The organism is Acinetobacter sp. yr461, from assembly GCF_900110445.1.
GTDB lineage: Bacteria > Pseudomonadota > Gammaproteobacteria > Pseudomonadales > Moraxellaceae > Acinetobacter > Acinetobacter calcoaceticus.
This window is the reverse complement of record NZ_FODU01000018.1, coordinates 1-55823: the sequence shown is the minus strand read 5'-3', so window position 1 is coordinate 55823 and position 55823 is coordinate 1. Positions and strand designations below refer to the sequence as shown.

Annotated in this window: 44 protein-coding genes and 1 tRNA gene; 19 read left to right on the top strand and 26 right to left on the bottom strand. The window is 40.6% G+C overall.

The annotated features are described in order from the left end of the window. Positions 1 to 17: 17 nt before the first annotated feature. The 5 genes from BMW38_RS17110 to BMW38_RS17090 all read left to right on the top strand — a co-directional run bounded on the left by BMW38_RS17110 (position 18) and on the right by BMW38_RS17090 (position 5467). Positions 18 to 94: transfer RNA gene (locus tag BMW38_RS17110), tRNA-Met, on the top strand. Between the two features lie 215 nt (positions 95 to 309). Continuing rightward, positions 310 to 834, top strand: coding sequence for a ribosome maturation factor RimP (rimP, locus tag BMW38_RS17105; RefSeq protein ID WP_092710299.1), 525 nt, complete (start codon positions 310 to 312; stop codon positions 832 to 834). Between the two features lie 37 nt (positions 835 to 871). Further along, a complete protein-coding gene (gene nusA, locus BMW38_RS17100; protein WP_003654584.1) occupies positions 872 to 2356 on the top strand; it encodes a transcription termination factor NusA in 1485 nt (494 codons plus the stop codon). Positions 2357 to 2366: 10 nt separating this feature from the next. After that, complete coding sequence (gene infB, locus BMW38_RS17095) at positions 2367 to 5066, top strand: translation initiation factor IF-2 (RefSeq protein ID WP_092710293.1); 2700 nt, start codon at positions 2367 to 2369, stop codon at positions 5064 to 5066. After that, positions 5066 to 5467 (top strand): ribosome-binding factor A, encoded by a 402-nt coding sequence (locus BMW38_RS17090; protein WP_003654587.1) that lies wholly within the window; start codon positions 5066 to 5068, stop codon positions 5465 to 5467. Before infB ends, BMW38_RS17090 begins: the two co-directional genes overlap by 1 nt. 60 nt (positions 5468 to 5527) lie before the next feature. On the opposite strand, the gene BMW38_RS17085 is transcribed toward BMW38_RS17090, so the two are convergent. The 9 genes from BMW38_RS17085 to hisIE form a co-directional block, all read right to left on the bottom strand. After that, the gene (locus BMW38_RS17085; RefSeq protein WP_005037179.1) at positions 5528 to 5932 is read right to left on the bottom strand and encodes a Na+/H+ antiporter subunit G; all 405 of its coding nucleotides are present in this window, start codon (positions 5930 to 5932) and stop codon (positions 5528 to 5530) included. A gap of 12 nt (positions 5933 to 5944) precedes the next feature. Further along, the gene (locus tag BMW38_RS17080) at positions 5945 to 6220 is read right to left on the bottom strand and encodes a monovalent cation/H+ antiporter subunit F (protein ID WP_005037177.1); all 276 of its coding nucleotides are present in this window, start codon (positions 6218 to 6220) and stop codon (positions 5945 to 5947) included. Further along, the gene (locus BMW38_RS17075) at positions 6217 to 6744 is read right to left on the bottom strand and encodes a Na+/H+ antiporter subunit E (RefSeq protein WP_092710288.1); all 528 of its coding nucleotides are present in this window, start codon (positions 6742 to 6744) and stop codon (positions 6217 to 6219) included. Before BMW38_RS17075 ends, BMW38_RS17080 begins: the two co-directional genes overlap by 4 nt. Positions 6745 to 6746: 2 nt before the next feature. Beyond that, the gene (locus tag BMW38_RS17070; protein ID WP_092710283.1) at positions 6747 to 8558 is read right to left on the bottom strand and encodes a monovalent cation/H+ antiporter subunit D; all 1812 of its coding nucleotides are present in this window, start codon (positions 8556 to 8558) and stop codon (positions 6747 to 6749) included. After that, a complete protein-coding gene (locus tag BMW38_RS17065; protein ID WP_005037171.1) occupies positions 8558 to 8926 on the bottom strand; it encodes a Na+/H+ antiporter subunit C in 369 nt (122 codons plus the stop codon). Before BMW38_RS17065 ends, BMW38_RS17070 begins: the two co-directional genes overlap by 1 nt. After that, the gene (locus tag BMW38_RS17060; protein ID WP_092710279.1) at positions 8923 to 11772 is read right to left on the bottom strand and encodes a monovalent cation/H+ antiporter subunit A; all 2850 of its coding nucleotides are present in this window, start codon (positions 11770 to 11772) and stop codon (positions 8923 to 8925) included. The genes BMW38_RS17065 and BMW38_RS17060 overlap by 4 nt, the downstream gene beginning before the upstream one ends. A 313-nt stretch (positions 11773 to 12085) precedes the next feature. Then, positions 12086 to 13477, bottom strand: coding sequence for an AAA family ATPase (locus BMW38_RS17055; protein ID WP_092710273.1), 1392 nt, complete (start codon positions 13475 to 13477; stop codon positions 12086 to 12088). Between the two features lie 23 nt (positions 13478 to 13500). After that, on the bottom strand, positions 13501 to 15003 hold the full coding sequence (locus BMW38_RS17050) for a UvrD-helicase domain-containing protein (RefSeq protein WP_092710270.1): 1503 nt from the start codon (positions 15001 to 15003) through the stop codon (positions 13501 to 13503). A 9-nt stretch (positions 15004 to 15012) separates the two neighbouring features. Next, a complete protein-coding gene (gene hisIE, locus BMW38_RS17045) occupies positions 15013 to 15780 on the bottom strand; it encodes a bifunctional phosphoribosyl-AMP cyclohydrolase/phosphoribosyl-ATP diphosphatase HisIE (protein ID WP_080026211.1) in 768 nt (255 codons plus the stop codon). 234 nt (positions 15781 to 16014) lie between these two features. Between hisIE and BMW38_RS17040 the strand changes: the two genes are divergently transcribed. Beyond that, complete coding sequence (locus tag BMW38_RS17040) at positions 16015 to 16281, top strand: hypothetical protein (protein WP_092710268.1); 267 nt, start codon at positions 16015 to 16017, stop codon at positions 16279 to 16281. A gap of 1 nt (position 16282) precedes the next feature. Here the strand turns inward: BMW38_RS17040 and BMW38_RS17035 are convergent, their stop codons facing one another. The 6 genes from BMW38_RS17035 to BMW38_RS17010 all read right to left on the bottom strand — a co-directional run bounded on the left by BMW38_RS17035 (position 16283) and on the right by BMW38_RS17010 (position 22249). Then, on the bottom strand, positions 16283 to 16669 hold the full coding sequence (locus tag BMW38_RS17035; protein WP_092710265.1) for a VOC family protein: 387 nt from the start codon (positions 16667 to 16669) through the stop codon (positions 16283 to 16285). Positions 16670 to 16695: 26 nt separating this feature from the next. Continuing rightward, entirely contained in the window at positions 16696 to 18009 is a 1314-nt protein-coding gene (locus BMW38_RS17030; RefSeq protein WP_092710264.1) for an FAD-dependent oxidoreductase, read from the bottom strand. A gap of 125 nt (positions 18010 to 18134) precedes the next feature. Beyond that, positions 18135 to 19754: an ABC1 kinase family protein gene (locus BMW38_RS17025; RefSeq protein ID WP_092710261.1), complete on the bottom strand. Its 1620-nt coding sequence runs from the start codon at positions 19752 to 19754 to the stop codon at positions 18135 to 18137. Positions 19755 to 19766: 12 nt separating this feature from the next. Continuing rightward, the gene (locus BMW38_RS17020; RefSeq protein ID WP_139193549.1) at positions 19767 to 20435 is read right to left on the bottom strand and encodes a ubiquinone biosynthesis accessory factor UbiJ; all 669 of its coding nucleotides are present in this window, start codon (positions 20433 to 20435) and stop codon (positions 19767 to 19769) included. A gap of 11 nt (positions 20436 to 20446) precedes the next feature. Continuing rightward, positions 20447 to 21394, bottom strand: coding sequence for a bifunctional demethylmenaquinone methyltransferase/2-methoxy-6-polyprenyl-1,4-benzoquinol methylase UbiE (ubiE, locus tag BMW38_RS17015; protein WP_004640878.1), 948 nt, complete (start codon positions 21392 to 21394; stop codon positions 20447 to 20449). A 147-nt stretch (positions 21395 to 21541) separates the two neighbouring features. After that, positions 21542 to 22249 (bottom strand): FFLEELY motif protein, encoded by a 708-nt coding sequence (locus BMW38_RS17010; RefSeq protein ID WP_092710259.1) that lies wholly within the window; start codon positions 22247 to 22249, stop codon positions 21542 to 21544. Positions 22250 to 22458: 209 nt separating this feature from the next. Here BMW38_RS17010 and BMW38_RS17005 point away from each other — a divergent pair, with 209 nt between their 5' ends. Beyond that, positions 22459 to 23877 carry a polyphosphate:AMP phosphotransferase gene (locus BMW38_RS17005; RefSeq protein ID WP_092710256.1) on the top strand — a complete coding sequence of 473 codons (1419 nt, stop codon included), beginning with the start codon at positions 22459 to 22461 and terminating at the stop codon, positions 23875 to 23877. A 22-nt stretch (positions 23878 to 23899) separates the two neighbouring features. Here the strand turns inward: BMW38_RS17005 and BMW38_RS17000 are convergent, their stop codons facing one another. Then, a complete protein-coding gene (locus tag BMW38_RS17000) occupies positions 23900 to 24406 on the bottom strand; it encodes a hypothetical protein (RefSeq protein ID WP_005045071.1) in 507 nt (168 codons plus the stop codon). Between the two features lie 169 nt (positions 24407 to 24575). Here BMW38_RS17000 and BMW38_RS16995 point away from each other — a divergent pair, with 169 nt between their 5' ends. The 3 genes from BMW38_RS16995 (at position 24576) to recD (ending at position 33773) form a co-directional block, all read left to right on the top strand. Next, positions 24576 to 28211, top strand: coding sequence for an exodeoxyribonuclease V subunit gamma (locus BMW38_RS16995; protein ID WP_092710253.1), 3636 nt, complete (start codon positions 24576 to 24578; stop codon positions 28209 to 28211). Positions 28212 to 28214: 3 nt separating this feature from the next. After that, the gene (locus tag BMW38_RS16990; protein ID WP_213031192.1) at positions 28215 to 31913 is read left to right on the top strand and encodes a UvrD-helicase domain-containing protein; all 3699 of its coding nucleotides are present in this window, start codon (positions 28215 to 28217) and stop codon (positions 31911 to 31913) included. A 108-nt stretch (positions 31914 to 32021) separates the two neighbouring features. Next, positions 32022 to 33773 carry an exodeoxyribonuclease V subunit alpha gene (gene recD, locus BMW38_RS16985; RefSeq protein WP_092710251.1) on the top strand — a complete coding sequence of 584 codons (1752 nt, stop codon included), beginning with the start codon at positions 32022 to 32024 and terminating at the stop codon, positions 33771 to 33773. A 693-nt stretch (positions 33774 to 34466) separates the two neighbouring features. Here the strand turns inward: recD and BMW38_RS16980 are convergent. Then, on the bottom strand, positions 34467 to 35765 hold the full coding sequence (locus tag BMW38_RS16980; protein ID WP_092710248.1) for a serine hydrolase domain-containing protein: 1299 nt from the start codon (positions 35763 to 35765) through the stop codon (positions 34467 to 34469). Positions 35766 to 35976: 211 nt separating this feature from the next. On the opposite strand from BMW38_RS16980, the gene rpsO reads away from it, so the two are divergent. From rpsO to BMW38_RS16965, 3 genes are all read left to right on the top strand, one after another. Then, entirely contained in the window at positions 35977 to 36246 is a 270-nt protein-coding gene (gene rpsO / locus BMW38_RS16975) for a 30S ribosomal protein S15 (protein ID WP_002114951.1), read from the top strand. A 265-nt stretch (positions 36247 to 36511) separates the two neighbouring features. After that, positions 36512 to 38599, top strand: a complete 2088-nt coding sequence (gene pnp / locus BMW38_RS16970) for a polyribonucleotide nucleotidyltransferase (RefSeq protein ID WP_170834090.1) — start codon at positions 36512 to 36514, stop codon at positions 38597 to 38599. 85 nt (positions 38600 to 38684) lie between these two features. Then, complete coding sequence (locus tag BMW38_RS16965) at positions 38685 to 39896, top strand: magnesium transporter CorA family protein (RefSeq protein ID WP_092710243.1); 1212 nt, start codon at positions 38685 to 38687, stop codon at positions 39894 to 39896. 215 nt (positions 39897 to 40111) lie between these two features. Here the strand turns inward: BMW38_RS16965 and BMW38_RS16960 are convergent, their stop codons facing one another. The 6 genes from BMW38_RS16960 to BMW38_RS16935 all read right to left on the bottom strand — a co-directional run bounded on the left by BMW38_RS16960 (position 40112) and on the right by BMW38_RS16935 (position 47496). Continuing rightward, entirely contained in the window at positions 40112 to 40441 is a 330-nt protein-coding gene (locus tag BMW38_RS16960) for a chaperone modulator CbpM (RefSeq protein WP_004640898.1), read from the bottom strand. 11 nt (positions 40442 to 40452) lie between these two features. Next, positions 40453 to 41409, bottom strand: coding sequence for a DnaJ C-terminal domain-containing protein (locus BMW38_RS16955; protein WP_092710240.1), 957 nt, complete (start codon positions 41407 to 41409; stop codon positions 40453 to 40455). Positions 41410 to 41555: 146 nt separating this feature from the next. Beyond that, positions 41556 to 42167: a LysE family translocator gene (locus BMW38_RS16950; RefSeq protein WP_045436893.1), complete on the bottom strand. Its 612-nt coding sequence runs from the start codon at positions 42165 to 42167 to the stop codon at positions 41556 to 41558. Between the two features lie 137 nt (positions 42168 to 42304). Next, entirely contained in the window at positions 42305 to 43180 is an 876-nt protein-coding gene (locus tag BMW38_RS16945; protein ID WP_003654635.1) for an Hsp33 family molecular chaperone HslO, read from the bottom strand. 166 nt (positions 43181 to 43346) lie between these two features. Beyond that, positions 43347 to 45191 carry a monovalent cation:proton antiporter-2 (CPA2) family protein gene (locus tag BMW38_RS16940; RefSeq protein WP_092710238.1) on the bottom strand — a complete coding sequence of 615 codons (1845 nt, stop codon included), beginning with the start codon at positions 45189 to 45191 and terminating at the stop codon, positions 43347 to 43349. A 76-nt stretch (positions 45192 to 45267) separates the two neighbouring features. Further along, on the bottom strand, positions 45268 to 47496 hold the full coding sequence (locus BMW38_RS16935) for a primosomal protein N' (protein ID WP_092710236.1): 2229 nt from the start codon (positions 47494 to 47496) through the stop codon (positions 45268 to 45270). 148 nt (positions 47497 to 47644) lie between these two features. On the opposite strand from BMW38_RS16935, the gene gspF reads away from it, so the two are divergent. From gspF to BMW38_RS16915, 4 genes are all read left to right on the top strand, one after another. Further along, entirely contained in the window at positions 47645 to 48850 is a 1206-nt protein-coding gene (gene gspF, locus BMW38_RS16930) for a type II secretion system inner membrane protein GspF (RefSeq protein WP_092710233.1), read from the top strand. A 23-nt stretch (positions 48851 to 48873) separates the two neighbouring features. Continuing rightward, entirely contained in the window at positions 48874 to 49470 is a 597-nt protein-coding gene (gene gspG, locus BMW38_RS16925) for a type II secretion system major pseudopilin GspG (protein WP_170834089.1), read from the top strand. A gap of 268 nt (positions 49471 to 49738) precedes the next feature. Further along, positions 49739 to 50083, top strand: coding sequence for a hypothetical protein (locus tag BMW38_RS16920; RefSeq protein WP_092710229.1), 345 nt, complete (start codon positions 49739 to 49741; stop codon positions 50081 to 50083). A 144-nt stretch (positions 50084 to 50227) separates the two neighbouring features. Continuing rightward, on the top strand, positions 50228 to 50566 hold the full coding sequence (locus BMW38_RS16915; protein ID WP_092710228.1) for a tRNA-binding protein: 339 nt from the start codon (positions 50228 to 50230) through the stop codon (positions 50564 to 50566). A gap of 1 nt (position 50567) precedes the next feature. On the opposite strand, the gene lnt is transcribed toward BMW38_RS16915, so the two are convergent. Next, positions 50568 to 52127, bottom strand: coding sequence for an apolipoprotein N-acyltransferase (gene lnt, locus BMW38_RS16910; RefSeq protein WP_092710225.1), 1560 nt, complete (start codon positions 52125 to 52127; stop codon positions 50568 to 50570). Beyond that, positions 52124 to 52963 carry an HlyC/CorC family transporter gene (locus BMW38_RS16905; RefSeq protein ID WP_004794939.1) on the bottom strand — a complete coding sequence of 280 codons (840 nt, stop codon included), beginning with the start codon at positions 52961 to 52963 and terminating at the stop codon, positions 52124 to 52126. Before BMW38_RS16905 ends, lnt begins: the two co-directional genes overlap by 4 nt. 185 nt (positions 52964 to 53148) lie before the next feature. Between BMW38_RS16905 and tusA the strand changes: the two genes are divergently transcribed. Together tusA and BMW38_RS19505 are read left to right on the top strand one after the other, a co-directional pair. Continuing rightward, positions 53149 to 53406 (top strand): sulfurtransferase TusA, encoded by a 258-nt coding sequence (gene tusA, locus BMW38_RS16900; RefSeq protein WP_005037115.1) that lies wholly within the window; start codon positions 53149 to 53151, stop codon positions 53404 to 53406. A 132-nt stretch (positions 53407 to 53538) separates the two neighbouring features. Continuing rightward, entirely contained in the window at positions 53539 to 53919 is a 381-nt protein-coding gene (locus tag BMW38_RS19505) for a hypothetical protein (RefSeq protein ID WP_213031191.1), read from the top strand. A gap of 215 nt (positions 53920 to 54134) precedes the next feature. Here the strand turns inward: BMW38_RS19505 and BMW38_RS16890 are convergent. Then, on the bottom strand, positions 54135 to 55823 hold a 1689-nt coding region (locus BMW38_RS16890; RefSeq protein WP_092710223.1), incomplete at its 5' end, for an electron transfer flavoprotein-ubiquinone oxidoreductase.

Sequence of the window (55823 nt, the reverse complement as noted above, 5' to 3'; positions counted from 1 at the left end):
TAATTTTTGCACGTTGTTGCGGGATGGAGCAGTCTGGTAGCTCGTCGGGCTCATAACCCGAAGGTCGTTGGTTCAAATCCAGCTCCCGCTACCAAGTTTCTTAAAAGAGGCTCACAAACAAGTGGGCCTTTTTGCACAGTGGACTATTGTTTTCTGTGCAAGACAGGGGCGATTAACGCCCTTTTTTATTGGTTATCGTATCGCTATCGTGTAGTTTCGACATCAATTGGTCAAATAGTCATGCTTCACTATAGTAGGTCTGTGTCGGTTAAAACAACCGATTGAATCGCACGAGAATGACGAGAGTAAATGAAATTATCAAATAAATCCCAAGCATTGCATGACTTAATTGTTCCTGCAGTACAAGCATGTGGTGTCGACCTTTGGGGAATCGAATTTCTCCCACAAGGCAAACGTTCATTATTGCGTATTTATATCGACAAAGCGGTAAGTGAAGATGCTGAGCCTGTACTTGATGAAGATGGCGAAGTAGAACAAGGCCGTGGTATTGGTGTACAAGATTGTGTGCGTGTAACACAACAAGTCGGCGCAATGCTGGATGTTCATGATCCAATTTCAGGTGAGTATTCATTAGAAGTTTCTTCCCCGGGCTGGGATCGTCCATTTTTTCAACTAGAACAGTTACAAGGCTACATTGGACAACAAATTGCTTTGCGTTTGATTGCAGCAGTAGAAAACCGTCGTAAATTTCAAGCAAAACTTATCTCAGTAGACCTTGAAAATGAAGAAATTCAGGTTGAAGTTGATGGGCAGCACGTGCTTGAGATCGACAGCAACAATATCGATAAAGCAAACTTGATCTATCAAGATTAAATTTATTTAAATTTTATAAGAAATCGGTAGGTGACTTATGGGCCGCGAAATTCTTACCGTTGTTGAAACGGTTAGTAATGAAAAAGGTGTTAGTCGTGAAGCGATCTTCGAGGCTTTAGAACAAGCTCTAGTTGCCGCAACGAAGAAAAGATTTTACGAAGGTACGCATGCTGAAGAAGCTCAGCTTCGTGTAGAAATTGATCGTAAAACTGGTGATTACAGTACGTTCCGTCAATGGACTGTTGTGGCAGATGAAGATCATGAAATGCCAGCTTGCCAAGATGCGATTTCTGACCTTGACCCATCTAAATGGTCAATTGGTGATGTACGTGAACTCGAAGTAGAATCTATTGAGTTTGGTCGTATCGCTGCACAAATTGCAAAACAAGTTATTGTACAAAAAATTCGTGAAGCTGAACGTGCTTTAGTTGCTGATGCATACGAGTCTAAAGTTGGTGAGTTGATTTACGGTGAAGTGAAAAAACAAACCAAAGATGGCTTTATTATCGATTTAGGCGACAACGCAGAAGCTTATCTTGCGCGCGAAGAAATGATTCCTAAAGAAATTCTTCGCCCAAAACAACGTATGAACGCTATTTTATACAATGTGAACCGTGAAGGTCGTGGCGCTCAGTTGTTGTTATCACGCGCTAAGCCTGAAATGTTAATTGCTTTAATGAAAAAAGAAATTCCTGAGATTTCTGAAGAAATTATTGAAATTAAAGCAGCGGCACGTCAACCAGGCGTTCGTGCTAAAATTGCAGTGAAAACAAATGACCATCGTATTGACCCTGTCGGTGCATGTATTGGTATGCGTGGTACGCGTATTCAAGCAGTACAACAAGAGTTAAACGGTGAACGTATTGATGTAGTGGTCTGGTCTGATGATCCAGCTCAGTACATTGCAAGTGCATTAGAACCAGCTGATGTTTCAGGCATCGTGCTTGATGAAGATGCAAGAAGTGCCGATATTATTTTTGCAACCAGCGATCAATTGGCTCGTGCGATTGGCTCACAAGGCCAGAACGTTCGCTTAGCTTCTGATTTAACTGGCTACAAACTCGACATGATGCTTGAAGAAGAGTATCGTGCTCGTCAGCAAAATGAAGCTCAGCAATATCTTGACATGTTTGTATCACGTCTCGATATTGAAGAAGATTTAGCAATGGCATTGGTGGAAATGGGCTTTACCTCTTTAGAAGAGATTGCTTATGTTCCAGCTGAAACTTTTGACGAAATTGAGCTTGATGCTGAATTGGTTGAGTTATTGCAAAGTCGTGCAAAAGAAGCAGCACTTACTGATGCTTTGAAACAGCAAGAAAATATTCAAGAACCGAGCGCAGACCTTCTAACTATGGAAGGCATGACTTCTGAGATCGCTTACTCGCTTGCCGCGCGCGGTATTATTACTGTCGACGATTTGGCAGATCAGGCTACTGATGATATCTCTGATATTGAAGGTCTTGATCATGAAAAAGCAGGTCAATTGATCATGAAAGCTCGCGAATCATGGTTTAACTAGGAGATGAAATATGACGGACAAGTCGATTAAAGAGTTAGCTCTCAGTGTAGAACGTCCTGTTGAGAAGCTCCTAGAACAGGCTCGTGAAGCAGGTTTGCCTCAACGTACAGCAGACGATATTATTACCACTGAACAACAGGATACTTTAGTCAATCATTTGAAAAAAGTGCATGGTCAGGAAAGTGGTAACACAGGAAAAATTGCGTTGAAACGTAAAACAACCAGTACCGCTAAAGTTGCAAGTACTTCAGGTAAAGCAAAAACAATTAACGTAGAAGTACGTAAAAAACAGGTTTTTGCTAAACCAAACCCTGAACAAATTGCAGCTGAAGCTAAAGCACGTGCAGAAGCTGAAGCTAAAACACGTGTAGAACAGCAAACGCGTGACACTGCACAGCAAAACGCGCGTCTTCAAACAGAGCAAAAAGCAAAAGCAACTTTAGATGCTATGCGTGTTGCTCATCAACAAGATAACGCTGCACAGACAGCTCCTAAAGCTGCTGTAGTCGTGAAAAGACGTGGTGGTGGTACAGTAAAACCTGCACCAAAACCAGCAGAAACATTAGAGCAAAAGAAAGCGCGTGAAGCACAAACAGCTCAGTTAAAAGCGACTGAAGAAGCTGCGCGTCGTAAAGCGGCTGAAGAAGCTCAGCAACGTACACTTGAACAAATGCGCAAAATGGCGTCTAAGTATTCAAATGACGAAGCTACTACGACAATTCGTGTGATTGATGATTCTCCACTTGCTTCAGGTCTGGTTGGCCAAGCTTATGAAGATTCATTTAAGCAAGAAGACCGTGAAATTAAACGCGGTGGCGCAACCACTAACCCTCGTGCGGGTAAAAAAGGTGGTCGTCGTGGTCAAGAAGAGCAAAGCTTTGTTAACCATAACAAACGTGGTTTAAAATCAAGTCAGGCAAATAAGCATGGATTTGAAAAGCCAGTTAAAAAGCAAGTTTATGATGTAGAAATCGGTTCAAGCATTGTTGTTGCCGATCTTGCTCAAAAAATGGCGATTAAAGTACGTGAAGTTATCAAATCACTTATGAAAATGGGTGAGTTGGTTAATCAAGAACAAGCTATTGATCAAGATATAGCAGCACTTGTTGTTGAAGAAATGGGCCATAACCCTGTTTTAGTTTCTGATACACAAGCGGAAGATAACTTGCTTGAAGCGGCTGAAGAAGCACGTGGTGAGCAAACAACTCGTCCGCCAGTTGTTACCATTATGGGTCACGTTGACCATGGTAAAACATCATTGCTTGACCGTATCCGTCGTTCGAAAGTGGCGGCAGGCGAAGCAGGTGGTATTACCCAGCATATTGGTGCATATCACGTTGAAACAGACAAAGGAATCATTACATTCCTTGATACACCAGGACATGCTGCGTTTACTTCAATGCGTGCACGTGGTGCTAAAGCAACGGATATCGTTGTATTGGTTGTTGCAGCAGATGACGGTGTAATGCCACAAACTGCAGAAGCAATTGACCATGCGCGTGCAGCAGGTACTCCAATTATTGTTGCAATCAACAAAATGGATAAAGAATCTGCTGATGTAGACCGTGTGTTAAATGAATTAACAACGAAACAAATCGTTCCAGAAGAATGGGGTGGTGATGTTCCGATTGCTAAGGTTTCTGCACACAGTGGACAAGGTATTGATGAACTCCTTGATTTAATTCTTATTCAGTCAGAATTGATGGAATTAAAAGCATCTGCTGAAGGTGCTGCGCAAGGTGTTGTTATTGAAGCGCGTGTTGATAAAGGCCGTGGTGCAGTAACTTCTATTCTTGTTCAAAACGGTACATTAAACATTGGTGACCTTGTTCTTGCAGGTTCATCATATGGTCGTGTCCGTGCAATGTCTGATGAAAATGGTAAGCCTATTAAATCAGCAGGACCATCTATTCCAGTAGAAATTCTGGGTCTTCCAGATGCTCCAATGGCAGGTGATGAAGTTCTTGTCGTAAATGACGAGAAGAAAGCACGTGAAGTTGCTGATGCTCGTGCTGATCGTGAACGTCAAAAACGTATTGATCGTCAAAGCGCAATGCGTCTTGAAAATATCATGTCGTCAATGGGCAAAAAAGATGTTCCTACAGTGAACGTTGTTTTAAGAACTGACGTACGTGGTACTTTAGAAGCATTGAATGCAGCTTTACATGAATTATCTACTGATGAAGTAAAAGTTCGTGTAATTAGTTCGGGTGTTGGTGCGATTACTGAGTCTGATGTGATTCTTGCTGAATCTTCAGAAGCTGTATTGTTGGGCTTTAACGTTCGTGCCGATACGACTGCTCGTCAGAGAAGTGACCAAGACGGTATCGATATTCGTTACTACAGCATCATCTATGAATTGATTGATGATGTGAAAGATGCCATGAGTGGTAAACTTGCTCCTGAACATCGTGAAACTATCTTGGGTGTTGCTGAAGTACGTGAAGTATTCCACTCAAGTAAGTTTGGTGCAGCAGCAGGCTGTATGGTACTTGAAGGTGTATTGCATCGTAATAAGCCGATTCGCGTATTACGTGATGACGTGGTTGTGTTCCAAGGTGAGCTTGAATCTCTTCGTCGCTATAAAGAAGTGGTTGAAGAAGTTCGTGCCGGTATGGAATGTGGTCTTGCGGTGAAAGGTTATAAAGACATCAAAGTGAAAGATAAGATCGAAGTCTATGATGTTCAATTGATTAAACGGAGTCTTTAATGGCGGGTAGCCAACGCTTAAAGCGCATGGCGGATTCAGTGCAACGTGAGTTGTCTGAGCTGATCCGTCAGGAGCTTAAAGATCCTCGCTTAGGTGGTCTAGTGACCATCTCTGCGGTGAAAGTCAGTGCAGACATGGGTTATGCTGAAGTTTATGTCACTGTAATGGGACGTGAGCTTGGTGATGAGCAAAGTGAAGCAGCAAATAAAGAAACTTTAGACGTATTAAATAAAGCTTCTGGTTTCTTGCGTCATGAATTGAGCCGTCGTATCAAGACACGTATTACGCCAAGATTGCGTTTCCATTATGACAAGACTAATGCGTATGGTAACTATATGTTTGGTCTGATCGAGAAAGCGGTAAATGATTTACCGAAACGCGAGTCAGATGACGAACAGTAATATAAATTAAAAATAAAAAAGCCACCTTTGGGTGGCTTTTTTATTGGTTGGTTTTTTCGCCTATTCTTTAGGAGGGTCCATAGGAGGTTTATTTTGCGAGAAACGCTGTCCAATTTTATAACGATCCCAAGGCAAAGGGCGTTCAATTGCTTCAGGAACTTCTCCACTAAGCGAGCGCAAACGTAAATGTAGCGCAGCTTGAGCAATTAAATTTGCTGAAACCGGTGCGGTAATAAAAGCTAAAAGTGTGATCAGTAGCTCGGCAAAACCAAAGCGACCTTGAAAAGCAAAAAAGATCATGGAAGCAATCAAGAAGCTGCCTAATCCTAACGTACTTGATTTTGTGGGTGCATGTAAGCGCATGAATAAGTCAGGTAAGCGGACCATACCAATTGAGCCGACTAACATAAAGAAAGCGCCAAAAACCAGAAAGACCGAAACAATAATTTCCATTACAAACTGCATTTTGATCTCTCCTTAATCGACAACATGACCGGTTGTGAAGTAACGAGCTAAAGCTGCTGTAGACACAAAGCCTAGCATAGCAACCAGTAGCGCTCCTTCAAATAAAGAGGTGGTCATCCAGTAAATGCCTAGCACAACAATGAGGCAAGTTGCATTTAAGAAAAGAGTATCGAGTGCTAAAAGTCGATCTACAATTGATGGACCGATAACCATTCGGAAAAGACAAAGTAGCATAGAGATTGTAATGGCAATTAAGCTAATACCTAGAGCATAGGGTAGGATTGTCATACACTTGCCTCCGTTTCGCTTTTTACATCAAAAATTTCCATAAGTGGAATTTCATAGCGTTGTTTGATGTCTTGAATGTCAGATTCGGTATCATCAGTGCTCAAGGCGTGAACCAAAATATCTCCACGTTCCTGATCAATACCCGCAGAGACAGTGCCTGGTGTCGTCGTAATGATCATTGCCAGTAATGTATTGACCTGCTCATGTTCCGTTTCTAGTGGTACACGATACCATTTAGGATGTAAATTTTTGGTAGGTCCTAAAACGAGCTTTGCTACTCGAAAGTTAGAAATCACAATATCCCAAAGAACTACAAAGCATAATTTAACAGCAGGTTTCCAGTGAATATGCGGTGTGCGAGTAATGAACGGTTTGACTAAACGAGGAATGATCAAGCCTAAAAGCATAGCCGTCAAAAGATCACTGGCATCAAGACTATGTGACAGCATCAGCCAAAATAAAATGATAAGAACGGAAACAAATGGATGTGGAAACCAGCGTTCAAGCAAATGAGATAACTGCATTGTTATGGCTCCATAGGTTTCAATTGACTTTCATCAACAATGGTAGGCGTTTGTAATTTGTCCTGTTGCTGAATTTGTCGATGTTTATATTCTGAAATATGCTCACCATTGAAGGTATCTTTCGTAATAATATCAGGAATGAGGTAAGCATTATGATCTTCAACTTCACCACCATATTTAGTTTCTGGTAGGTAAGCGGGATCAAATGGCTGCACGCTGATAAATTCACCATTTTGATCTACTTTAAGAATCGTGCGTTGGTAAAGCGCATGGTCTTGGATCTGCTGGGCAGTACTTAATGTGTAATGCTGAATAGGTGCAGCAAATACGACATAAGCCATTAAGCCTGCAAGTAACACATAGATGACTTTATCATTACGTGGTGGTGCTCGTTCTGGTAAGGCTTGATAAAGAATATAAGCGGGATGGATTGGATCTTGTTCAGGAGGTGTTGCTCGCCAGAACAAGATAAAACCAACACGTGTGAGAGCAATAATACTTAATAGGCTTACAACAAGCACAACACCAATAATCCAGCCTTGGTAGCTGGTTTCAACTGTCGCTTGCAAAATAAATACTTTTCCAAGGAAACCACTAAAAGGTGGTAAACCCGCGAGCATCATGGCAATCAAGAAATAAGTCAGCATAGCCGCTTTTTCTTGTTTGATTCTTGGGGCAACTTTTAAATGATCTTTAAAATCTCCACGTTGTGAGGTTATCCATCCACAAAATAGATAAAAAGCTGCTCCAATCAGTGTACTGTGCACTAAGTAATATAATGCGCCAGACCATGCTTGTGTATTCGACATGGCAATTGCCGTGAGCAAGGTGCCAATTGAAGAAAGCACCATAAACCCGACAAAGCGACGTAATCGATCTGCTCCAATTGCTCCAATCACACCATAGAGTGATGTAATTAAACCAATAGGAAGTAACCAGCTTTTTAAGATTTCTTGGCTAAGCGCATCGTCAAATACAGTTCCATTCACACGCAAAATCGAATATATACCGACCTTGGTCATAATGGTGAAAATTGCAGCTACAGGCGTACTTGCAATAGCATAAGTTTTTGGTAGCCAAAAACCTACAGGAAGCATGGCTGCTTTAATGCCAAACACTACAAATAAAAGTAAGGCACCTGCTACGGCTAATTTATGTTGATCTGCTTCGAGTGTGGGGATAAGACGTGAAACATCCACCATGTTGAGGCTACCCACACTACCATAAATCATACCAAGGCCAATTAAGAATAGGGCAGAGGCTAATAGATTGATAATGACGTAGTGAACACCCAGCTGAAAGCGTGGCTTGCCTTGTCCATGTAAAAGCAGAACATACGAAGCCATCAACAAAATTTCAAAAAAGACGAAAAGGTTAAATAAATCGCCTGTTAAAAATGCTCCGCAGATACCCATTAACAAGAAATGAACCATGGCATGAAAATAGCGACCACGGGTATCCCAATTGTCGCTTGCATACCATAAAACCGGTACTGCTAATGCATAGGTCAGTACCAGCATAAAAGCAGAAAGACGATCTAATACGAGTACAATGCCAAACGGTGCTGACCATTCACTCAGTTGGTAAATGGTAATCTGGCCAGTGCTGGCAAAGCTCAGATAAACAATTGCGGTAATTAAGCCAGCAATGGCTGAAACAAGACTAATGCCACGACGCCATGGCTGTCGCCAATCATTGTTTAAAGCACCAGCTCCCGGGTTGCCGAGCAGTAATAATATAAAAGCAGTAAATGCCGGGATGAGAATGCTAAAAATAGGCGCATGTTCTTGCCAGAAAGATAAAAAATCAAACATTACGGCTCATCCTCGCGTGGGTCGTATGTTGGAGAGATGTCTTCTTTAGCATCAACATGATCACTACCTGACTCATAACGGCTACGCAGCGCCAGTTGTACAATAAAAGCGGTGGTTGCAAAACCGATCACAATGGCTGTTAACACCAGCGCTTGAGGAAGTGGATCGGTTATTTTTGTTGTTTCGGTTAAAATTGCTTGTGAGCTGATTTGTAATCGGCCCATAGCAAATAAAAATAGGTTTACAGCATAGCCAATTACAGCTAATCCAAGTACGACAGGGAAAGTACGAGCACGTAAAATCAGATAAATACCTGTGGCAACAAGTAAACCAATAGCAGAAGCCAATAAGAATTCTAAACTGATCATGATGATTCCTCCCGATGTGGTACTACAGGACCAGACATACTTGAGTGGCGAGAGTCTCCCAATACAGAGATGAGCAACATCGTTGCACCAACAACGGTGATATAAACGCCTAAGTCAAAACTTGCAGCTGAAGCCAAATGTAGTTTTCCTAAAATTGGTAATTCAACATACACGTGCGCGCTGGTGAGGAATGGGCGTAACCAGAACCATGCTGCTACACCAGTAAGCCCAGCAATTGTTAAACCTGAACCAATCCAGACTTCGTAAAGACGCCCTGATTTTGCTTTGAGTAATTGTTCAGTTTGGTCTTGACCTAGTGCAATATATTGGATGATTAACGCCATTGAGGTGATTAGACCTGCAATGAAGCCACCGCCCGGATAGTTATGGCCGCGCATAAAGATATAAACACTCACGACAAGCGCTAATGGCAATACCCAAGAGGCTGTAATACGGAACATGAGCGGAGATGGATTAAAACGGTAGGTGAGGCCTTGGGTCATGGTTGTACCATGTACACGCATGCCATCCATGAGGCAAAGTGAACCAATAGCCGCAATTCCTAGTACCGTAATTTCACCAAAGGTATCAAAACCACGGAAGTCAACTAAAATGACATTTACAATATTTGAACCACCACCGAGTGGTAAAGATTGTTGGGCAAAGAACCATGAAATCGAATTATGATCACGGGTTAAAATCAGCCACGTAATCCAGCCTATCCCTAAGCCTCCAACAATGGCTAAAGCGGCATCTCTTAAACGTCTTGAGCGCAGAGATTCATAAGGCGTTAGCTGTGGAAGTAAAGATAAACTCATCAATAAAAGAACAGTGGTTACAACGTCCACGGTAATTTGAGTCAATGCCAAATCTGGAGCTGACATGGTGACAAACACCATCGTTACAACCAGACCAATTGCACCACTAATGAGGACTGCCTTAATACGCTCATGGTGGAACCAGAGCATCATCCAGCAACCCGAGAATAAGGTTAGCCAGAGAACGATGGCAATCCATGGAGCATGAGTGAGTTCACGTGTGCCTGTAGTAAGCCCTTGATTGAGTAGCGGCATGGTGACCATGATGATGCTAAAAGCAATGATCAAGAACAAGTAACTTTGCAATGAGCCATTTTCAGTTTTTTGTTTGATTTTTCGGCTGGTGAGCAACAGATGTTTTAAAAATAAATCAAATAAAATACGGCCTTGTAACCTGCCAAGACGTGGGTCAAGGTCAATTTTACGAATCATGCCATCTTTTGCCAAAGCAAAATAGAAGAGTGAACCGCCCACTAAAGCAATAATACTCATAATGAGAGGAGCATTGAATCCGTGCCAGATTGCAAGATGAGTTCCTGCAAATTCTGGTTGCATCAAGCTTGCTCTCGTTACGCTATTTACCAGTGGTTCTACCAATAAAGAAGGTAAAATTCCAACCAAGATACATAGCACAGCAAGAAGAATGGCGGGCGAACGCATGCCGATCGGGGGTTCATGTGCATTTTTATTTGGAACTTGTTTACCAATTGGGCCATCAAAAAACACGCCATGCACTAAGCGAATTGAATAACTTACTGCAAAGATACCAGCCAGAGTTGCAATAATGCTGGCAAAGATAACCGTTGAACCTGAAAGATTCGCCAATAGCTCGGTAAAGAACATCTCTTTAGAAATAAAGCCATTGGTGAGTGGTACCCCTGCCATAGAAGCAGCGGTGATCATGGTTAGTGTGGCTGTAAAAGGAAGTAATTGCCAAATACCACTGAGTTTTCGAAGATCACGTGTACCAGTTTCATGGTCAATAATCCCTGCAAGCATAAACAGGGCTGCTTTAAATGTCGCATGGTTAATAATATGAAAAATGGCAGCAGCAACTGCTAAAGGCGAACCTATTCCAAGTAGACAGACAATAAGACCTAAATGACTAATTGTTGAATAGGCGAGCAAACCTTTTAAGTCTTCTTTGAAAATGGCAAAACATGCGGCCATACAAAGTGTAAATAGGCCGACAAACGTCACGATATTGTGATAGATCGCAGCGCCTACAAAAATTGGCAATAAGCGGGCAAGTAGAAAGATCCCAGCTTTTACCATGGTTGCAGAGTGTAGGTAGGCAGACACCGGAGTCGGCGCAGCCATTGCGTTGGGTAACCAAAAATGAAATGGAAACTGAGCACTCTTCGTAAATGCACCAAGCAAAATAAGCAATAACATTGGAATAAATAGGGAATGAGCTTGAATGGCATCTTTCATGCCCATGATGTCATTAATTTCATAGGTTCCAGTGATTTGTCCTAATAGAACAAATCCACCCAACAACGCCAAACCGCCCATCCCTGTAATGGTGAGTGCCATTCGAGAGCCGCGTTGAGCAGCTTCATAATGACTCCAGTAACCCACTAATAAAAAAGATGAAATACTGGTGAGCTCCCAAAAGACTAATAAAATAATAAGATTATTAGAGAGCGAAATACCCAGCATTGCTGCCATAAACAGCATGAGTAAAGCATATAGCTTGCTTAAAGAATTTTTAGGGCCAAGATAGTAGTAGGCGTATATATAAATGAGTGTACCGATACCGGTAATAAGTAGAGAAAATAGTAAACCAAGAGCATCGAGTCTGAAGCTTAGATTAATTCCTAATTGAGGTAACCAATCCCAGCTCTGTTGAATGCTTGCACCACCAAGCACAGTTTTTGCTTGAGCCAGTAATAAACCAAAACTGGTTAAACTGACTCCGATTGCCCCTAAAGCCGTTACTCCACGCGAGAACCGTTGAAGCAATGAAACAAGGGTGGTGCCTAATAACGGTAATAAGATAATTATCGGTAGCACACTCGTATCCATATGTGATTTAGGCCGAGACCTAAAAGTGAAATTTTAATTTCAGAACAGATAGGAATTCAAAGAGATTTCCAAGGCTTGTATTCTGAAAGCCCAACCAAATTAGAAAATAAAGCGAGAAACAAGTTGTATTGCGCAACTTGAAGAATAAAAACGCAAAATGAAATTTATTGTACACTAAAAAAGCAGTAAAAATCTGATGTTATTACATGTAGTAACAACATCTAGTGATTTTAGAGCCTAAAAATCCTGCTTAAACTCTATATTGTGTGAGGCCGAATTTCATTATAAAAATAGAGTAAATGGGTCATAAAATTTAAACAGAAGGGCTTTCTTCTGGTGTGTCTCCAGCATGAATCATGCGGAGCAATTCATTTTTTTGTTGCTCATTTAGATTTTGGATTTGCTGAAATAAAACACCAATTTGTGCTGGAGATGGTGTTGGATCAATTAAGCTAAGAGGTTGTGCCTCTATAGACTGCGTTAATGGTTCGCTTCTTTGTAGCAATGTATAGATGTTTTCAAGCTGTTGCTTGGTTGTATTTAAATCAAGATGGCTAACTTTACCATTTTCTAATTTTAAACATTGATAGTTGGAAGCATGTTCAAGTAATTCCTCACGACTTCCTGTTGCAATAATTTGTAAGCGTGGGAATGCCTGATGAAGCCGATTCAAGATTTCTGTGCAATGTGTGGAGTCGAGCTGTGCATCAATCTGATCAATCAATAAAACCCCGTCACCTTCGAGGCAAGGATTTAAACTTAAGGGATTAAGTAAACAGAGTCTACGGGCTACATCGCCTACCAACGCAATCCAAGTTTTTATGGTGTTGGAAAGCTGCTGAAACGGTAGGGTTTGACCTTCATAGTCAACCATGAGCTGGAGCCGAGGTTGATATTGCAAATATAGGTCTTTAAGTTCAGGCAAAACAATATTTAATGCATTTTTCAGTGCATAGAGATTCGGGGAGGTGAGCTGTTTAGGCTGCCCTGATAACTCTTTTTGAAGCTCATTTAATAGTTCTGTCTGGTCTTGCTGATCTGATTGTTTAGAAATAATACGTTGTACGAGATGTGCAGCTTGAGCATTTTCTATATCGCTAATTTCACGTAGCCATTCAAAAAAACGGGTAAATGTTGTAAATGGCAGTGGGCTAATGTCATAGGCTGAAATCGATTGGGTAATGCCGGGTAAATTTTTATTCAGCAGATTAATATCATTTACAAATCGCTCGGCTGGGTAGTAAGCGACTAAGGGCAGTCCTTGTAGTGGATCTTTTTTTGTAACTTGCTGATAAAGGGCCATAGTTTGATCAAGTTGCTGCGTTTCAACTTGGCTTATTCCAATGCCACTTGAATTTAGAGTTTTAAAAAGTTTCCAGCTACATAATGAAGAATCCACCTGTTGGGCAGAGGTACTTTCAGGTAAATGGCCAATTTCTGCTGGAACTTGAATGGTCACTTCGATTCTTGATTGTAGACGCGACTGAGTAATGTCTTGATCAGGCATGACAATACCAGGGCTACGTAAATCTTTAAGACGGGCAGGGAACCAAGTTAAAGCATGGTAAGTATGTTTGAGTAACATACTTTTACCAGTTGCTTGTTCACCTAAAATTAAGGTAATAGGCTGTTTTTCATATTGAAACTGTATTTTAAGATCGTGAAATAGAGCAATATGTTTAAATTGGATCGATTCAAGTTTCATAGGCTCACCTAAGTATGAGCGCTTCAACCAACCGATTGACGAAGACTTAAAGGCGCCCTTAGTTTTAATTGTTGTATCAGATCATAAAGATGATGGATATTTAGACTTACTTTAGCACGAGTACAGGCAACGTAAAGTAATCTTAACTCTTCATCTGTAATCTTGTGTTCTAAGCCATTAATTTTAAATTGATAGTCATCTTCAATATGAACACGGTTCCATTCTAACCCTTTAGCTTTGTGGGCTGTAGAGATGACATAATCAGCTTGCTCAATGGGTGTAATCTTTGCAAGTGCTTTCTTTAATGGGTCAGTCCCGTGATCATCAACCAATTTAACCAAAGGTTTAATGTCACTACCTTCATTGGTTTCACAGTATTCATGAACATCATGCCATGAATTGAACCATGCTAACTCAGGAACATCGGTGACACGTTTGCCTTGTTTCAAAAGGCTTGCAGCATCTACAAAACGGTTTAGTTTTTGATGGTCTGCTTGCAAACTCACCTTATCGCCATGAACTAAACCTGCCAACAAGAGTTCCATTGCACGGGCATTAGTGCGGCATAAAATTGCGTCACGCATTTTAGTGTGAGGTTTATTGACTACACTTGATTTCTGGTTCGGATTGCCAAGTAGAGGAACAGTCTCATTTAAGCCGCCCAGCAACGCATTGGCAACGTCAGCAATCGTTTCACCAAAACGAAAAGACGTGGTTAGACGAGATTCAGGTAATGGTAATTGCTGCATAGCATTAATTGCGCCACGCCATGCATAAATTTGCTGATGAGCATCGCCCACATAAATGACCTGCGTATTTTTTTGTCGAAGCAAAATACCCAGCATTAAAGGGTCGGCATCTTGTGCTTCATCAAATAACACATAATCACTAGGAATGTTCGGTTCAGATAATGCCCAAAGTTTAAGATAAATATCATGGCCAATTCCGGCTTGATGATTCGGGTCAATCGACTCTAGCCAACGACGTTCCACAGCAGGATAAAGATGCTTTTGTAATTCAGTAACATCATCTGGATGTAACCAATTCGGTGCTTGAATGTGGCGAGGTGCAGGGTATTGAGAACTCGTTGAACAGAAGTAACCCACCGCATTTGCGACAAGACTCGCTAGTCGGCTTGGCATCAAGACATATTTCTCGTAACGCCCACCCATCATGCGTCGTAAAGTAATCGGCTCTAGTCGATATTCTTTAGCAATAAAACTTGGACTTAAGCGCGGTAGACGTAATTTGTCAGTTACGCCACGGGGCACACTACGAAAGGCGAGCGAGTGAAAAGTACGGCAGTCCACATTACGATGAAATTTGTTTTGGGCTTCGCCAGCAATTGCTTTGTTAAATGCCAAATACATACCGCGCCGCTCAGGCATGGCATCGCTAATCATTTGCAAAGTAGTGGTTTTACCTGTACCCGCATAGGCAATCACTTTAAATGATTGCCCAAGACGTGCGTTGTCTATGGCAATCGCTTGCTCATAGGTAGCTTTAGGTTTTTCAATATTCGACACTGAGTGATTTTATACCTTGTTGCGGTTAGCTTTTTCAACTAAACCAGATAAACCCTGACGACGAGCTAATTCGTCAATAATAAGTTGTGGATTAAGATCGAAATAACCCAACATGACAATAGTATGGAACCACAAATCCGCTGTTTCATAAACGAGATCGTTTAAGTGAGCTTCTGAATCTTGAACTGCAAAATCTTTAGCAGCAATAATGGTTTCTACACTTTCTTCGCCGACTTTTTCTAAAATTTTATTGATGCCTTTTTTATAGAGGCTGGCAACATAAGAAGTATCTGCTTCAGCTTGCTTACGCTCTTGCATCAATTGACCTAAATGAGCAAGTACATCAACCTGTTCAGTGGTGTGGGCGTGATCATGAGCTTCTGTTTTAGCATTTTCACCGTAAATTGCAGTAGGGTCTTTTAACTGTGCATCGACAATTTCCCAGCCCTGTGGGGTAAGTTTACGGTAGAAACAAGACTCACGACCTGTATGGCATGCAATACCGCCGTGCTGTTCAATTTGTAACACAATGACATCGGCATCGCAGTCCAGACGAATTTCATAAACTGTTTGGAAATGGCCTGATTCTTCACCCTTGTGCCAGAGTTTTTGGCGAGAGCGAGAGAAGTAAACGGCCTGATTTTTTTCCGCTGTTAGCGCGAGTGCTTCACGGTTCATCCACGCCACCATCAAAATGCGTCCGGTTTGATGATGTTGAGCAATGGCAGGGATAAGACCATTGGAATCAAATTTAACTTCATCTAACCAGTTTGACATGAGTGGAAATCCATTGAGTGGAAAGCAGCTAGTGTAGCGCTTGTGGTTAGGGTTGGCTATGCTTGTTGTATAAAAAATCAGTTATATGATTTTTCCATAAGATGGGCGTTATTAAATAATATTTTTTTATAGAATAAGACTTTTTAAATCGCTTTTTCAGCTAAAAATTAATCTCTATAATAAAATAGATTGAAAAATTACCTGAGTTCATTACATAAATTAGGAAAATAAATTTTGGATAAAATAGAAAATTTTCCTTGTCGAGTATGTGGGCTTATACAATGTGAAGAACCATGGGGTGAAAGTGGGGAAAATCCAAACTTTGAGATTTGTGATTGTTGTGGTGTTGAATTTGGATATGAGGATTATACTAAAGAATCTGTAAAAGCGTACCGCAAGAAATGGTTGGAGACAGGTGCTAATTGGTGGGAATTAAAAAAGAAACCTAAGAATTGGGATATTGAAAAACAATTACAAAATATCCCTGTAAATTTTAAATAACTTATAAGTTTAAGTTATTCGAAATCTCAATCAAATTTTGATCTGGGTCGCGAATATAAACTGAAAGAATAGGGTGCATTGCACCGGTACGTTCGACGGGGCCTTCTTCAATTTGAATATTTAACTGATTAAGGTGTGTAACCACTTCTGAAATAGGAGTATCTGAAATAAAACACAGATCGGCAGATCCAGAAGTTGCATGCAATGCCTTGGGTTCAAATTCATTGCCTAGTTGATGCAAATTAATTTTTTGATTCCCAAACTTTAAAGCTTTTCTGTCACCTTTAAACGTAATGACCTCAAACCCCAATACTGTTTGATAGAAATTACAGGTGTTTTCAATATCTGCAACGGTTAAAACGAGATGATCAAGGTGGCTGATTTTCATATATAACTCGCTATTCTTCTATGAGGTTAATAGTCGGGAAGAGATTCACTTTTTGAATTAAGTACATTTTCTTTTTCGCAATATTGAGCAATTTTCTGATAATCAAGTTGTTGAAATGGACCTGTTTTTAAGCCAGAAACTGTGATTGCCATTTCTTTTCGAAAATAAGGGATCTGATACATCCAAGGGAAAATGAGATCTCTTAAACCTCCCGCCCACCAATGGTCAGATTGATAAAGTGGTGTTAATAAGCGACTGAGGAATTGATAAAACTGGGTGGAAGAGCGGCGATGTTGATGATAGTGCTGCCAGAGGAGTGACCAGTTAATATTTTGGTTCTTTTGGGCAAGTTGCAATGATTGAGAAAAAGCCCAAGCATCCAGTAAAGCCATATTTGCGCCTTGTCCCAGTTGAGGGCTCATAGCATGAGCAGCATCACCAATAACACCAATTCGGCCTTGCCCAAATTGAGTCATCACCACATCACGGTATTGGGCAGATAGCCATTTAGGTTGAATTTGATTGTTGTACAAAATCTGTTTTAACCATTCTGCTACATCAGGCCAGCGCTCTGAAACTTGGTTTAACCAAGTCTGTTTTGACTGCTCATCTTTCAAAAATGTAGGTAATTGTGCAGTAGGTAGGCTCCAAAATACACTCGCAAGTCGTTGCTCGGGTGCAGAAGGGATTGCCCCTGTAGGTAAAATCCCCATCATGATTTTGGAGCGATCATAAAATTGATGCAAAATTTGGGGATTCAGTGCTAAACATTCAGGCACGATACTCCAAGCAGCACCCCATGGATAAGCTTGATCGACTTTTACCCATGCTTTTGGTCGCAATTGACTACGAGCGCCATTGGCAATTAAGACCGCATCAAAGCAATCATCAAACTTTTGGTTGTGATTAAAGCCAAAGACCCGAATTTCATTAGGGTGTTCTTCAAGTCTTTCAATTGTGTGGCTCATACGCCAAGTAATGTGACTTGAATATTGAGAAAGTTTTTGAGTAAGAACGTGACATAAAGTAGAACGGTGAATACCTAAACCATAAAGATTTGTTGAAGCTTCATGATAGTGACTATTTACTAAAAGGCGTTTATCAGGAAGTTGCCCTTCTAAACCTGTGACTTTTGCACCTAGTGTTAAGGCTTCATCAAGTACACCAAGATGCTCAAATACGGCTAACCCAGCAGGCTGTAGTAAAAGACCTGCACCTACCGGAGATAATTCATCAACTTGTTCAAAAATAGTCACATTATTGCCTTCGCGGGCGAGCAAAATCGCAGTTGCTAAACCCGCTGTACCAGCACCGATAATGGCAAAATGAGGTGTTTTCATTGTTTATTCTTTTGAAGTATTTATAGGTTCAATTTAACAATGAACTTATCACTGATCTAGAAAAAATTTTTAAAATTAAATTATTGTCATAGAAAAATCCCTTGCGATTGCAAGGGATTTAGAATTTATTTCAATATACGCCAAAGTGCTAATAAGCTACTCAGCACAATCAAAATAACCGAAACAAACCACGGACTAATAATAGCGATGGTTAGTAAAATCAGCATAGTACTGCCGAATATCCAACTGCGGCGTTGTTGATGTTCCATTTGCAAACGAAGTTGCTGCATTTCGCGTAACTGACGGTCTTGCCAAGCAGACTGATTTTTTAAACCATTTAAACTATCAACAATTAAGCTTGGGAAATCTTGAGCACCTAAAAGCAGGTCAGGTAGTTGCTGTCCTAACTCTTTTATATTTTTGACTGGGTTCATGTTGGCTTTGACCCATTCAGTCAAAATGGGTTTTGCCAATTTCCAGATGTCGAGCTGCGGATAAAGATCGGTACCTAGACCTTCGACATGCACTAAAGTCTTTAGCAATAGCATGAGTTGTGGTGGAATCTCTAAATGGAAGCGACGAGCAATATCCATCACTTGAATCAAGATGCCAGCAAAATCCAGTTGATCCATTGGTTTAGACACCATTGGACCAACAGTACGACGCATTTCACGCGATAGCGCATCTTGGTCTGTACCCGGTGGAATCCAGCCAGCTTGGTGCACAATTTGAATGAGCTGCATAAAGTTGCTGTTCATTACAGCAAGCAACATGCGGGCAATCGTCATCTGGTCATGCTTGGATAACTCACCCATAATTGCACAGTCGAGTGCAATAAAGCGTGGATTACTTGGGTTAATTGTTTCTACAAAGACATTGCCGGGGTGCATATCGGCATGGAAAAAGTTATCGCGAAATACTTGCGTGAAGAAAATGGTTAATCCTTTTTCTGCCAGTTGTGCGCGGTCCATGCCTAGACGGTCGAAAGTCGCCGTATCTGAAATAGGTACACCTGTAATCCGCTCTGCCACCATGACATCTTTGGTGTCCATGTAGACTTCAGGCACATACATCATGGTTGAGCCAGTAAAATAATGGCGCATACGACGGGTGTTATCTGCCTCAATACTCAAGTCCAGTTCATTTAAAATGATCTGACGGTAGTCTTGAATAATTTCAGAGAGATGTAAGGCACGAGCAGCTTCAAGGCGGCTTTCTAGTGTGTTGCCTAACCACGCCAAAATTTCAAAGTCTTGCAAAATTTGGTTGCGAATGTCAGGGCGAGTCACCTTAATAACGACTTCACGACCATCGTGCAAAGCAGCAGTATGAACTTGTGCAATTGAAGCAGCAGCTAATGGCTGGTCATCAAAGCGAGCAAACAAGGTATTTACGTCAGCTTTTAAAGAATCTTGAATACGTTGTTTGGCAACATTGCTATCAAAAGGTTTTACCTGATCTTGAAGTAAGACCAATTGAGCAAGTATTTCAGGTGGAATCAAATCACGTCGGGTTGACAGTAATTGCCCAAGCTTAATTGCAAGCGGCCCCATCTCTTCCAAAGCTTCTTTGAGCTTTAAAGGATTTTTACGTTCACGACTAGACCATGCGGCTGGGTGCATTTTAATAACACTTAATGCACGTTGAGCTTTAACTGGTAATTCATCCGCAGGGAACAACGTATCGAGTCTATAGTGCGCTGCAATACGCCAAAGTTCGAGTAAACGTGAAACGTGCGGAATCATATACAGTCTTACCTAGTCTTGAGAGGGTTGTAGTTGTGCGTTGAGTTGCTGCAATCTTGCTTCTAGACGGTCAATGTCTTGATTAAGCTTGCGCGTTGCTTGAGTTAAATCATCCATTTCCCAGCGAGGGGCAAATAGACCGCTATCTTCTTTTAATGCATCTTCAGCAAAAAATAGATGACTTTGAAGAGAGCGTTTTAAATGTTTTGGTGCAAGTTGAATCTTACCAATTTCGTGGGCAAGTTGAGGACCAACCCATCTTGATAACTGTGCAGCTAAATCTGGTTCAGCTTGTTGCATGATTTTTTGAATATCCTGTAATAGGTGATAATCACCTTGTAATGGGATATTGCCAATCTGATCTGGATCGCTGACCAATAGTTTGATCAGCTCAATGACATCTTTAACATGCAAAGTTGCTGTAGCTTCAGAAATTTTGAATTGCTCATCAAAAGGGCGTTGTTCAAAAATAGAAGGTTTTTCACTGTGTCCTGTTGCGGTAGGTTCAAGACGTACTTTTTCTTGGTCAAAGAATACATCGACAGAAAGCTGCGGGCTATCAATCACAACACGCAACATTTTGCCCTGTAACTGATTAAGCTGAATGCGTGTAACCGCATCCAGATCGATCAGATGATGAATGATACGTTCGACTGCACCGAGTGCCAGAATCGACCACATATCGTTAACCCTTACAGTTTGAAGCCACGGTGAACGGCAACGATACCAGCAGTAAGGTTGTGATAGTCACAGTTCTGGAAGCCAGCATTTTCCATCATACCTTTTAAGGTGCGTTGGTCTGGATGCATACGAATTGATTCAGCCAAATACTTATAACTTTCTGAATCATTGGCAACTAATTTACCCATAATTGGTAAAGCAGTGAATGAGTAGAGGTCATAAAGTTTCGAGAATGGCTCAAATACAGGCTTAGAAAATTCAAGAATAAGCAAACGACCGCCTGGCTTTAACACACGGAACATAGAAGCAAGTGCTGCATCTTTATCAGTCACGTTACGTAAGCCAAAACTAATGGTGAGTAGATCAAAGCTGTTATCTGCAAAAGGCTCTAAAGTTTCTGCATTGGCAAGTACGAAGTCGACATTGGTACAGCCTGCATCAATCAAACGGTCACGGCCTACGTTAAGCATTGACTCATTGATATCTGAAAGAACGACATGGCCTTGTGGACCAACTTCGCGGCTGAATACTTTTGCTAAGTCGCCTGTACCACCAGCAATGTCCAACACATGTTGACCACGGCGTACACCTGACATGTTAATTGCAAAGCGTTTCCAGAGGCGGTGAATACCAAATGACATCAAGTCATTCATCAAGTCATATTTGCTTGCAACCGAATGGAAAACTTCTGCAACTTTTTGAGCTTTATCTTCAGTTTTAACAGTCGAGAAACCAAAGTGTGTGGTTTCTCCCACGTTGCCAGTATTGCCAGCACCACGTGGTAAATTGTATTTCGGTACAGAACCGTTAACCGGTGTATCAGTTAAGGTTTGTTGTAAAGTTTGTTGTTGCCCTTGAGGGGTACCTTGCGGTAAAGGTGAGCTTAGGAATGGGCTAACTTTGTCTGAACTTTGTGCCTGCTCAGTTGGAGATGTTGGCTTTTGGTTTTCGTTAGACATATTGTCTCTCCTAGACTCAAACTCAAGTGAAACGGAATAAGTTCTGCATGATGACAGATTTTGTCTATTTTTACAGGCATCATCATGCAAATATAATGAATAAAATCTCAACTTCGTAAGGTTGATTTTTTCTCTGTGCCGACCTTATCACACTCTAAACGGATTCGGATGCCCTGAATGTACATTTTCAATAATCTGGCGTTCTTTTTCCGTAAAAGTCTTGATAAAGGTCTCGGCTGATTTTAATGGTTTCATCGCAGTAAAACCATCTTGGATAAAATCATACATCAATTCAAAGTGATATTTTTGGGCAATACCTTTACACATTTTAAAGGCCGTAAACATCATAAATGAGCGCATATATTTATCTAGTGCTGTACCTAAATCATCAAGAAGAGCAAGTTGTTGATAACGCGCTTCTGCCTGATCAAGTTTGGTTAGGGTTAAGCGCATGATTTCATCGGTTAATACCGTGTCAGCCGGATAATCCTCAAGAAGCTGTATCGCCACTTGTTCATCAAGCTGAGTGGCAAGCACAGCCAAACTTACCGATTTAGTTCCAGTTTTAATCGCATTCTCAGGCAATACTTTTTCGGCTTTATGTGCATATTTCAAGAGGCGTTCAATTTGCGCTGCAAGGGCATCAAACTCTGGACCACCATATAAACGATTTAAAAAATACTGTGCCATGAGTTTATGTTCAGGCAGATTAAAAAAGTCGTGATGTGTATCTTTCATCCGCTCTTTTAGCCATGTTTGTACATCTTGCAAACGTTGGGCAAGCACCGGATTGTCGTGATAATTAAATGTTTTATATTGTTGTAAAAGTTCATCAAAAGCAGCGAGTTTAGACATGTAAGACTCTAATATTGGGCTATTTACAAAAAATCATAAGAGGCATTGTAACCTTGTACTATGGCGAGAAGATGTAAAAAAAATGATTCATGCGTCAATTTTTATGGGAGATTTCGTCGCAATGACATAATTTGTATAGCAATTCATCATTTAACCGCCTAAGTTAAATATCAGCGAAATTAAACAATAAATGATTAGAGTCGTGGACTATGAGTGAACAACAACCAAAATTTGAAATTCGAAATGAAGAACAACTTTCAGTCGATTTGATTGAAGCACAATATGCTCTAAAAGAAAGTCGAGGGAAGCCGAATGCTAAAAGTACACTCATTTTAATGAGTGGTATTGAACTGGCTGGAAAAGGGGAAGCGGTTAAGCAACTTCGCGAGTGGTTAGACCCAAGATATTTACGAGTAAAAGCAGATGCACCGCGTGTGCTGACAGATACAGAAGCATTTTGGCAATCTTATTCGGAGTTTATTCCTACCGAAGGTCAAATTGTGGTGATGTTTGGTAATTGGTATAGCGATTTGCTTGTCACAGCAACGCATGTGTCTGAACCTTTAGATGAGGCGCGATTTGATGCTTATGTTGAAAGTATGCGGGCATTTGAACAAGATTTGAAAAATAACTATGTCGATGTGGTCAAAGTCTGGTTCGACCTTTCATGGAAATCATTGCAAAAACGTTTAGACAAAATTGATCCGTCAGAGCAACATTGGCATAAGCTCCACGGCTTAGACTGGCGTAATAAAAAACAATATGACACCTTGCAAAAGTTACGCCGTCGTTTTACCGACGATTGGTACATTATTGATGGCGAAGATGAAACGCAACGCGATCAGTTTTTTGCTCAATACCTTTTGCAACACATGCGTCAACTTCCTGACCATGAAACTGAAGTTAAAGGAAAATGGCAACAAGCTAAAATTCCAGAGAGTTTATTAAAACCTGCTAATGAGTCACTTGAAAAAGCTGAATATAAAAAAGAGCTCGATAAACTAAGCAAAAAAATTGCTGATGCAATGCGTTTTGATAAACGCAATGTCGTTATTGCTTTTGAAGGCATGGATGCAGCAGGTAAAGGCGGTGCAATTAAACGAATTGTTAAAAACCTAGATCCGCGTGAATATGATATTCACTGTATTGGAGCACCTGAACGGTACGAGGCACGACATCCTTATTTATGGCGTTTCTGGAACCGTATTAATGAGGCTGAAAAAATCACGATCTTTGATCGGACGTGGTATGGGCGAGTACTCGTTGAACGTGTTGAAGGTTTTGCTTCGCCTTTAGAGTGGCAGCGTGCTTATGACGAAATTAATCGTTTTGAAAAAGATTTATTTGATAGTCAAACGATTGTAGTAAAGATTTGGCTGGCAATTAGCAAAGATGAGCAGGAACAGCGTTTTAAGGCCAGAGAAGAGACACCGCATAAACGCTTTAAAATTACCGCAGAGGATTGGCGTAATCGTGATAAGTGGGACGATTATTTAAAAGCGGCGGCAGATATGTTTGAGCGAACCAGTACTGAATACGCACCCTGGTATATTGTTGCAACGGATGATAAATATACTGCACGTCTAGAAGTATTAAAGGCAGTTTTAAAACAGCTGAGAGCAGGTTAAGCTCTCAGCCATAAGGTATCTACTAATTTACAATAGTGGTACGGCTTTTTTGCTGAATACGTTTTGCAAGATTGTAACTGTCATTCAGGTGAGTTTCTGCTATTTTTTTCATCATGAAATAGCCTAAACTTGCTGCTACAATTTGTCCGCCTAGCGGTATAAATTTAGTCACCTGTTTCGTTACGATTTTGCCCAAAAAACCATTAAATGTTTTTTTAACAGTAGTACGCGCCACTACAAAACCTGAAAATTCAAAACCGCGTTTACGTAATTCATCCCAATGAATTGTTTTAGTTTTTGGGTCGTAAACACTAACGTGCTCAGGTGCTAAGCCAAAACGGGAATTGATATCTGGAATAAGGTACGACAAAATTCCCAAATCTATCACCACGTCTAAAAAAGGAATGGGTACAATTGCCGCTCCTGCTGAGACGTAAGCTCTTTTTTTGATGAGGTCATGACACTCATCGCGAATTTGTTCCAGATTTAGGCTAGGATCAATATAGTCAGGAATGTTATCAATTTTCATAATGTCTACCTGTGTAAGTTTCTTGATGGCGTCATTTAAACCAAGTGTAAGTGACACCTAAAGTTAAATTATGCTGTGTTTAAACCAACGTGACATAGTCAGATTCAGTTGTATAGTAATGAATGTTTATGATTTTGTGCATAAATTATGCAAGCAGGATATGAAATAAATGGGGATTCATGTTATTCAAAGCCAACGTATTGATGTGTTGTTGCAAGGTGTATTAGCGTCTACATCGCAAACTTCAACGCATCCTTTACAGGTTTTGAAAACACAGCATTTTGTTGTTCCAAGTCCTGCGGTTGAGCAGTGGCTAATACAGAAACTTGCAGAACAGCAAGGCATGAGTGCCAATTACCAGTTTCATCAACGGGTACGAGGTTTCCAGTGGTATGCCTACCAGCAAGTTTTAACTGCCCATAAAGAACAGGTTCGTAAAGCGAACATCCCCCGTTTAATTTTTAAATGGCGGGTTCATCAAGCTTTGTATGAATTTATACAACCTGATGCAATTAGCATAGATACCTCACATCCTCTCCATTCTATTGTTCAGCGCATTTATGACAGCGCAGACCGACTCGAACAAGGCATAGATAAACAACTTAAAAAACAAAAAATGCTGTATTGGGTGGCGGAGCAGGTTGCCGATCTATTTAGTAACTACATGATTTATCGTGGACAGTGTCAGCGTGGTTGTGAAAATAGTTGTACGTGTCCAGAGAACTGGTTGGCTGCTTGGGGGCAAGGGCGAGCGCTCGATATTGAAAAATATATTGTGCAAAAAGACGAAGAGGTTACTGCTTTTGCATTGCATCAAACTCAAGAGTTAGAACGTTGGCAGCGGTGGTTGTGGCAGCAACATTTTCATGATGACTTTTTGCAGATGCAGCAAATTGATGCGTTGTTTTGGCAAGAAATCGAACATTCAGATCGCAGTAAATGGGCTATTTCAAGATTACCTCATCAGGTGGTGATCTTTACATTATTGGATCTACCACCAAGCCAGTTACAGTTCTTACGTCGTTTAGGGCAATATATTGATGTGCTAATTTTGCACTATAACCCTTCGCAAGAATATTGGGCGGATAGCGTCGATCCACTCTGGAAACAGCATTATGACTTAGGGGTGAAAGAGCGCTTTATTGCGAAAAACCCTAAGGCAACGGATGCTGAAATTAGCGATTTCTTTAATAAATTTACACTCAACTTTAATGCTGAAGCACGTGAGTCCAGACATCCACTTTTAACAAGATTGGGTAAACAAGCCCGCGACCACTTTTCGCTATTATCAAATTTATCTACGGGTGAAGAGGGTAAATGGGTTGATGCTTTTGTGGATGATTTCCCTGAAAGTTTACTCGGTAAAGTTCAGTCCGATATTTTGCATTTGGTGGAACCCCAAGCTAAGCAATATGAGCTTGCTCCAGACGATGACTCTATTCAGATCCATGTTTGCCATTCTACTTTACGTCAGCTTGAAGTACTAAAAGAGCAATTGATTGGTTGGTTGGCCAAAGCACATGAGCAGCCGCGTCGTCCAAATGATATTTTAGTTTTAGTTCCTAATTTGACCGACATAGAGCCTTTAATTCGGAGTGTATTTCCTGCAACTGCCACTGAGCAGGGTGTGCATTTGCCAGTGAAAATTGCAGGTGTTGCCTCACTCGATGCATTAAATGCTTGGCGTGCCGTGATTGGGCGTATTCAGCTGATGCAAGGACGTTTTAGCTTTGATGATTTTGCTGACTGGTTAAGCTTGCATGCGACCCAGCAACGATACGAACTTGAATATGTTCAGGTTGAGCGAATTTTAAATTTACTTGCCGATGCAGGCTTTAAACGAGGGCTTGATGCAGAGCATCTCAAGCGCAGTCTATGTGAGGGTGATGACGATTATCGATATAGTTTTAAATTTGCTTTAGAGCGATTGGCGCTTGGTATTGCTGTGCCTGTACATGAAACATTTAATCAGGTGCTGAGTTATGCCAAAGTTCAACCAGGTGATTTTGAGTTGATTGGTACACTCATTCAGATTTATCAAGATTTGAATGAGCGCCGTGATTGGTTAACCCTGCATGAACAGGGGCAAGTCTATACGGTTGAATATTGGCTCCAAGTACTGGGTAAAGATATTGTCGAATTTGAGCAGGTGGGTGTTGCTGCTTTAAAAGCTGTTCGGGAAATTGTCAAAAAACAAGAACGAATGTTGACGCTCGCAAGTTATTACGCCGAGACAGAAACAGGAACTTTGCGCAAAATTACGTTACCTTTGCCTTATATTATTGAAGAAATTCAGCGCACATTAGAAAGCCAAAGTGCACAAGCTGAACCGACTGGGCAGATTACCTTTGCCCAAATTGGACATATTCGGCCGCTACCTTATCGCTTAATGGTGATGTTAAATCTTGATGCAGGGCAATTCCCAAACCGTGATACACACGTTCCATTTGATTTAATGGATGCACTGCGCCAACAGTTAGGAGACCGCTCTCGTCTTGAAGATGATCAGGGTGCTTTTTTAGATGCTTTATTATTAGCCCAAGAAAATTTATGGCTGTTTTATAACGGATTTGATGTGAACGATGGCGAGGTGAGAGAGCCTTCCAGTATTCTTCAAGAGTTCCGTGAGCACCTTGCCTTAATTGTAAAAGCCGAAGACGATGTACCTGAAAATGTAGTTATTGAAGGGATCGAGATTCCATCCCAGTTAAAACAACTGTATCACCTCCACCATTTACAGCCCTTCGATCCGAAAGGTTTTACTGTAGAAAAAAGAGGTGTTCGTTACCAAGATCATTGGTTTAAGGTTGCTTCACAAATTCAGCAAGTTTCAGGAAACCGTCAACCTTGGGCGAATACGACCTATCCGCTACAAGCGCCTGACATGTTGGTTTTAGATAGCCAGCAATGGATACAGGATGTGACGTTCCCTGCACGGTTATATTTGAAAACTTTGGGTGTCGAAAACTTAGGAAGTGTCGGACTGCTCGACCAAAATGAACCCTTATTACTAGATGGTTTAGGTCGTTATGCAATTCGACATTTTTTACAGCAATCGGATCAACAAGCACAACCTGAGGTATTACTTGATCAATTGCCTGTTGGTAAAGTCAAATATAGCGCGTGGCAGCAAGGTGTTTTTGAACAAGAATGTTTGCTTGAACGCCTCCATCATTATGCACCAGCGGTAACTGAAACGACCCAGCGAGTTTGGCGAATTGCTAAACAGCTTCATATGAATATTACTGTTCCAAAGTCTGAAACTCAGGATTGGGTCAGTATGGAACCTTCAAGCGCACGGGCAAAAAGACGTGCGAAAGTCTGGTTAGAATACCTACTCTGGTTGGCTTATCTTAATGAGGGAAATGCAGGAGCTGAAAAACGCCGTATTGTGATTTTTAGTGATCAAACCGTGATTTGTAGTGGAGTGAGTTCTGAACAGGCTCGGCAATATTTACAACCATGGTTTAAAATCTGGCGTTACGCACAACAACAACCACTAGTTTTGCCAGCAGCCTTATTATTAAAACCACTAGAAAAAGCCAAAGCATATCAGTGGGAAACAGTAAATCAGGCAGAAAAAGCAAAACTGGATGAGAAGAGCTATGCTGAGCTGTTAAAATACTGGAATGAAACAGGGTCATTTACCACGATGGATATGACTCAAAATGAAGCTTGTAAGCTGCATAAAGACTGGAGCTTTATTTTACAAGAACAAGATGCGCAAGCTTTGCTTCAACATGCTTGCGATGAATTTGCGTATGATCTGTATCATCCAGTTTTTCAATTTCAACATTCGGAGTAAGACATGAACTCAAGAGTACAGGTGTCTTATCAACCTATTATTGATATTGATTTTAGTGGATTACACTTAATTGAAGCTTCAGCAGGTACAGGAAAAACTTATACTTTATCGAGCTTGATGGTCCGTATTTTTCTTGAAAAATACTTGCCTCGACAAGTCATTGCGACCACATTTACGCGTGCTGCCGCTGCCGAACTAAAAAGTCGTATTCGTGCCCGTTTGGTCGAAACGTATCGTTATTTAGAGACGAAACGCAGTTTTACAGAACACGAATTAATTATGCAGGCTGAGCAAGAGCCTGATTTGTTACTCCAACACATTTTAAAAAGCTTCGCGACGCGTATTGCCTATGCGTGTGAGCGTTTAAAATTAGTTATAGATCAGTTCGATGAGCTATTTGTTGGAACACTCGATAGCTTTAGCCAAAAACTCTTGCGTGAGTTTGCTTTTGAGAGTGGCAAAATTGAACGTGCTCAAATTACCGATGATGCAAAAACCTATAGCCGACAACTCATTCATGATGTGCTACGTGAATGGATACAGTCTCAACCTCAAACTGTAATTGATGCTTTGTATCTGGCAGGTGAGCTCAAGAGTGTAGATAGTTTTGTCAAATTAGTAGAAGACTCGCTTAATTTTAGTTCTGCACATTTTAAACTTCCCGAAAAACCTACCATTCAGTTTGAACAACTTGCTCAGCTCAAACAGTTAGCCACAGAAATTGACTTAAGCCTTTTAGAGCACTATTACCAGCTTGATGGCGAATACTATAAGCATGTGAGCGGTACGGTATTTCGAAACGGCGCTTTTAATAAACTATTTAGTGAATGTTTACCGCAGCTACTGCAAGTTTTAACGCAAAGCGACATTATTTTAGTTTTTGATGGGTCGCTATCTGCCCAGCGAGAACTTGTTTTTAAATTTTTAGGTCAAATTGCCGATCAGAAAGTTTTTAAAAAATGTCCGGCCGAAATTTCAGATGGATTCTATCAACACCCTACAGTTCAGCAGATCCAGCAACTCTTTAGCGTGCTTAAAAACTATGCTGAGCAGTTCGACCAGCTTCATATTTATTTGAAGGCCTATTTGTGTGTCGAAGTTAAAAAACGACTACCGCAGGTTTTACAAAATAAAGGCGAAACGACCTTTTCTCAGCAAATCCGTACACTGTCTGATGCTTTAAAGGGCGAGCAGGGACAACGTTTTGCAGTATTTGTTCAGGCGCGTTATCCCTTAATTTTGGTCGATGAATTTCAAGACACTAACCAAGATCAAGACGACATGCTCGCCAGTATCTGGCGCCATCCGCAGCGTTATCAAAAAGGCTGCATGATTATGGTGGGTGACCGAAAACAGGCAATTTACGGTTTCCGTGGTGGGGATATGCTCACCTTCCTAAATGCCTATAAGGATATTCAAGCTAAACATGGTCGTGAATACAAGTTAATTCATAACCACCGTTCGGTAGCCGATCTGGTTGAAGTTGTCGATGCGTTATTTCAACGGCAAATCGATTTTGGTGAACAGGTTCAATATGACCCAATTCGGGCAGGGACTCGGCCTCATCCTGCGCTGATTGAACACAACAATAATAATCCTCATCCTTTGCGTTGGTTGATGCTCAAAGATAAAGAAACGGAAGCACAGCAAGTTGCATGGAAGATTCGGGACTTACTCAACCAGTCACATGCTGGACAACTCTATTTTCAAAAAGATTCTCAGACTCAAGCCTTAAACGAAGATGATATTGCGGTATTGTCTCGTAATCATGATGGGCTTGATAAAGTTCAATATGAGCTAGAGCGTTTAGGAATTCGGGTTAATCGTCCATCGAAACGAAGTGTTTTTGATTGCACGATTGCTCAAGACGTCGGTGCTTTACTGACAGCAATACTTCATCCTTACGATGAGGCAAAAGTGAAGCGGGCTTTAATTAGCCGCCTGTTTGCCATGGACTTGAAGCAACTGTTGCAACTTGAGCAGACAGCAGAAGGCTTAAGCCTGTTCATGACTGGTTTTGATAGCATTAGAGAGCTGTGGTCTAGTCAGGGCTTTTTAGTTGCATGGCAACAATGTTTAAGCCAGTTTGATATCTGGCAAAATTTGGTGGCTGCTCAAAGTAAAGATAATGAACGGGTTGTGGTGAACTTGCGTCATTTAACTGAAATTTTGAGTCAGCACAGTGAGAAATACTCAGGAGCACAAAACCTTTATCATTGGTATCTGAAACAGTTGCGTTCTCCTCTTGACCGTGATTGGGAGCTAGAACGTAAATTGTCGAGTGAAGCTGGCGTTCAGCTCATGACAATTCACCAGTCAAAAGGACTGGAGTTTAAAATCGTTTTTTTGTTGGGGGCAGACAAGCCGTTTCGAGAAAATAATAAAACTCTGAATTTTTCGACCCAAGATGTAGTCCAGCCAGACTCAAGTCAGATGTTAACTCAACGTGTAGTTGCCATTGCTGACAAGACATATTTGAATGAAATTGAACTTAAGCAGCACGAAGAAAGAGCGCTCGCTGAACAGAATCGCCTTTGGTATGTGGCTCTAACGCGAGCAAGTCATCGCGTGTATGCAGTTTTACAAGATGCTGATGGTAAATCGGTTTCAGGCTTAGCTTTCTGGAAAAATAGGAATGAGCCTTTTCAGCACCATTGCTGTACAGATGAAATGGTTTTGGAGCAGATGCCTCAAGCAATTCATTTAGCTAAGCAAACCAGTATTATTGAACTACAAGCACAACGCTTTCCTGAACAACGCTTCTATTCAAGAGGAAAAACCAGTTTTAGTTATTTGGCTCAACATTTAAAACATAAGGTTGGCACAGATTTATTGGCGAGTCAGAGCAATGATGCTGTATTAGCAGAAGATGAGCTGGATTTAGTCAACACTGTTGAGACAATAAGTGCTCAGCCGATTGACTGGATAAAGAGTAACTTTCCGCGAGGAACGCTTGCTGGTAATTTCCTGCATGAAATTTTTGAGCATATCGATTTTCAATGTTCAGATGATTGGATCATAGAAATACGTCGTCGTTTTAAAAATGACTATAGTAGTCTTTGGCAAGATTTACTCAGTAAATATAAAGAGAGCTTCCCAGAGGAAGACGACGCCGAGAATCTGCTTTATCAGTCAGTTGCACAGTGGTTGCAAGATGTTTTACGAACGCCACTCTATCAGGGCTTCCGATTGAACCAACTTCAACCAGAGCAGCATTTGTCGGAGTTTCCTTTTTATTTGGCATTATCAGATCGGGTTTTAGCCATGACTCGTGTTCAGCAACTCTTTGCTGAATATGGTCTGAATATGCCGGAATTACTTGAAGCGCGTTCGGCCCGTTATCTCAATGGTTCTATTGACTTGGTTTATTTTGATGGGCAGCGCTATCACATTGCCGATTATAAAAGTAATTATTTAGGAGATGATCTTGCTGATTATCGTAGCGATAACATTGCACAAAGCATGTCTTTGGCAAGTTACTGGCTACAGGCGGGTCTATACTTGGTGGCATTACATCGCTATTTGCAAGTCAAAATGCAGGATTACCAAATTGAGCAACATTTAGGTGGGGCGACTTATCTTTATTTGCGTGGCATGAATGGTGAAGCAGAGCAGGGGTATTATTACTGGCAACCTAGCATTGAGTTTATTCTGCGTCTTGATGCCATTTTGGGGTATTTTGCTGAGGATAAAATCGCATGAAAAATGCTGATAAGTTAGGTAATTTTAAGATTAACAAATATTTGGCATGTGGATAAACCTGTCTACAACCATGTGGACAAGCGTGTGGAAAACTAGGTGGATAAGTGTGTGGACAATCTAAATAGCCCTGAACAAGCTGATTTAAGCTGGTTAACGACTTGGAGTAACTTCTTAAATCAGGCTCCATTTACTGAGCAATCACAAGTGCCAGATACCGCTTCTTATTTGCAGCAGCTTATTGAAGCTAGCTTGCAAGGTGATAGCTGTATCGATGTCAGTCCAGAGCAAATTGCAGCACTTGGTCAACTTGCTATATCAGCCGATCAAGCGACTTCAAAAGTTGCACCATGCGTCTACGATGAGCAGGGGTTGGCATTATACCGATATTGGCACTTAGAGCAACGCCTTGCAGAACAAATTTGTCGATTAAAGCAACAATTAATTCAGCCTGTATCTTGTGATGACTATATAAGCTTACTCACAGACCCTCATCAGCAGGCAGCTTTGCAAATGGTTGCTCGGCAGAGCCTCAGTATTATTACGGGTGGGCCGGGTACAGGTAAGACCTATACACTTGCACGTATTATTGCTGTGCTTAGCCAAGCAATTCCGCATATTCGTGTGGCGATGGCTGCTCCAACGGGTAAAGCAGCACAGCGCATGCAAGAAGCGCTACAAAACTCATTTAATGACCCTAAATTGCTTGAGTCCGGATTAATGAGTGAAGAGCTCAGAAATCAGGGAACACAAACGATTCATCGTTTATTGGGAATGGGGCATAGCCAAACACCACGGTTTAATCAAAAACAACCGCTTCCTTACGATGTGATTGTGGTGGATGAGGCTTCCATGCTGGATTTAAATCTAGCCACTCTTCTATTGGAGGCTGTGCCAGAGTCTTGTCGAATTATTTTATTAGGGGATGCAAATCAGCTTGCTTCCGTTGATGTAGGTGCGGTTCTTGCTGACTTGCAACAAATACAGGCACTAGCCGACAACAGAGTACAATTACAAACCAGTCGTCGTTTCGCTGAAGGGGCGTTGATTGGGCAAGTTGCTAAATTTATTCAGGCACAAACCTATCAACAAAATCATGAAGTGGTTTTGCAGCAATTTGTGATTGATATTGTTGAGGTCTCTGAATTAAAGCCTATAGTTTTACAAAATGACATGCCAGATGTGGTTCAGCTTGAGTATTTACCGGAAGGGAATCACACAGAAGTCGAAATTTATTATCAGAAACTCATGTTAGGTTTCCAAGGCTATGTAAAGAGCCTAAAAAATTATTTAAAAGAAGAACGCTCGATTGAACAGGTTCAAAACGTAGTAATAGCATTCGATGACTACCGTATTTTAACGGCGGTCCGTCATGGCCCATTTGGCTTACAACAGTTAAACCAGTATGCGCAGCGCTGGTTACAACAACAGTTATCAATAGTTACAGTGGGTGGATGGTATGTAGGTCGTCCAGTGATGATGACTTATAACGACTATCAACTTGGTATTTCAAATGGAGACATTGGTTTATGTTTTGAGCATAGAACCCAGCCACAGCAATTTGAAGTATATTTTCCAAGTTTAAATAAGTGGGTGGCGGCAAACCGATTACCTAAAAGTATTCAAAGTGCATTTGCTTTAACAATTCATAAGTCGCAAGGATCTGAATTTACACATACTGCTGTGGTTCTTGATCAGGCTGCAAAGAATTTATTAAGCCAAGAGCTTATTTACACTGCGATTACACGAGCTAAAAAAGTAGTGAGTCTTTTGGTTCATCCAGAAGCTTTAGTTCAGGCATTTACAGTTCGTACTACACGAAAAAGTGGTTTAGTTCAGAAAGTTAATCGGTTAGTTCGTTAAGACAAACTTAATATTTTTACCCTTGTAAGAAAAAGCTTACATAGATTCGAGATATTTGCTGCTAGAGTACACCCCACGTTTTTGAGATTATAAACACACAACGAGCTTGGCACGGAATGTCGGGCAAAATCGCACAATAATAATAGCTTAAGTCGAGAGACTGCGAACTTACAATGAAGTAGGTGTATAAAGAGGAAACTTACAGCCGCTAAGCCTTGTAGTTTTGGGAGAGACTACAGGGCTTTTTTATATTCACGTTTTAATTTACTTCTAAAAAATTATCAAAAAAGATCTGTTTTAGACCTCTATTTAATATGTTTTCTTTTAAAAATTAATATCAATATATTTATCTGTAATATGATTTTTAAACAGCCATTTTTCCTGTGAATTGTTAAGTTATATGTTATACAGAACTGTACGTTAAATGTTAAAAATGGTTATTTACTAAATATTATACAGACCTGTACGTTTTTACTTACATGATGATAAGAAAAATACTACTTTTCTTCATAATTGGATGTGTCACAATACATCACATAAGGAAATAGAAACAAAGACACTGGAAGTGAGTTAAAACAACAAGAAGGATGTGACTAGCATCTCACCAACGATAATAAAAACAGAAATAACACGATAAACAAAAACTACAGCGCAAAAAACCCAAGCAGAAATGCTTGGGTTTTTTATTTGCTTTTACACTAAGTTAGTTTCGTGTGAGTCGCTACCAAACAAAGATCGGCGCTGGTCTCTAGGGATGCGTGGACATTGTGTTGAAATCTGATAAAGCACGTTGGCTAAAGCAGGGAGGTGCGTTCCCACGACAGATTTGCCCGTTGTTAACAGAGACACACTTATATCTCTTTCAGGGTCGGCCCAACATAAAATATTAGAGAACCCTAAATGGCCAAAAGCTTGTCCTGTCATTGGACCGAAAAGACCTACAGGGTTACTACCTAACATTGGTCCTAAGGCATAGCGCATTGGAATTAATAAAGTACGATCAATGTTAACGCCTGTAGTCGGCAGTGTTGCCCTGAAAATCGTTTTCTCACTGAAGATTTGCTGACCGCCATAGCTTCCTCCACTTAAAAGCATTTCAAAGAAACGTCCAGCTTGTTCTGCGCTGGTATAGATGTTTCCGGCTGGGCAAATTGTGTCCATAAAACGGTTGTCGTTAGTGACATCAACTGCAAGTTGCAACCCTCCACCTAACACATGGTTCAGGTAGTGGTCGGTACCAAGACGAGGGTGTAGACCTGTTGCACAGTTTAAAGCAACCTCTGAGCGGTATTCTGGTTTTAAACCATAGTTGAAATAAGGCATTCCCATCGGTTTTTCGATAGTTTGATGCACAAAATCACGTAAATCTTGCCCAGTCACCCGCTCAATCACTTCTCCTAAAATATAACCCGCCGTAACAGCATGATAGGCAAGGTGGTTACCAGCAGGGGATACAGGCTTGGCAGCATATAAACGTTTTAAAATTTGATCTTTATCGAAGAGTAATTCGGGTGTGACATCGCCGTCTATATAGGGAATGCCGCCACGATGTGCTAATAAATGAAAGATAGTCGCACGGCGTTTACCATTTACGCCATATTCCGGAATATAGTAGCTCACAGGATCAAGCAAATTGATTTCGCCTTTTTCATCTAATAGATGAATTAGCATGGCGGTGATCATCTTTGATGCTGAAAACAGGCAAACGGGTGTATCTGGAGTCGCAATCAAGGCATTCTCCTGTAGTCCTGCTGGAGAGTTCCCCTGAGCATATCCAATGCTTCGGTTCAGCAAAATTTTACCTTGTCGACGTAGACAAAAAGTAATGAGTGGATAATTTCCGGTTTTATATAATGCTTCTACACTGTTCCAGATTTTTTGAATCTGGCGCTCAGTCATTCCACCCTGTTCAGCAGCAACCTCATCTTTACGACGAATAACTTGCTCAATTTTGTCCGGTACTGGACAAGTGTTGGTTGAAAAAATTTTCACACGTTCCTCGCGCTTCTTTCTTTTTATTCAAGGGTAGTGTGCAGAGTTAATATGCCGATGTCAGTGTCTAAAATGACAAGTTACTGAAAACTATTTTGCAATCCACCTATAGATACCTTAAAATAGGCGACTTGCTGTAGTGATGCACGGCAGTCAGTTGCCTCAACTGATTCATATCGTTTACTTTTTTTAAGCATCTCGGAGAAATCGAATGGCTTTAACTAATGCAGACCGCGCAGAGATCATTGCTAAATTTGCTCGCGCTGAAAATGACACTGGTTCACCAGAAGTACAAGTAGCTTTATTGACTGCTCAAATCAATGATTTACAAGGTCACTTTAAAGCTCACAAACACGACCATCATAGCCGTCGTGGTTTGATTCGTATGGTTAACCAACGTCGTAAATTGCTTGACTATTTAAATGGTAAAGACCACGGTCGTTACACTGCTTTGATCGGTGCTTTAGGTTTACGTCGTTAATTCGATTTTCACTTTGTTTTCGCTATTTCGCATGTCGCAATGCTTTATCGCTGAAAAGAGAGTTTCACTTAATTTTAGATTAAGTGATTTTTAGAAGGGGCGCTTGTGCGCTCCTTCTTTGCGTTTAACTTTTAACATTATTTAAAATTTTTGGCCTAGTGTGATGGCTTCTAAGCTTTGTCATTTATCTACCAATCGGTGTAGTCTGAATGCCAAACCTTAGGGGTCTCACTAGAATAAAATTAGGAAAATACAATACATGTCAATGTTTAATATCGTTCGTAAAGAATTCCAATATGGTCAACACACTGTTGTTTTAGAAACAGGTCGTGTTGCACGTCAAGCAAATACAGTTTTAGTTACAATGGGCGGCGTAACTGTTTTAGTTGCAGTAGTTGCTCAACCTAAAGCAAAAGCGGGTCAGGACTTCTTCCCGTTAACAGTTAACTATCAAGAAAAACAATATGCTGCGGGTCGTATCCCAGGTGGTTATGGTAAACGTGAAGGTCGTCAGTCTGAAGCTGAAACTTTAATTTCACGTCTTATTGACCGTCCAATTCGTCCATTGTTCCCAGAAGGTTTCTATAACGAAATCCAAGTGACAGCGACTGTTGTTTCTTCTGATAAGACTATGGATGCTGACATTGCTGCAATGATCGGTGCTTCAGCTGCAATGTCAATTGCAGCTGTTCCATTCCGTGGTCCAATTGCAGGCGCACGTGTTGGTTTAATCAACGGCGAATACATTCTTAACCCAACCCACGAACAATTGAAAGAAAGTGATCTTGATCTTGTGGTTGCGGGTACTGAATCTGCGGTACTGATGGTTGAATCTGAAGCGAAAGAACTTTCAGAAGACCAAATGTTAGGTGCTGTACTTTTCGGCCATGACGAAATGCAAATTGCTGTTCAAGCAATTAAAGAATTTGCTGCTGCTGCTGGTGCAGTTGAATCAACTTGGGTTGCTCCAAGCAAAAACGAAGCTCTTCTTGAGCAATTAAAAGCAGCTTTCGAAGCTAAAATTTCTGAAGCATATACGATTGCGGTTAAACAAGATCGTTATGCAGCACTTGATGCACTTTATGCAGAAGCTGTAGCTCAGTTCGTTCCTGAAAATGACGAAACTGGTATTGCTGACGAAGTAAACGAATTATTTGAAGACCTTAAATACCGTACAGTACGTGACAACATCTTGTCAGGTAAACCACGTATTGATGGTCGTGATACTAAAACTGTTCGTGGTATCGACGTTCAAGTTGGTGTATTAGACCGTGCTCACGGTTCTGCATTATTTACACGTGGTGAAACTCAAGCGTTGGTAACAACAACTTTGGGTAATACTCGTGATGCACTCATGGTTGATACATTGTCAGGTACTAAAACTGACAATTTCATGTTGCACTACAACTTCCCTGCATATTCTGTAGGTGAAACAGGTCGTGAATCTGGTCCTAAGCGTCGTGAAATTGGTCATGGCCGTTTAGCACGTCGTGGTGTTCAAGCAGTTCTTCCTGCTGCTGACCGCTTCCCGTATGTTATTCGTATTGTATCTGACATTACTGAATCTAACGGTTCATCTTCAATGGCTTCTGTATGTGGTGCATCATTATCACTTATGGATGCGGGTGTTCCACTTAAAGCACCAGTTGCTGGTATCGCAATGGGCTTAGTGAAAGAAGGTGAGCGTTTTGCAGTACTTTCTGACATCTTGGGTGATGAAGATCACTTAGGTGATATGGACTTTAAAGTAGCAGGTTCTGCAAACGGTATTACTGCTCTTCAAATGGACATCAAGATTGAAGGTATTACTGAAGAAATTATGGAAGCTGCATTAAACCAAGCATTTGCTGGTCGTATGCACATCCTTAACGAAATGAATAAAGTCATTTCACGTGCTCGTCCTGAAATCAGCGCTCATGCACCGACATTTGAAGTCATTAACATCAATCCAGACAAGATCCGTGATGTTATTGGTAAAGGCGGTGCAACGATTCGTGCCATTACTGAAGAAACTAAAGCTGCAATTGATATTGAAGACAATGGTACAGTTCGCGTATTTGGTGAAACTAAAGCTGCTGCTCGTGCTGCGATTGCAAAAATTCAAGCACTTACTGCTGAAGTTGAACCAGGTAAGATCTATGACGGTAAAGTAATCCGTATTGTAGAATTCGGTGCGTTTGTAAACATCATGCCGGGTACTGATGGTCTTCTTCACATTTCGCAAATTTCAAATGAACGTATTGCGAACGTAACTGATGTTCTTAAAGAAGGTCAGGAAGTGAAAGTACAAGTTGCTGATGTTGATAATCGTGGTCGTATTAAATTGACTATGAAAGACATTGAACAAGCATAATTGTTCTAGTGACATGAAAAAGTCCGCTTGATGCGGACTTTTTTTATGGCATGATGCAAGTAATACAAAAACAGATCGTTGTGGTATGCAGGTTTATTACTTTTATCGCCATCAAAGCGACGGCTATGTCTTTTTAAGCCGTGAACAGCATAGTGAACATGTTCTAGAGTTTTTCTGGATTGATAGTCTCAGAACGGATGTGGTCAATCATAATGAAGAATGGCAACAAGAGATTCAAAAGCTTTCAGGCGTAGTTATTAATGAGTTCCATATGCGGGATATCTCGAATATTGAACATCCTTGCGCCTTTGACACGCTTGAAGAATATGACTTACTGATTTTTAAAAAGCTGGTTACGCCTGATGATGAAATTAAACCTGCTGAATCCCAAGACAGTGTTTTTGGTTTGGCGACTACACCAATTAGCTTTATTTTGACACCAGATGTGCTGATTAGTGTGCGTGAGCAGGGAAATAAGTCGATTGAAAATTATATTCAACGTCTTGATAATATTTTATGTAGAACCTTAGAAGAGCAAAACAAAACCCGTAAATTGCCAAATTCACCGATCGATTTATCGTTACGGCTGTTAAACAGTATGATTGATGGCTATCTTGATATCCGCTCGCCATTGACGAGAAGAGTAGAGCATTGGCAACAGCAATTGCTTCAGGGTAATCGTCGTTTTAAACAATGGCATCAATTATTTCATGAGAATATGGCATTTCAGCAAGTGGAAAATCTATGCGAGGAGCAAATTGAAAGCTTGCAAGAGTTTAGAGATGAAATCGTAGAAAATTACCACCACGTGATTGGCAAGCATATCCACAATTCACAAGATATTTTACTGGTACGTTTAAATGATTTAATGAGTCATGTTGAACGTATTCAAAAACATACTTTGCGATTGCGTAGCGCAATTCAGTCCGCAATTGATCTGCATTTTTCAGCCATTGCGAACCAGACCAATGAAAACATGCGGATTCTTGCAATTATCACCGCCGTTTTTGCACCTCTTACTCTTTTAACTGGTATTTATGGAATGAATTTTGAGTTTATTCCAGGTCTTAAATCGCCAGTTGGTTTCTGGATTATGCTCGGGGTCATGCTGCTTAGTACGATTTTTCTATTGTACTATTTCTATCGGCAGCATTTGGTGGGGCGAGGTGAACGAAGCGTCATTGATTTATTAGCTCAGCAACACCGTCAAGATCGGATGAATTTATTTTGGTTTTTGGAATATGAACCGATTAAGCAGACTTTGAAGGAAGTGGAAAAGATTACTCGGTTGAAATAATTTTTTATTTTTGCACGACGGAGTCTTCTCATTAATATATCAAATAGTTATAGCTAATTCGTTACTTTGGTTTCGCCCAAAGTAACCAAAAGCATTTGTCATCCTTAGAACCTGTTCACTACCAGCATCTAACTAATTTTATTGCAAAAACAATATTATTTAGATAATGGGCAGGCTAAGGATGACCTTTAGCTCAAGCTATGCTTCAAAAAATCTTAATGAAAATGCTTCAACTCTTTCCTTAATTGCTGTACTTCATCAATCAAATCTAACATCACTGCAACTGCCGCCAAACTTGCGTCAAAGTCACGTTGTAGACGATAAGCTTTACGAGCACGAGAGACATCTTCGCCCATAAACTGATGGGTTTCAGGTGCGGTATTGACCGATAAAATATCATATTCAATTAACTGAATAATCCAGTCTGGACTTTGACCACAAGCTTGAGCGAATTCTTGTAGATCAAATGTGGATTGTTCATCAACGACCTCAGCACTAAAGGTATGGCCGTCATATACAATTTCTCGATAATGAATGGTTGTCATAATCTTGCTCCCTAATGAGATGAACGAGGTTCGAATGAAGCAAAGGCTTCTGCCAGTTGCTGATAGGCTTGTTTTTCTTTTTCAGAATGTGCAGGTGGAAATACAATATTTAAGATTAAGTATAAATGCCCTGGTGTTTTATTAGGTATCCCTTTGTCTTTTAAACGTAGCTGTTGTCCTTGTTTTGCATTGTGAGGTAAATTGACATGCAAAGATCCAGCAGGTGTTTTTACTTCAATACCTTGACCTAACGCTGCTTCCCACGGAGCGATATCTACAGTCAGATATACATCACTGCCTTCGACATGAACGCGGTCTGTATCTTTATACTGTATTTCAATATAGAGATCGCCGTTAGCACCGCCATTGATACCACTTTGCCCTTGTCCACTTAATCGGATTTGCTGACCTTCTTTCATACCTTTTGGTATTTTGACTTGAAGGGTTTTACGTTGAACTTCAGGTTCGCCATAAGCATTTACGGTCGGAATTTGTAGGGTGATTTGTTGCGTTGATCCATGATAGGCAATATCAAGATCGACCTCTATGCTGGCATGTTGATCTTCACCGCGATAACTACGCTGTTGTCTCTGGTGTTGCTGTTGACCACCACCAAATCCTGCACCAAAGCGACCAAATAAATCTTCAAAACCGCTAAAGTCTGCTTGCTCACCACCTGTAAAGCCTTGGCGATAAAACTGTGCTCCATCAAAACCACCTTGTGCAGCACCCTGACCAAAGTTATTAAAACCTTGTGGATGATCTAACATCTGGTCATATTCAGCTTTTTTTTCTGCATTGCTTAACGTGTCGTAGGCAACATTAATGGCCTGCATCTTTTCTTCGGCATCTTTTTCTTTGCTGATGTCAGGATGATATTTACGAGCTAATTTTCGATAAGCTTTCTTAATTTCATCAGCAGAGGCTTTGCGTGTAACCCCTAATTCTTCATAATAATTTTTAGCCATAATGTTTTATCAGGATGGTGTGGTTTATTTCATTATGAAACGATTTTTAGAGTTTTCAATAAGCTAGATTGTATAAGAGTTGTTCTATTAAAAAATAAAATTGAGAGAAAGAGGTATAGATGGATTAGGGCTATACCTCTCATTATTTAGATAAAAGTTTGGTACAAGCCGTAAATAGCAATCAATAGAAGTAATAGGCCGCAAAGTCCTAATATTTTTGGATATAAATGGCTATTAGAAAGACGGCGGAAAAATACATAAACCAGAGATAAAGTTAAGAAGTCTAAAACAATCCATGTCAGGGTGAGTATGGTTAAACTTAGGTTGAGCTGTGGTGTAATAGAAACAAATTGCGGGAAGAATGCCGAGAAGAAAATAATATCTTTCGGGTTGGAGATCCCGACAAAAAAGCCCTTTTTGAAGCCCCCATTTTGTGCCGAAACTGTTTGTATTGCTTCGGGATGAGGTGCCTGAATGACTTCTTTAAGAATAGTGAAACCTAAATATCCAATATATAGACAGCCTAAGATACGGATAATATTGAGATAACTATCGTTAACACTCAGTACTCCCTTTAAAACGAGTACCGAAATAAAAATTAAAATAAGTGAGGCTAAATTGGTCCCAAAAATCGTTTCAAGTGCTTTTCTATATCCACCTTTAAGTCCAGCGCTTGCAACTAAAATCATGACAGGGCCGGGGGTAGCAATCATAATAATGACGCTAAAAATAAATAGAAAATAATCAAAATAATTCATGGAATATAAGTATCTTATTTATCAGGCTATAAAGTAATCTTATATTATCTTATTTAAAATAAGATATTGAAAATGATCATCAAAAAATAAGGATAAATAAAAAGGCGGTATATCCGCCTTTTTATAAATTTTAACTACTAACTCAAATGCTCACCAAATAACGCTAAAGCTTCTTCAGCGGTAAAGGTGTATTGCGTGTTACAGAACTGACAATCCATACGAATAGGGTTCTGGTCTTCTAATGTTTCATGAACAGCGTCTACACCAATTTGAATCAGCGCATTAGCACAGCGTTCTTTTGAACATGTACAGCCAAATTTGAGTGCTTCAATTTCTGGTAAACGAACTTCTTCTTCATTATATAAACGATATAAGATTTCGGTTGCATCTAAATTGGTGAGCTCTTCAGCTTTTAATGTTTCGGTCAACATGGTCAAGCGTGGCCATAAATCTTCATCAACCAGCTTTTGCTCTTCGTCATCATGACGTGGTAAAAGCTGAATGAGTAAACCACCAGAGCGCTTAGCAGTACTTGCTAGCACAATTCGAGTTGGAATTTGTGCAGATAAGTCGTAATACTGCATGAGGCAACCCGCTAAATTTGCCTGATCAAGAGGCACAATGCCTTGATAACGCTCGCCAAATTCCGGTTCAATATTGATAAATAAAACGGGATTAACTAAAGCGCCGAGAACTGTACTGCTGTCTGTTGCTTCAATGAAGCGTGGATCAGTTTCATAATCGGCGAGAGCACGAACTTCACCTAAATGATTACATTCAGCCATTGCCCACTTAAAGGTGCCGCTAGCCTGGATTTGCAAGCTGATACGGCCTTTGATTTTTAGTGTACTTGCAAGTAATGCAGTCGCACTCAACATTTCACCTAGCAGAATTTTAACCGCAGGCATATAGTCACGTTGAGCTAAGATAGTTTGTAGCGCTTCTTCTAGATGAACTACTTCCCCACGAACTGGAAAGTTCTCTATATAAAAGCGTTGGCGTAAATCAGACATAATATTCTCCAGGGCCCTAAGTAGATTATAACAATTTCGTTTTAAGCAAGCTTAGGGAATGCAGCGAAGCCGCAAGCCAGACAGGGGCAGCTTATTGATGCCCATTGTCCAATTATTTAGGCAATGTGAATAAGTCCTTAATATAGCCATTTTTTGAAATCTCAAGTTATTCTAGATGATCTCGTGTAATGTCGATGCGATTTGGCTGTAAATGACGCTTTAAATTCACATCGTGCTTTGACGTAGCCTGTTGTTGAGCATCACTTTCAAATAGATGTTCAAGTTCGGCTAAAGCGTTACGATGCGTCTCAAAGATCTTTTGTTCATCAGTATAAATACTTTGCTGTTGTATGAGCAATTTCTCATCATAATCCCGAAAGATTTCGATATTGTTATAGGCTTGCTCATCAGAGATACCGAGTTCTCTTAAGGCGCGATAAGCCATTCCTAATGAAGATAAATACGTCTCACGCCAAATATATTCAACACCTACATCTCTTAAAAGATGCACATGGTGGCGGTCACGAGCGCGAGCCAATATCCTTAAGTTTGGATAATTTAATCTGAGATGACGTGCTACATTCATAGAGTCTTCAACATCATCAATCGCTAAAATAAATACTTTGGCTTTTTCAATACCCGCAGAACGCAGTAAATCTGGTTGGGTCACATCACCATAATAAAGTGATCCGCCATATCGTCTGACAAAGTCAACTTGATGAAGATTGTTGTCAATTGCAGTAAACCCTAGATGTTGTAGGCGGGCAATACGCGCAATAATTTGTCCAAACCGACCAAAACCAGCAATGATAATCGGGTTTTCTTGCTGAGGAATTTCATCGTACTCAGGCGGACGTTCTTTATTAAAAAGCGGAATGACCTTGTATGCCATCAACCAGTAAATCACTGGTGTGAGTACCATCGACAAAGTCACAATAAGAGTCACAGGTTCTAATAAAGCTTGAGTTAAAATCTTTTCACTTTTAGCTAAGCTTAAAATAACGAAAGCAAACTCACCACCTTGAGCTAAACAAGTTCCTAATAGTAGGCTGTTATTCCAACTGTACTTTTTATAACGTGCAATGGCGGTCAATATCAGCGTTTTAATCACCAGTAAGCCGACTGCGCCACCAATAATAAGCCACGGCATTTCAATCAATAGTGACAGTTGAGTAGTCATACCCACGGTCATAAAGAATAAGCCAAGCAGTAGACCTTTAAATGGGGCAATACTGGCTTCAACTTCGTGACGAAATTCGGAATCTGCTAATAATACGCCTGTGAGGAAAGCACCTAATGTCGTGCTAATCCCTAACGTATCCATCAGTAAAACAACAGCAAGAATAATAAACAACCCTACCGCCGTAATGAGTTCAGTTGCTCCACTTTTGGCAACAAAACGGAAAAATGGACGCATCACATAACGACTAAACAGAAATAAGCCAGTGAATGTTGCGATAATAGCCGCAAAATAAGCGATCCCATGATGGGTAGATTCTGTTCCTGCGAGTAATGGAATAATTGCAAGTAACGGAATCGCAGCTATATCTTGAAATAATAAAATTGAAAAAGACTGCTGACCATAGGTCGTGTTGAGTTGCTGTTTTTCAGTCAAAAGCTGTAATACAAAGGCTGTAGAAGAAAGTGCCAGCGCAAAACCAATCACAAAACTGACAGCAAGTTGCTGTTGAAATAGGAAGAGTACGATCAGCATAAGAACGCCACCGCTAATAAGAACTTGCAGACTTCCCATTACAAAAATAGAGTCACGCATTTCCCACAAACGCTGTGGTCTTAATTCTAAGCCAATCAGGAACATCAATAAAATGACACCGAATTCGGCAAGTTCCATAATTGCTTCAGGGTCATGAGCAATATTTAAAACACTAGGACCCAGAAGTATTCCTGTAAATAAATAACCTAAAACTGTTGCAATCCCTAGGCGTTTGCCAAGAGGGACTAAAATCAGAGAAGCTCCAAGAAAGATAGTTGCTTGCAGTAGGAATGACATCCATTGCCTCGAATGTATTAGTCTCTTTTAAGTGTAAAACGAAAAAGACGTCTTCACACCATGATATTCAAATCATCTAATTAAATTCTTGCGGATCAACATCAATTGATAGCCTGAGTTGATGCTGCCTTGGTGCATGAACCAATTGAGACCACCACTGTCTTAAGTAAAAATGTAGACGAGCGCGGTCGGCAGATAAAATCACCATGTGTGCACGATAGCGTCCTGCTTTACGTTCCATCGGTGCTGGGATTGGTCCCCAAATATCAACAATCTCACCTGCAACTTGGCGAAGTTGCTCAGCAGCTTCATTTAAAAAATGCAAGGTATAGTCTCGATCTTTCGACTCTGCACGTATGAGTACGGCATAGCGATAGGGCGGTAGTAAAGCAACTTTACGTTCAGCCAATGTTTGTTTGGCAACTGCGCGATAATCCTTTTCAATTAACGTGGTGAGTAAAGGATGATCGGGTCTTAAGGTTTGCAAATAAACATGGCCTTTGTGTTCACCACGGCCTGCACGGCCAGCCACTTGAACAATCAATTGCGCAGTACGTTCTGGTGCACGGATATCGACACTAAGTAACCCTGCATCAATATCTAAAATGGCAACCAAGGTGACATGTGGGAAATGGTGACCTTTTGCCAACATCTGCGTACCGAGCAAAATTGTTGGCTTGTTTTGATGAATGCGATCATAGATTTTTTGCCAGCTTCCGACACGACTGGTACTGTCACGATCAACCCGAATCACGTCATGATCTGGAAATAATTCTTGTAAGTGTTCTTCGACCTTGGCTGTTCCTGCCCCTAGTGTTTTTAAGCTCTTTTGCTGACACTCAGGGCAATGATCAGGTAAGCGATGAATGGTTCCGCAGTGGTGGCAATGTAAATAAGAATAAGGCTGAGTATGCAAGGTAAAATGTGCATCACAATGTGGACAATTGGCTTGCCATCCACAGCTTTCACAGACCAGTACAGGTGCATAACCACGACGGTTTAAAAAGATTAAAACCTGTTCTTTTCTAGCTAATGTATGTTTGATTTGTTCAATGAGAGGCTGGCTAATTCCATGCTGTTTTTTGACAATTTTAAGATCAATCAAATGCATTTTAGGCAAAAGTGCATGTCCAGCACGTTTGTTGAGTTGCAGTGAAGTTAACTTGCCAGTTTCGACCAAATAATAACTATCGATACTTGGTGTTGCCGAACCTAAAATAACAGGGCAGCTTTGTAAGTGCCCTCGGTACAGTGCGACATCACGCGCATGGTAACGGAAGCCTTCTTGTTGTTTATAAGACAGGTCATGTTCTTCATCTAAAATGATTAAACCTAAACGTGGCAGCGGTGTATAGATGGCAGAGCGTGTCCCTAAAATAATAGATGCTTTTCCAGTCTGTGCCTGTTGCCATGCTTGTAACCGCTTGGAGTCATTGAGGCCAGAGTGCAATAAAGCAATATCACAATTAAAACGAGACTTAAAACGAGAAATGGTTTGAGGGGTTAAACCAATTTCTGGCACCAAAACCAGTACTTGTTTACCTTGCTTTAGCACCTCGTGCATGATGTGTAGATAAACTTCAGTTTTACCGCTACCCGTTAAGCCATCTAGCAAAAATGCTTGGTATTGATGCTGTGCTTTAATAACCTGTTGGGTTGCTTGCTTTTGGTCTTCATTTAGCGTGAGCGGCATTTGTGCCAATTGAACAGGTGTAGGGCTAAAGTCGTGTGGTTCAAGCGTACATTCAACCAAACCTTTCTTTTCTAGCGCTTTAAGTGTTGCAGTTTCTACACCACTTAAATTGAGAATGTTCTCTGTTGTTCCAGCAGGATGTAACTTTAAAATCTGATAAGCATCTTGTTGCTTCACCGAACGTTTAAGCAGTGCTTCAACATTGTCGCAAGGAGTAATTTTCCAAAGATGGAACAAAACGTCCATCGGTTTGCCCTGACGCAGTATAGCCGGAAGGGCGGTTTGCATGACCTCACCAACTGGAAATTGGTAATATTGTGCGGACCATGTCAATAAACTTAAAACTTGTTCATCTAAAATAGGTTGTTCATCTAAAAGTTCAGAAATGGCTTTAAGCTGAAATTTGCCTGTAAATGGCTCATGGGGATTCACTTTTTCAGTGATGATACCAATCAGGTTTTGTCGCCCAAATGAAATAGCGACGCGTGAGCCTACTTGAGCCCGTTCATATTGTGCTTCGGTGAGTGTATAGTCAAAAGTGTCGTACAGATGCACAGGTACGGCAACACGCACACGATAAACAACTGAATCAGGCTTTGGCGTTATGGTCATAGAGGCTCATTTCGTCAATTTTAAAAAACGGCATAGCGTCGTGAAGAGGACTTGGGTATTCTACACAGGCTATAGAATGAATATGAATGATTGCGTAGCATAGATGCAACAGCAGCGACTATTATTTTTGGAAAATTAGAACATTACCATGCCTGCATATCAATTTACTGCCATTGATGCTTCAGGGAAGCAGCAAAAAGGAGTGCTTGAGGGAGACTCAGCACGCCAGATTCGCCAACAATTACGCGATAAAGCATGGACACCAATTAGCGTTGACCCTGTTGAACAAAAAGATAAACATCAGAGTCAGGGGTTATTTCAAAAAAAGTTCAGTGCTTATGATTTGGCACTCATGACCAGACAACTTTCTGTTTTGGTTGCAGCCGCAATTCCTTTAGAAGAAGCTTTACGTGCGGTGAGCAAGCAAAGTGAAAAAGCGCATGTGCAAAATCTTTTATCGTCTGTTCGTTCGCGAGTCATGGAAGGGCACTCATTGGCTCAAGGTATGCAGCAATCTGGACGTTTTCAGGACCTCTATATTGCAACAGTCGCTGCAGGTGAACGTTCAGGGCATTTAGATCTGATTTTAGATCAGCTCTCGGATTACACCGAAAATCGTTTTGCCATGCAAAAGAAAGTTCAGGGTGCCATGATTTACCCGATCATTTTAATGCTGATGTCATTTGCTATTGTGATGGGCTTAATGACTTTTGTTGTGCCAGAAATTGTTAAAACCTTTGACCAAAACAAAGATGCACTGCCGTGGATTACGGTCGCTTTAATGAAAGCGAGCGATTTTATTCGTCATGCATGGGTGTTTATTATTATTTTTGCAGTTGTGGGAATTGTCGCATTTGTACGGTTTTTAAAAACTACGGCTGGGCATTATGCTTTTGATCGATTAACACTCAAATTGCCATTATTCGGTAAACTGTCACGTGGTATTAATTCTGCACGATTTGCCAGTACCTTATCTATTTTGACCCGTTCAGGCGTACCATTGGTGGACGCATTAAAAATTGGTGCAGCCGTCACCAATAACTGGGTCATACGCGATTCAATTGCCCAAGCTGCTGAGCGTGTTACAGAAGGTGGTAACTTGGGTACGCAGCTTGAGCGCAGTGGTTATTTCCCACCAATGATGGTACAAATGATTCGAAGTGGTGAGGCATCAGGTGAGCTCGACCGCATGCTAGAACGGGCATCGACCATGCAAGACCGTGAGGTTACAACATTTATTTCAACCTTACTGGCATTACTTGAACCGCTTATGCTGGTTTTAATGGCAAGCATTGTACTGGTTATTGTAATCGCGGTTATGCTGCCAATCGTAAATATGAACAATATGATTTAATAACTTTGATATTAGAGATAATGATGAAAGTAAAAAATATTCAAAGCGAAACAGCGATGGAACAATACAGTGAATCTGCGGTTTCAAATCAGTTTGAGCAGTGTTCTGATAAACATACCTCAAGTGTAGCTTTAAAAATTGCACAATCGTGCCATTCCGAGCATAGCTCTCCATCTTGCGTTCGGGCAAAGCTTCGCTTTGCTAATCCTCACTCAGGCTTTACTCTCATTGAAGTTATGGTTGTGATTGTAATTTTAGGCGTGTTAGCAGCGCTAATCGTACCAAATGTCATGGGTCGTAGTGAAAAAGCTAAAATTGATACCACTCAAATTACGTTAAAAGGTGTAGCTGGTGCTTTAGATCAGTACAAGCTCGATAACGGTCATTTCCCAACAATGCAAGAAGGTGGATTAGATGCTTTAGTGAATCAGCCTGCTACAGCAAAAAACTGGATGCCGGGTGGATATGTTAAAGGTGGTTATCCTAAAGATAGTTGGAAAAATGATGTTCAATATGTAATTCCAGGTGCAGATAACCGAGCTTTTGATTTGTACTCATTTGGAGCAGATGGCAAAGAGGGCGGTGAAGGTAATGATGCAGATATTTATTACCAACCTTAATTGAAAATATAATAGAGATTATCAATTCGTTTAAAAAGATAAACTGGTAAATACGAATTGATAATCTTTCTTAATCACAAAAATATAATAAGTTTTTGAAAAATATAGAATAAAGTTAATATTCATATTTGAGACTTATAATAAGAATTATTCCCATATTTAATAGTTACAAGAAACTTAAAATGTAGAGAAAAATAAGCTATATATTTAAATAAAAGCTTTGCATAATAAATAAAAAGCACTTTATTACATTAAAAGGAGAGATTAAATGAAAGCATTTCTCATAGTAGATGAACTGAATCAGTTTCATTGGGTAATGCTCAAGTCTGTCCTGTTGATTTTGGGTTTATTACCGATTGCTGAAGTCTTTTTAAAGCTATGGCTTAATACCGAGGGAAGTAGCCAAATTATGATTGGTTTCTTCGCATTAAGTATTGTGAGTGCATGGTTAATGGTAAGCTTCTTTACTGCATTAAAAGCGAGTGTCTGGCAAGCTAAACAAATATCCACTAAATATGAGCAATTGCTTTTTAAAGCCTATCGTTATGTACCAATGGTCTTTCTATCGAGTTTAGTTGCTTATTTATCTTTGCAATTATCGATCGCTTTTTAATTATAATTTGAACCAAATTTTTAGATAAAACGTAGACTGAATATCTACGTTTTATTTTTTAACTGGGCCTAAAAACAGGGTGTTTCTTTATTTGTACATATTATATGCTTCAAATCAGATGTTTAAGAACATGAGAAAAAGTAAATGGAACAAATCGAGTGGAATGATTTTTTAAAAGTAGAGCTTCGCGTGGGTAAAATTATTGAAGCTGAAGTTTTCGAAAAGGCACGTAAACCTGCTTATATTCTGCATGTAGATTTTGGTGAAGAGCTAGGGATACGTAAATCGAGTGCGCAGATTACTAAACTCTATCAGCCACAAGATTTAGTTGGTAAGTTGGTGGTTGCTGTAGTCAATTTTCCCAAAAAACAAATTGGACCTATTCAGTCAGAATGTTTGGTGACAGGTTTTCATAATGCAGATGGTGATGTAGCACTTTGTATCCCAGAGTTTGAAGTGCCTCTGGGTACAAAGTTATTGTAAGTTAGCGGCGGGATTTAAAAGAAACGTCAACTTTACGTGGACGATAAACCCAACCTAAAACCAGCAGTAATACTGCAAATCCTAAAACTGGATAATCACCTAAACGGTTATAAAGGGTTTGACCTTGCATGGCTGGTAAATCGCCTCTCAAGACAAACTCTTTATCGATCGGTGCTTGTTCAGTGATATGACCATTTTGATCAATAAAGGCAGTTACACCTGTATTGGTTGCACGGATAAACCAGCGGCCATTTTCTTTAGCTCGCATTTGTACCATTTGTAAATGTTGCAATGGCCCAGCAGTGCCAGTAAACCAAGCGTCATTAGATACAGTCACTAAGAAGTCGCTGTCTTCCGCATTACGTCGGGTGAGGTTTGGATAAGCCACTTCATAACAAATCGCAGCGGCAAGCGCGTGCCCCTTAATCATAAGTGGTTTTTGGTCCTTCTCGCCACGTGTAAAACCACTCATGCTAATATCATTTTGCATAGCCGGTAGTACCCAAGAGAGTAAACCTGAGAGTGGAATATATTCACCAAACGGAACAAGACGCTGCTTTTTATATAGACCACTGGCATCGCTTCCAGAAGCCATAATACTGTTGTAATACAGTGGACTACCGACTTCATGTGATTTGGTAACATCCCAGTAAGGAATTCCGGTTACCCATGCAGTGTGGTTCTTTTTAGCTTGTGCATCCATTGCATCCAAAAACGGTTCGATATCGGTTTGGAAGAGTGGAATTGAAGATTCAGGCCATACAATTAAGTCACGGCCCCATTCAGATTGAGTCAAACTAGCATAAATTTCTAATGTTCTAACTTGATATTCGGTTAGCCATTTTAAATCTTGTGGAATGTTACCTTGAATGAGTGAAACACTAAGCGGCTTGGCAGCTTTAGGTTTTACAAACTGTATATATGATGCTCCCCACGCGCCCAAAACTAACAGAGCAGAAGGGATAACCCAGAAAATACGCTTACGCAGAACTTCAACTAAAGCACAGGCTAATACAATGACGACAAAGGAAATTGCATAAATACCGAATAGAGGCGCATAACCATCGAGTAAACGTTCGGTAAACGCGTAACCTACAAACAGCCATGGAAAACCTGTAAATACCCAAGTTTTTGCCCACTCGAAAACAATCCAGAGTGGTGCGAAAGTCAGTGGTGTTTCAGGGAAGAAACGTCGGTAAACCCAAGTCTGGAATGCGGTAAACAGGCCCATCACAAGGGCCATAATGGCAATCATACAAACGCTTAGAAACGCATTGGTATCGCCATATACATGGATGGACGTGTAGAGCCAGAAAGCTCCCACAAACCATAAACCAAAGCCATAACTCAAGCCAATAGCAAAAGCTTGTTTGGCTGAGCGGTTATGTAATGATGCATAGAGTAGGGCAGGAGATAATATTGCCAACCACCACCAATAATAAGGTGCCAGTGAAAAACTGAATACGGCACCTGAAAATAAAGCAATGAGTAAAGGAAAAATTAAAGGAAGCTGTTTTTGTTGTTGCGAAGAATCTAACAGCTTTTCAAAGTATGCTCTCATTGACGTACAGCTCGAATCAGATGAATAGTGCGGGCATCTGCTTCAACGATTGTAAATAACCAATTTCCAAGCTCAACAGTTTGACCTTGTAAATCACTTACCAGACCAATCTCTTGAAGCAATAAACCGCCGACAGTTTCTACTTCATCGTCAGAAAAATCAGCATCTAAAACAGTATTGAAATGTTCAATTGGTGTAAGTGCTTGCACCATCCATGCATTTGCTACCGTATGGTCATTGTCAGGAACAATGTACTGAGCATCTTCATCAGCAGTGTCATGTTCGTCTTCGATTTCGCCAACGATCTCTTCAAGAATATCTTCAAGCGTAACAAGACCAGCCGTTGAACCATATTCATCAATCACAATCGCAATGTGAGTCTGAGTATGTTTCAGCATGCGTAGTACCTGATCGGAACGTGCACTTTCTGGAACAAATAAGGGCTGACGCATCAGAACTCGAATATCCACTTTGGTATTCGGTTCAGTTAGAAATGGCAACAAATCTTTTGCGAGCAAAATCCCGACAACATTATCAGGCTGATCAGAAGAGAAGACTGGAAAGCGTGAGTGAGCAGACTCGACCAGTACATCAAGAATATCAAGTAACTGATCATCTTCTTGCAAACTGATCATTGCTGTTCGTGGCGTCATGACTTCACGAATTTTTGTAGCAGGAAGGTCAAGAACACCTTCAAGCATGGCAACAGTATCTGGTTCTAAAAAGCGGCGTGAATTTTGGACTAATTTTAATAATTCATCACGGGTTTCTGGTGCTGTACCTAACCATTTACGTAAGCCTCGCATTCCCCACGATGGACTTGGTTCCTCTTGCATGATCTTTCCTAAAGACTCAATCTATCAAATGAATACTTTGAATCATACCGAAGAAAAGATGCATATGCATCTATAAAACCAGCTAAAAGACAAAACGCATATTGTTATGTAAAAGCCAGTTACAGTTAACAGGTCAGTAATTTGTTTATGCTAAAATGTGAAAATTCTATTTGTTCGAGTTTGTTATGTCGGAACAATCCATTTCACCTACTGTCCAAATTAATACACGTGGTTTACGTTGTCCTGAACCTGTCATGATGTTGCATCAAGCCATCCGCAAATCTAAATCTGGCGATGTGGTTGAAGTCTTCGCAACAGACAACTCGACCTCGTGGGATATTCCTAAATTTTGTATGCATTTAGGCCATGAGTTGCTTTTGCAAGAAGAACGCTTGGATGAAAATGGTCATAAAGAATTTCATTATTTGGTGAAGAAAGGGTAATAGAATAATAAGGCTTCTAATAAAGACTATTAGAAGCCATTAATAATTCAAATTTAATTTTAAATGATAATTTTTTACAAATAAGAATCATTATATAATCTATAAAATGATGTATATAAATGAAGCATAAAAATGAATGAATATTTTGTGAAACGAAGCTTATTTATTTTTCTTTGGTTTTTCTCTATTGCTGGTTTATTACATATAGAAATTTCTTGGTTATCTGAAACTGTTGCTACCATTATTTTAGTTACTGTTGTTATTTTTGGCTCAATTCTATTGGGTTATAGAAATACATATTTTGCTCCCGAACCAAAAATAAAGATGAGTCTGATTTTACATACAAGTTTTATGGGGCTTATGTTAGTTGTTGATTTATTGTTTGGTAAATCGGATTGGTACTTCGATTTAGCGCGAAACTTTGGTTTTCTTGGCTTGTTTTTATTAGGCACATTTATTTTTTATAAAAAGAATCTTAATTTAAACGTAGCAAAAATACCGCCTTTTCAATAAGCGAATTCCAATAAAAAGCCCCGAATAATCGGGGCTTTTTATATTACATATTCGGGTATGAGACACGGCTAGCAAAGCAACGCTTTGCCGTGTCGCAAGGAATTACATATTAGGGTAATTCGGACCACCACCACCTGAGGCAGGAAGAACAAAGCAGCGCTTTGTCCTGCCGCAAGTGCAAAAGCTATGCTTTTGCAGAGAAGGTGGGTGTTCTATTACATGTTCGGATAGTTTGGACCACCACCACCTTCTGGCGTTACCCATGTGATGTTTTGAGATGGGTCTTTAATATCACAGGTCTTACAGTGAACACAGTTCGCTGCGTTAATCTGGAAGCGTTTAGAACCATCATTATCTTCCATGATTTCGTAAACACCAGCTGGGCAGTAGCGCTGTGCAGGCTCATCCCATTTCGGTAAGTTCACATTCACTGGAATTGAAGCATCAGTCAACTTCAAGTGAGCTGGCTGGTTTTCTTCATGAACCGTGTTTGAAATAAACACAGAAGATAAGCGGTCAAAAGTCAACTTGCCATCCGGTTTTGGATAGTTTGGCTTGAAGCTGGTTGCATCAACGGTTTTCAATGCAGCGAAGTCTTGCTTCAAGTCATGCAAAGTAAATGGCACTTTAAAGACATTCTGGTCGATAAAGTTAAATGCACCACCAATCCACTGACCAAATTTATGCATTGCTGGACCAAAGTTACGAGAGTTGTAAAGCTCTTCTTTTAACCAGCTGTTGTTGAATTTGTCAGTGTATGACGTTAATTCTTTAGTGAATAAATCTTCGCCTTCGGTAACACGTGCAATGGCAAGGTCACCGCCTTTTTCTACACCGGCAGCAATGGCTTCAAACACAGCTTCACCACACAACATGCCTGATTTCATGGCAGTGTGTGAGCCTTTGATTTTTGCAAAGTTTAAGAAACCTGCGTCATCACCAATCAAGCAACCGCCTGGGAAAGTCAATTTAGGCAATGAGTTAAAACCGCCTTTCACTACAGCACGTGCGCCGTAAGAAATACGCTTCCCACCTTCTAAAAACTGTTTAATCAGTGGATGAGTTTTCCAGCGCTGCATTTCCATAAATGGATACATGTGTGGATTTTCATAAGACAAGTCCACGATCATACCCAAAGTCACTTGGTTGTTTTCAGCGTGGTATAACCACCAGCCACCCGAAGAAGCTGTTTCAGCCAATGGCCAGCCTGCACCGTGCATGACTAAGCCCGGTTTATGTTTTGCAGGGTCGATTTCCCAAAGCTCTTTAATCCCGATACCGTAGTGCTGAGGATCAACATTTTTATCGAGGTTATATTTTGCAATCAGGCGTTTGCCTAAGTGACCACGGCAACCTTCAGCAAAGAGGGTGTATTTAGCGTGAAGTTCATAGCCTGGTGTAAAGTTATGCGTTGGTTCGCCATCTTTACCAATACCCATGTCACCAGTTTGAATACCTTTTACAGTGCCGTCTTCGTGGTAAAGCACTTCAGATGCAGCAAAGCCAGGGAAGATAGATACTTCTAGTTCTTCAGCTTTTTGGCCTAACCAGCGAACCACGTTACCTAAAGAGATAACATAGTTGCCATCGTTATGCATGGTTTTAGGAACCATCCAGTGAGGCACTTCTTTAGATGTGGTGTCTGATAACAAGAAGAAAGTTTTGTCTTCAGTTACAGGTACGTTTAAAGGCGCACCTTCTTCCTTCCAGTTCGGGAAAAGTTCGTTGATGGCACGTGGCTCAAGCACAGCACCAGACAAGATATGCGCACCTACTTCAGAGCCTTTTTCAACTACACAAACAGAAAGATCGGGTAAGTTATTTTCAATCGCTAATTGACGGATCTTAATCGCAGCAGATAGACCTGCAGGTCCTGCACCTACGATGACAACGTCAAACTCCAT

Coding starts and splice junctions, on each gene's coding strand:
- rimP (WP_092710299.1), top strand. CDS start 310: ATGAAATTATCAAATAAATCCCAAGCATTGCATGACTTAATTGTTCCT.
- nusA (WP_003654584.1), top strand. CDS start 872: ATGGGCCGCGAAATTCTTACCGTTGTTGAAACGGTTAGTAATGAAAAA.
- infB (WP_092710293.1), top strand. CDS start 2,367: ATGACGGACAAGTCGATTAAAGAGTTAGCTCTCAGTGTAGAACGTCCT.
- BMW38_RS17090 (WP_003654587.1), top strand. CDS start 5,066: ATGGCGGGTAGCCAACGCTTAAAGCGCATGGCGGATTCAGTGCAACGT.
- BMW38_RS17085 (WP_005037179.1), bottom strand. CDS start 5,932: ATGCAGTTTGTAATGGAAATTATTGTTTCGGTCTTTCTGGTTTTTGGC.
- BMW38_RS17080 (WP_005037177.1), bottom strand. CDS start 6,220: ATGACAATCCTACCCTATGCTCTAGGTATTAGCTTAATTGCCATTACA.
- BMW38_RS17075 (WP_092710288.1), bottom strand. CDS start 6,744: ATGCAGTTATCTCATTTGCTTGAACGCTGGTTTCCACATCCATTTGTT.
- BMW38_RS17070 (WP_092710283.1), bottom strand. CDS start 8,558: ATGTTTGATTTTTTATCTTTCTGGCAAGAACATGCGCCTATTTTTAGC.
- BMW38_RS17065 (WP_005037171.1), bottom strand. CDS start 8,926: ATGATCAGTTTAGAATTCTTATTGGCTTCTGCTATTGGTTTACTTGTT.
- BMW38_RS17060 (WP_092710279.1), bottom strand. CDS start 11,772: ATGGATACGAGTGTGCTACCGATAATTATCTTATTACCGTTATTAGGC.
- BMW38_RS17055 (WP_092710273.1), bottom strand. CDS start 13,477: ATGAAACTTGAATCGATCCAATTTAAACATATTGCTCTATTTCACGAT.
- hisIE (WP_080026211.1), bottom strand. CDS start 15,780: ATGTCAAACTGGTTAGATGAAGTTAAATTTGATTCCAATGGTCTTATC.
- BMW38_RS17035 (WP_092710265.1), bottom strand. CDS start 16,669: ATGAAAATCAGCCACCTTGATCATCTCGTTTTAACCGTTGCAGATATT.
- BMW38_RS17030 (WP_092710264.1), bottom strand. CDS start 18,009: ATGAAAACACCTCATTTTGCCATTATCGGTGCTGGTACAGCGGGTTTA.
- BMW38_RS17025 (WP_092710261.1), bottom strand. CDS start 19,754: ATGATTCCGCACGTTTCACGTTTACTCGAACTTTGGCGTATTGCAGCG.
- BMW38_RS17020 (WP_139193549.1), bottom strand. CDS start 20,435: ATGTGGTCGATTCTGGCACTCGGTGCAGTCGAACGTATCATTCATCAT.
- ubiE (WP_004640878.1), bottom strand. CDS start 21,394: ATGTCTAACGAAAACCAAAAGCCAACATCTCCAACTGAGCAGGCACAA.
- BMW38_RS17010 (WP_092710259.1), bottom strand. CDS start 22,249: ATGTCTAAACTCGCTGCTTTTGATGAACTTTTACAACAATATAAAACA.
- BMW38_RS17005 (WP_092710256.1), top strand. CDS start 22,459: ATGAGTGAACAACAACCAAAATTTGAAATTCGAAATGAAGAACAACTT.
- BMW38_RS17000 (WP_005045071.1), bottom strand. CDS start 24,406: ATGAAAATTGATAACATTCCTGACTATATTGATCCTAGCCTAAATCTG.
- BMW38_RS16995 (WP_092710253.1), top strand. CDS start 24,576: ATGGGGATTCATGTTATTCAAAGCCAACGTATTGATGTGTTGTTGCAA.
- BMW38_RS16990 (WP_213031192.1), top strand. CDS start 28,215: ATGAACTCAAGAGTACAGGTGTCTTATCAACCTATTATTGATATTGAT.
- rpsO (WP_002114951.1), top strand. CDS start 35,977: ATGGCTTTAACTAATGCAGACCGCGCAGAGATCATTGCTAAATTTGCT.
- pnp (WP_170834090.1), top strand. CDS start 36,512: ATGTTTAATATCGTTCGTAAAGAATTCCAATATGGTCAACACACTGTT.
- BMW38_RS16965 (WP_092710243.1), top strand. CDS start 38,685: ATGCAGGTTTATTACTTTTATCGCCATCAAAGCGACGGCTATGTCTTT.
- BMW38_RS16960 (WP_004640898.1), bottom strand. CDS start 40,441: ATGACAACCATTCATTATCGAGAAATTGTATATGACGGCCATACCTTT.
- BMW38_RS16955 (WP_092710240.1), bottom strand. CDS start 41,409: ATGGCTAAAAATTATTATGAAGAATTAGGGGTTACACGCAAAGCCTCT.
- BMW38_RS16950 (WP_045436893.1), bottom strand. CDS start 42,167: ATGAATTATTTTGATTATTTTCTATTTATTTTTAGCGTCATTATTATG.
- BMW38_RS16945 (WP_003654635.1), bottom strand. CDS start 43,180: ATGTCTGATTTACGCCAACGCTTTTATATAGAGAACTTTCCAGTTCGT.
- BMW38_RS16940 (WP_092710238.1), bottom strand. CDS start 45,191: ATGTCATTCCTACTGCAAGCAACTATCTTTCTTGGAGCTTCTCTGATT.
- BMW38_RS16935 (WP_092710236.1), bottom strand. CDS start 47,496: ATGACCATAACGCCAAAGCCTGATTCAGTTGTTTATCGTGTGCGTGTT.
- gspF (WP_092710233.1), top strand. CDS start 47,645: ATGCCTGCATATCAATTTACTGCCATTGATGCTTCAGGGAAGCAGCAA.
- gspG (WP_170834089.1), top strand. CDS start 48,874: ATGAAAGTAAAAAATATTCAAAGCGAAACAGCGATGGAACAATACAGT.
- BMW38_RS16920 (WP_092710229.1), top strand. CDS start 49,739: ATGAAAGCATTTCTCATAGTAGATGAACTGAATCAGTTTCATTGGGTA.
- BMW38_RS16915 (WP_092710228.1), top strand. CDS start 50,228: ATGGAACAAATCGAGTGGAATGATTTTTTAAAAGTAGAGCTTCGCGTG.
- lnt (WP_092710225.1), bottom strand. CDS start 52,127: ATGAGAGCATACTTTGAAAAGCTGTTAGATTCTTCGCAACAACAAAAA.
- BMW38_RS16905 (WP_004794939.1), bottom strand. CDS start 52,963: ATGCAAGAGGAACCAAGTCCATCGTGGGGAATGCGAGGCTTACGTAAA.
- tusA (WP_005037115.1), top strand. CDS start 53,149: ATGTCGGAACAATCCATTTCACCTACTGTCCAAATTAATACACGTGGT.
- BMW38_RS19505 (WP_213031191.1), top strand. CDS start 53,539: ATGAATGAATATTTTGTGAAACGAAGCTTATTTATTTTTCTTTGGTTT.